General features: G+C 47.8%; 57 protein-coding genes and 2 pseudogenes. 52 read left to right on the forward strand and 7 right to left on the reverse strand.

The features are described from left to right. The first annotated feature begins 469 nt into the window (after positions 1–469). The 13 genes and pseudogenes from codY (at position 470) to DHL47_RS05210 (ending at position 12,892) form a co-directional block, all read left to right on the forward strand. A complete protein-coding gene (gene codY / locus DHL47_RS05150; protein ID WP_128834318.1) occupies positions 470–1,258 on the forward strand; it encodes a GTP-sensing pleiotropic transcriptional regulator CodY in 789 nt (262 codons plus the stop codon). Next, positions 1,258–1,815, forward strand: a complete 558-nt coding sequence (locus DHL47_RS05155) for a cysteine hydrolase family protein (RefSeq protein ID WP_209551127.1) — start codon at positions 1,258–1,260, stop codon at positions 1,813–1,815. The genes codY and DHL47_RS05155 overlap by 1 nt, the downstream gene beginning before the upstream one ends. Before the next feature lie 299 nt (positions 1,816–2,114). Next, positions 2,115–3,863 (forward strand): aspartate--tRNA ligase, encoded by a 1,749-nt coding sequence (aspS, locus tag DHL47_RS05160; protein ID WP_209551128.1) that lies wholly within the window; start codon positions 2,115–2,117, stop codon positions 3,861–3,863. Between the two features lie 120 nt (positions 3,864–3,983). After that, positions 3,984–4,286, forward strand: coding sequence for an Asp-tRNA(Asn)/Glu-tRNA(Gln) amidotransferase subunit GatC (gene gatC / locus DHL47_RS05165; protein WP_209551129.1), 303 nt, complete (start codon positions 3,984–3,986; stop codon positions 4,284–4,286). Further along, positions 4,286–5,752, forward strand: a complete 1,467-nt coding sequence (gene gatA / locus DHL47_RS05170) for an Asp-tRNA(Asn)/Glu-tRNA(Gln) amidotransferase subunit GatA (protein ID WP_209551130.1) — start codon at positions 4,286–4,288, stop codon at positions 5,750–5,752. Before gatC ends, gatA begins: the two co-directional genes overlap by 1 nt. After that, the gene (gene gatB / locus DHL47_RS05175; RefSeq protein WP_209551131.1) at positions 5,752–7,185 is read left to right on the forward strand and encodes an Asp-tRNA(Asn)/Glu-tRNA(Gln) amidotransferase subunit GatB; all 1,434 of its coding nucleotides are present in this window, start codon (positions 5,752–5,754) and stop codon (positions 7,183–7,185) included. Before gatA ends, gatB begins: the two co-directional genes overlap by 1 nt. Before the next feature lie 556 nt (positions 7,186–7,741). Then, positions 7,742–8,392, forward strand: a pseudogene (locus tag DHL47_RS05180) (Tle-like phospholipase domain-containing protein); the annotation flags it as partial. A gap of 88 nt (positions 8,393–8,480) precedes the next feature. Further along, positions 8,481–9,197, forward strand: a complete 717-nt coding sequence (locus DHL47_RS05185; RefSeq protein WP_128834306.1) for a tandem-type lipoprotein — start codon at positions 8,481–8,483, stop codon at positions 9,195–9,197. 2 nt (positions 9,198–9,199) lie between these two features. Further along, positions 9,200–10,465, forward strand: a complete 1,266-nt coding sequence (locus DHL47_RS05190; RefSeq protein ID WP_209551132.1) for a Tle-like phospholipase domain-containing protein — start codon at positions 9,200–9,202, stop codon at positions 10,463–10,465. Next, entirely contained in the window at positions 10,458–10,874 is a 417-nt protein-coding gene (locus tag DHL47_RS05195) for a hypothetical protein (protein WP_128834304.1), read from the forward strand. Before DHL47_RS05190 ends, DHL47_RS05195 begins: the two co-directional genes overlap by 8 nt. Further along, complete coding sequence (locus DHL47_RS05200) at positions 10,874–11,308, forward strand: hypothetical protein (RefSeq protein WP_209551133.1); 435 nt, start codon at positions 10,874–10,876, stop codon at positions 11,306–11,308. Before DHL47_RS05195 ends, DHL47_RS05200 begins: the two co-directional genes overlap by 1 nt. Positions 11,309–11,387: 79 nt before the next feature. Then, on the forward strand, positions 11,388–11,744 hold the full coding sequence (locus DHL47_RS05205) for a hypothetical protein (protein ID WP_002907115.1): 357 nt from the start codon (positions 11,388–11,390) through the stop codon (positions 11,742–11,744). 101 nt (positions 11,745–11,845) lie between these two features. After that, complete coding sequence (locus DHL47_RS05210; protein ID WP_209551134.1) at positions 11,846–12,892, forward strand: 2,3-butanediol dehydrogenase; 1,047 nt, start codon at positions 11,846–11,848, stop codon at positions 12,890–12,892. 55 nt (positions 12,893–12,947) lie between these two features. On the opposite strand, the gene DHL47_RS05215 is transcribed toward DHL47_RS05210, so the two are convergent. Then, a complete protein-coding gene (locus tag DHL47_RS05215) occupies positions 12,948–13,574 on the reverse strand; it encodes a TVP38/TMEM64 family protein (protein WP_209551135.1) in 627 nt (208 codons plus the stop codon). A 129-nt stretch (positions 13,575–13,703) separates the two neighbouring features. Between DHL47_RS05215 and DHL47_RS05220 the strand changes: the two genes are divergently transcribed. The 11 genes from DHL47_RS05220 to DHL47_RS05270 all read left to right on the forward strand — a co-directional run bounded on the left by DHL47_RS05220 (position 13,704) and on the right by DHL47_RS05270 (position 21,981). Further along, positions 13,704–14,231, forward strand: coding sequence for a YqeG family HAD IIIA-type phosphatase (locus tag DHL47_RS05220; protein ID WP_241209258.1), 528 nt, complete (start codon positions 13,704–13,706; stop codon positions 14,229–14,231). Between the two features lie 6 nt (positions 14,232–14,237). Next, on the forward strand, positions 14,238–15,344 hold the full coding sequence (yqeH, locus tag DHL47_RS05225; protein WP_209551136.1) for a ribosome biogenesis GTPase YqeH: 1,107 nt from the start codon (positions 14,238–14,240) through the stop codon (positions 15,342–15,344). A 90-nt stretch (positions 15,345–15,434) separates the two neighbouring features. After that, entirely contained in the window at positions 15,435–15,746 is a 312-nt protein-coding gene (gene yhbY, locus DHL47_RS05230; RefSeq protein WP_209551137.1) for a ribosome assembly RNA-binding protein YhbY, read from the forward strand. A gap of 30 nt (positions 15,747–15,776) precedes the next feature. Further along, positions 15,777–16,409: a nicotinate-nucleotide adenylyltransferase gene (locus tag DHL47_RS05235; RefSeq protein WP_128834286.1), complete on the forward strand. Its 633-nt coding sequence runs from the start codon at positions 15,777–15,779 to the stop codon at positions 16,407–16,409. Beyond that, positions 16,406–17,005 carry a bis(5'-nucleosyl)-tetraphosphatase (symmetrical) YqeK gene (gene yqeK, locus DHL47_RS05240; RefSeq protein ID WP_209551138.1) on the forward strand — a complete coding sequence of 200 codons (600 nt, stop codon included), beginning with the start codon at positions 16,406–16,408 and terminating at the stop codon, positions 17,003–17,005. The genes DHL47_RS05235 and yqeK overlap by 4 nt, the downstream gene beginning before the upstream one ends. Next, complete coding sequence (locus tag DHL47_RS05245) at positions 17,002–17,505, forward strand: cysteine hydrolase family protein (protein ID WP_209551139.1); 504 nt, start codon at positions 17,002–17,004, stop codon at positions 17,503–17,505. Before yqeK ends, DHL47_RS05245 begins: the two co-directional genes overlap by 4 nt. A gap of 9 nt (positions 17,506–17,514) precedes the next feature. Further along, entirely contained in the window at positions 17,515–17,880 is a 366-nt protein-coding gene (gene rsfS, locus DHL47_RS05250; RefSeq protein WP_128834281.1) for a ribosome silencing factor, read from the forward strand. Between the two features lie 94 nt (positions 17,881–17,974). Then, positions 17,975–18,709 (forward strand): class I SAM-dependent DNA methyltransferase, encoded by a 735-nt coding sequence (locus tag DHL47_RS05255; protein WP_209551140.1) that lies wholly within the window; start codon positions 17,975–17,977, stop codon positions 18,707–18,709. A gap of 1 nt (position 18,710) precedes the next feature. After that, positions 18,711–19,802 (forward strand): nucleotidyltransferase, encoded by a 1,092-nt coding sequence (locus tag DHL47_RS05260; protein ID WP_209551141.1) that lies wholly within the window; start codon positions 18,711–18,713, stop codon positions 19,800–19,802. Positions 19,803–19,969: 167 nt separating this feature from the next. Next, complete coding sequence (locus tag DHL47_RS05265; protein WP_209551142.1) at positions 19,970–20,746, forward strand: DUF6612 family protein; 777 nt, start codon at positions 19,970–19,972, stop codon at positions 20,744–20,746. Positions 20,747–21,264: 518 nt separating this feature from the next. Further along, on the forward strand, positions 21,265–21,981 hold the full coding sequence (locus tag DHL47_RS05270; RefSeq protein ID WP_128834269.1) for a YebC/PmpR family DNA-binding transcriptional regulator: 717 nt from the start codon (positions 21,265–21,267) through the stop codon (positions 21,979–21,981). 168 nt (positions 21,982–22,149) lie between these two features. Here DHL47_RS05270 and DHL47_RS05275 read toward each other — a convergent pair whose 3' ends face one another. Further along, positions 22,150–22,437, reverse strand: coding sequence for a hypothetical protein (locus DHL47_RS05275; RefSeq protein ID WP_128834267.1), 288 nt, complete (start codon positions 22,435–22,437; stop codon positions 22,150–22,152). 9 nt (positions 22,438–22,446) lie between these two features. Further along, positions 22,447–22,857 (reverse strand): HIT family protein, encoded by a 411-nt coding sequence (locus tag DHL47_RS05280; protein ID WP_128834265.1) that lies wholly within the window; start codon positions 22,855–22,857, stop codon positions 22,447–22,449. A gap of 67 nt (positions 22,858–22,924) precedes the next feature. Between DHL47_RS05280 and DHL47_RS05285 the strand changes: the two genes are divergently transcribed. From DHL47_RS05285 to DHL47_RS05370, 19 genes and pseudogenes are all read left to right on the forward strand, one after another. Then, positions 22,925–23,656 carry an ABC transporter ATP-binding protein gene (locus tag DHL47_RS05285; protein ID WP_209551143.1) on the forward strand — a complete coding sequence of 244 codons (732 nt, stop codon included), beginning with the start codon at positions 22,925–22,927 and terminating at the stop codon, positions 23,654–23,656. After that, positions 23,653–24,699, forward strand: a complete 1,047-nt coding sequence (locus DHL47_RS05290) for an ABC transporter permease (RefSeq protein WP_209551144.1) — start codon at positions 23,653–23,655, stop codon at positions 24,697–24,699. Before DHL47_RS05285 ends, DHL47_RS05290 begins: the two co-directional genes overlap by 4 nt. A gap of 50 nt (positions 24,700–24,749) precedes the next feature. Continuing rightward, entirely contained in the window at positions 24,750–25,544 is a 795-nt protein-coding gene (ccrZ, locus tag DHL47_RS05295; protein WP_209551145.1) for a cell cycle regulator CcrZ, read from the forward strand. After that, positions 25,541–26,176 carry a tRNA (guanosine(46)-N7)-methyltransferase TrmB gene (trmB, locus tag DHL47_RS05300; protein WP_209551146.1) on the forward strand — a complete coding sequence of 212 codons (636 nt, stop codon included), beginning with the start codon at positions 25,541–25,543 and terminating at the stop codon, positions 26,174–26,176. The genes ccrZ and trmB overlap by 4 nt, the downstream gene beginning before the upstream one ends. A 255-nt stretch (positions 26,177–26,431) precedes the next feature. Beyond that, a complete protein-coding gene (gene rimP, locus DHL47_RS05305; RefSeq protein ID WP_338060088.1) occupies positions 26,432–26,920 on the forward strand; it encodes a ribosome maturation factor RimP in 489 nt (162 codons plus the stop codon). 59 nt (positions 26,921–26,979) lie between these two features. Continuing rightward, the gene (nusA, locus tag DHL47_RS05310; RefSeq protein WP_209551147.1) at positions 26,980–28,269 is read left to right on the forward strand and encodes a transcription termination factor NusA; all 1,290 of its coding nucleotides are present in this window, start codon (positions 26,980–26,982) and stop codon (positions 28,267–28,269) included. A gap of 10 nt (positions 28,270–28,279) precedes the next feature. Continuing rightward, complete coding sequence (gene rnpM / locus DHL47_RS05315; RefSeq protein ID WP_209551148.1) at positions 28,280–28,576, forward strand: RNase P modulator RnpM; 297 nt, start codon at positions 28,280–28,282, stop codon at positions 28,574–28,576. Beyond that, on the forward strand, positions 28,569–28,865 hold the full coding sequence (locus DHL47_RS05320; protein ID WP_128834253.1) for a YlxQ-related RNA-binding protein: 297 nt from the start codon (positions 28,569–28,571) through the stop codon (positions 28,863–28,865). Before rnpM ends, DHL47_RS05320 begins: the two co-directional genes overlap by 8 nt. Positions 28,866–28,884: 19 nt before the next feature. Then, entirely contained in the window at positions 28,885–31,722 is a 2,838-nt protein-coding gene (infB, locus tag DHL47_RS05325) for a translation initiation factor IF-2 (protein ID WP_209551149.1), read from the forward strand. A 427-nt stretch (positions 31,723–32,149) separates the two neighbouring features. Then, a complete protein-coding gene (gene rbfA, locus DHL47_RS05330) occupies positions 32,150–32,500 on the forward strand; it encodes a 30S ribosome-binding factor RbfA (protein WP_128834250.1) in 351 nt (116 codons plus the stop codon). Between the two features lie 216 nt (positions 32,501–32,716). Next, complete coding sequence (nagA, locus tag DHL47_RS05335) at positions 32,717–33,868, forward strand: N-acetylglucosamine-6-phosphate deacetylase (protein ID WP_209551150.1); 1,152 nt, start codon at positions 32,717–32,719, stop codon at positions 33,866–33,868. Positions 33,869–34,025: 157 nt separating this feature from the next. After that, entirely contained in the window at positions 34,026–34,220 is a 195-nt protein-coding gene (locus tag DHL47_RS05340) for a hypothetical protein (protein WP_209551151.1), read from the forward strand. 79 nt (positions 34,221–34,299) lie between these two features. Beyond that, positions 34,300–35,145 (forward strand): aldo/keto reductase, encoded by an 846-nt coding sequence (locus DHL47_RS05345; RefSeq protein ID WP_128834247.1) that lies wholly within the window; start codon positions 34,300–34,302, stop codon positions 35,143–35,145. Between the two features lie 884 nt (positions 35,146–36,029). Continuing rightward, positions 36,030–37,187: a toxic anion resistance protein gene (locus tag DHL47_RS05350; RefSeq protein WP_209551152.1), complete on the forward strand. Its 1,158-nt coding sequence runs from the start codon at positions 36,030–36,032 to the stop codon at positions 37,185–37,187. Positions 37,188–37,189: 2 nt separating this feature from the next. After that, positions 37,190–37,882: a hypothetical protein gene (locus DHL47_RS05355; protein WP_245335556.1), complete on the forward strand. Its 693-nt coding sequence runs from the start codon at positions 37,190–37,192 to the stop codon at positions 37,880–37,882. 13 nt (positions 37,883–37,895) lie between these two features. Continuing rightward, complete coding sequence (locus tag DHL47_RS05360) at positions 37,896–39,551, forward strand: vWA domain-containing protein (protein WP_128834242.1); 1,656 nt, start codon at positions 37,896–37,898, stop codon at positions 39,549–39,551. 60 nt (positions 39,552–39,611) lie between these two features. Continuing rightward, a complete protein-coding gene (locus tag DHL47_RS05365) occupies positions 39,612–40,289 on the forward strand; it encodes a hydrolase (protein ID WP_128834239.1) in 678 nt (225 codons plus the stop codon). Between the two features lie 275 nt (positions 40,290–40,564). Beyond that, positions 40,565–40,682 (forward strand): annotated as a pseudogene (locus DHL47_RS13620) (YSIRK-type signal peptide-containing protein); the annotation flags it as partial. Positions 40,683–40,714: 32 nt separating this feature from the next. Next, a complete protein-coding gene (locus DHL47_RS05370; RefSeq protein WP_420853832.1) occupies positions 40,715–45,154 on the forward strand; it encodes a S8 family serine peptidase in 4,440 nt (1,479 codons plus the stop codon). Positions 45,155–45,283: 129 nt separating this feature from the next. On the opposite strand, the gene DHL47_RS13625 is transcribed toward DHL47_RS05370, so the two are convergent. Beyond that, entirely contained in the window at positions 45,284–45,367 is an 84-nt protein-coding gene (locus DHL47_RS13625) for an AgrD family cyclic lactone autoinducer peptide (RefSeq protein WP_420853833.1), read from the reverse strand. A 117-nt stretch (positions 45,368–45,484) separates the two neighbouring features. Here DHL47_RS13625 and DHL47_RS05380 point away from each other — a divergent pair, with 117 nt between their 5' ends. The 4 genes from DHL47_RS05380 to DHL47_RS05395 all read left to right on the forward strand — a co-directional run bounded on the left by DHL47_RS05380 (position 45,485) and on the right by DHL47_RS05395 (position 49,894). Further along, entirely contained in the window at positions 45,485–46,246 is a 762-nt protein-coding gene (locus DHL47_RS05380) for an elongation factor Tu (protein ID WP_209551154.1), read from the forward strand. Positions 46,247–46,619: 373 nt separating this feature from the next. After that, positions 46,620–47,537, forward strand: a complete 918-nt coding sequence (gene glyQ, locus DHL47_RS05385; protein WP_209551155.1) for a glycine--tRNA ligase subunit alpha — start codon at positions 46,620–46,622, stop codon at positions 47,535–47,537. A gap of 2 nt (positions 47,538–47,539) precedes the next feature. After that, positions 47,540–49,579: a glycine--tRNA ligase subunit beta gene (gene glyS / locus DHL47_RS05390; RefSeq protein WP_209551156.1), complete on the forward strand. Its 2,040-nt coding sequence runs from the start codon at positions 47,540–47,542 to the stop codon at positions 49,577–49,579. Between the two features lie 57 nt (positions 49,580–49,636). Further along, positions 49,637–49,894: a DUF896 family protein gene (locus tag DHL47_RS05395; protein ID WP_128834224.1), complete on the forward strand. Its 258-nt coding sequence runs from the start codon at positions 49,637–49,639 to the stop codon at positions 49,892–49,894. Positions 49,895–49,977: 83 nt separating this feature from the next. On the opposite strand, the gene DHL47_RS05400 is transcribed toward DHL47_RS05395, so the two are convergent. The 3 genes from DHL47_RS05400 to DHL47_RS05410 form a co-directional block, all read right to left on the reverse strand. Continuing rightward, the gene (locus DHL47_RS05400; protein ID WP_209551157.1) at positions 49,978–50,148 is read right to left on the reverse strand and encodes a hypothetical protein; all 171 of its coding nucleotides are present in this window, start codon (positions 50,146–50,148) and stop codon (positions 49,978–49,980) included. Continuing rightward, the gene (locus tag DHL47_RS05405; protein ID WP_128834220.1) at positions 50,145–50,687 is read right to left on the reverse strand and encodes a DUF3278 domain-containing protein; all 543 of its coding nucleotides are present in this window, start codon (positions 50,685–50,687) and stop codon (positions 50,145–50,147) included. The genes DHL47_RS05400 and DHL47_RS05405 overlap by 4 nt, the downstream gene beginning before the upstream one ends. An 83-nt stretch (positions 50,688–50,770) precedes the next feature. Then, positions 50,771–50,986: a helix-turn-helix transcriptional regulator gene (locus DHL47_RS05410; protein WP_128834217.1), complete on the reverse strand. Its 216-nt coding sequence runs from the start codon at positions 50,984–50,986 to the stop codon at positions 50,771–50,773. Between the two features lie 349 nt (positions 50,987–51,335). Between DHL47_RS05410 and rsmH the strand changes: the two genes are divergently transcribed. The 5 genes from rsmH to DHL47_RS05435 all read left to right on the forward strand — a co-directional run bounded on the left by rsmH (position 51,336) and on the right by DHL47_RS05435 (position 57,426). Continuing rightward, positions 51,336–52,286 (forward strand): 16S rRNA (cytosine(1402)-N(4))-methyltransferase RsmH, encoded by a 951-nt coding sequence (gene rsmH / locus DHL47_RS05415; RefSeq protein WP_209551158.1) that lies wholly within the window; start codon positions 51,336–51,338, stop codon positions 52,284–52,286. A gap of 7 nt (positions 52,287–52,293) precedes the next feature. Beyond that, positions 52,294–52,617 (forward strand): cell division protein FtsL, encoded by a 324-nt coding sequence (gene ftsL, locus DHL47_RS05420; RefSeq protein ID WP_128834211.1) that lies wholly within the window; start codon positions 52,294–52,296, stop codon positions 52,615–52,617. After that, a complete protein-coding gene (pbp2x, locus tag DHL47_RS05425; protein WP_209551159.1) occupies positions 52,607–54,895 on the forward strand; it encodes a penicillin-binding protein PBP2X in 2,289 nt (762 codons plus the stop codon). Before ftsL ends, pbp2x begins: the two co-directional genes overlap by 11 nt. A 1-nt stretch (position 54,896) precedes the next feature. Further along, positions 54,897–55,880: a phospho-N-acetylmuramoyl-pentapeptide-transferase gene (gene mraY, locus DHL47_RS05430; RefSeq protein ID WP_209551160.1), complete on the forward strand. Its 984-nt coding sequence runs from the start codon at positions 54,897–54,899 to the stop codon at positions 55,878–55,880. A gap of 202 nt (positions 55,881–56,082) precedes the next feature. Beyond that, positions 56,083–57,426, forward strand: a complete 1,344-nt coding sequence (locus DHL47_RS05435) for a DEAD/DEAH box helicase (protein ID WP_209551161.1) — start codon at positions 56,083–56,085, stop codon at positions 57,424–57,426. Positions 57,427–57,671: the final 245 nt, after the last annotated feature.

The raw sequence follows: 57,671 nt of genomic DNA on the forward strand, positions 1-57,671 counted from the left end.
AAAGACGAACAGTCTTGACACATCCTAACGGATGTTTCATCCATAACCTCAAAGCAGTGCTTTTGTTGCTTCCTCTCAGAAGCTTTATCTATAACCTCAAAACCTCCACTGGAGCTTTTGAGCAATCAGCTACCGCGCCAAAAGTTTTTTACCAAAACAAAGCGAGACTGAAAGACTTTTGTCTCAGCCTCCTCATCTACAACCTTTCTACCTCACTATCTTGTTTCTAGGTTCGGGCTGAGTCTGTCCCACTCTCACTCCCTCGGACTGTTAAAGCAAGGCGAGCTAGCAAAGTAATAAAAGATAAACCAGTTGACGATATACCGTTTCCAATCAGGCAAAATGAGTATCAGACAAGCTGCATCGCCTGAATTGTAGGCAATTGTTTTTCAATAAACAATTTTCAGATAATTATTGAAATTCAGACGGCATTATGTTATAATGAAACTATTAAATATGAGGTAAATGTATGGCCAATTTATTAGAAAAGACAAGAAAAATTACATCCATCTTGAAGCGCTCGGAGGAGCAGCTGCAGGAGGAGCTGCCCTATAACGCCATTACGCGCCAGCTGGCAGATATTATCCACTGCAATGCCTGCATTATCAACAGCAAGGGCCGGCTGCTGGGGTATTTCATGCGCTACAAGACCAACAATGACCGCGTAGAAGCCTTTTTCCAGGATAAGAATTTCCCGGAGGAGTATGTCCATGAAGCGAATATGGTCTATGAAACAGAGGCCAATCTGCCGGTTGCTCATGACTTGACCATTTTTCCAGTAGAAACCAAGAATGAATTTCCTGAAGGGCTGACAACGATTGCCCCTATTCATGTCTCTGGGATTCGTCTGGGCTCACTGATTATCTGGCGCAACGATAAGGAATTTGATGATGATGACCTGATTTTGGTAGAGATTGCCAGCACGGTGGTCGGCATTCAGCTGCTCAACTTCCAGCGGGAAGAGGACGAGAAGAATATCCGCCGCCGGACGGCGGTGACCATGGCGGTCAATACCCTGTCTTACTCGGAACTGCGGGCCGTCTCAGCTATTTTAAGTGAGCTGAAGGGCAATGAAGGCCAGCTGACTGCTTCTGTGATTGCGGATCGGATTGGCATTACCCGTTCGGTGATTGTCAATGCCCTGCGCAAGCTGGAAAGTGCCGGGATTATTGAGAGCCGTTCACTGGGGATGAAGGGAACCTATCTGAAAGTGCTGATTCCCGATGTCTTTGAGGAAATTAAAAAGAGGGACTACTGATGGCAAAAGCGCTGATTTCCATCGATTACACAGTTGACTTTGTGGCTGACGAGGGCAAGCTGACGGCGGGTGCGCCGGCTCAGGCCATCTCTGAGGGAATTGCCCGGGTGACAGAGGCAGCCTTTGAGCGGGGGGATTACATCTTCTTTGCCATTGATGCCCATGATGAAAAGGATGCTTTTCATCCAGAAAGCCGCCTCTTTCCGCCGCATAATATCAAGGGAACGAGCGGGCGAAATCTTTATGGTCCTCTGGCTGATTTCTATGAGACACACCAGCAGGATGAGCGGGTTTTTTGGATGGATAAGCGCCATTATTCTGCCTTTTCAGGCACGGACTTGGACATTCGCCTGCGGGAGAGAAAGGTGGATACGGTGATTCTGACCGGTGTTCTGACGGACATTTGTGTCCTGCATACAGCGATTGATGCCTATAATCTGGGCTATCAGATTGAGGTGGTCGCACCGGCCGTGGCTTCCATTTCGGAAGAAAATCATCAATTTGCCCTCAACCACTTGCAAAATGTCCTCGGTTCGACTATAATAGATACAATTTAAGAGTAAAAGAGAAGCAGAGTAGGCTTGCTGACTTGCACAGAGAGTGCTGATAGCTGAGAGCGGCGCCAAGGGAGCAAGAACCGAAGAACATGCTTCAACATCTTTTGTGTGACCAAGCACAAACGCTGCTCCCGTTACGAGCCCAGAGGCCGCCTTTTAAGGCGGCGAATAACAGTGGTACCACGGCTCTCGTCTGTTTTTAGGACGGGAGTTTTTTTATTTTGTAAGTGCAGAAGTTCAATGCTTATGCGAGCGATATGCTTACTTTCAGAATGTCACATTGATAAGAGAGGGAAAACATGAAAGAAATTTTTATCGGTAATTACGGTCTGGCTCAAGTCGGACAGACCCTGACAGCGACTGGCTGGGTAGCCAATATCCGCCATCACGGCAAACTGGCCTTTATTGAGCTGCGGGACCGAGAAGGGCTGCTGCAGGTCTTTGTCAGCGGTGAGATTGCAGATTTTACCAAGCTGGAAGAGCTCAAGAAAGAAGATGTCCTTGCAGTGACCGGGCAGGTCGTCCAGCGTGAGGAGCGCTTCGTCAACAAAGCCATCAAGTCCGGTCAGGTGGAGCTGCGGGCGGAGAAGATTGAAGTCATTGCCAGCAGCAAGCCCCTGCCCTTTGAGCTGGACCAGCATGCCCATACGGGAGAAGACCTGCGGCAGCGCTACCGCTATCTGGACCTGCGCCGCGAGCAGATGACCAATAATCTCAAACTTCGCCATCAGGTGACGTCAGCAATTCGCGATTATCTCAATCAGCTGGATTTCTTGGAAGTAGAAACGCCTTACCTGACCAAGTCAACGCCAGAAGGAGCGCGCGACTTTTTGGTTCCCAGCCGGGTCTTTAAGAATCAATTCTACGCCCTGCCGCAGAGTCCGCAGATGCTCAAGCAGCTCCTGATGGGGGCTGGTCTTGAACGCTATTATCAGATTGTCCGCTGTTTCCGTGACGAAGACCTGCGGGGCGACCGCCAGCCCGAGTTCACACAGGTGGACTTGGAGCTGAGCTTTGCCAGCGAAGAGGAGATTCGGGCGCTGGTCGAGGCTATGCTCAAGGCCGTTGTCCAGAAAACGCGCGGTCTGGAGCTGCCCCAAGCCTTTCCGACCATCAGTTATGAAGAGGCTATGAGCCGTTTTGGCTCAGACAAGCCGGATACCCGCTTTGGACTCGAGCTGAAAAGTCTGACAGACTTATGCCGGGACAATGACTCGCTCCTGATCAAAAAGGCCTTGGACAGCCAAGAAGAGCTGATGGGGATCTGCGTGCCGGATGCGGCGGCTGCCTTCAGCAAGAAGCAGCTCAGCCATTTCTACCAAGAGGTGAAGGAATTTGGCTGCAGCCGCTTGGTCAGTCTCCAGCTTGAAAATGGTCAGCTGTCCGGTGATTTAGCTTCGGCCTTGGAGGCAGAAAGCGAGGCTGTTATCGAGCGCTTTGAAGCCAGAGACGGCGACCTGATTCTGCTGGTCATGGCCAAGAAACGCCGGGCCCAGGAAGCTTTGGGTCATCTGCGCATAGAAGTCGCAAAAGCTTTAGAATTGATTGATCCGAGCCTGCTTCATTTCCTCTGGGTTGTGGATTGGCCACTACTGGAGTGGAATGAAGACCAAAACCGCTATCAGGCCATGCACCATCCTTTCACTCAGGGCATCTTTGAAGATGGACAGGAGCCGGGGGAAAATCCCGGTCAGCTGGGCAGCCGGGCCTATGATATTGTGCTCAATGGCTATGAAATCGGAGGCGGCAGCCTGCGGATTCATGACAGGAAGGCTCAGGAAGCCATGTTTGAGCTATTGGGTATGAGCCGTGAGGACTATGAGCGGGACTTTGGCTTCTTCCTTGAAGCCTTGGACTATGGCTTCCCGCCGCATGGAGGTCTGGCTCTGGGCTTGGATCGCTTGGTTATGATTTTGGCTGGGGAAGAAAATATCCGCCAAGTCATTGCCTTTCCAAAAAACGGCACCGGCTTTGATCCGATGCTGGAAAGTCCAAGTCTGGTGGATCCGAGACAAGTGAAAGAACTGCATTTGGAATTGAAGAATTAGCCTCAAATGTGGTAAAATGAAATGATGCGATTTCCTGAAAGACAGCAGGAAAGGAATGGGGCTAAGCTACTGAAATAAATTTCTGAATAGTCCGGCCAATACTCACGAAAGGAATTCGAGATGAAAATCACTCAAGAAGAAGTAACCCACGTTGCCAATCTGTCCAAACTGGCTTTTTCGCCAGAGGAAAGGGCGGAGTTTGCGACGACCTTATCAAAGATTGTCGACATGGTCGAACTGCTCAAGGAAGTGGATACGGAGGGCGTTCCCTTCACTTCCAATGTAGCAGACAATGTCAACTACATGCGGGAAGATGCGGCTCAGCCTGGCTGGGACCGGGAAATGCTCTTCCAAAATGTGCCTGAAAAAGAGCGGGGCTATATCAAAGTGCCTGCTATCCTGGATGACGGAGGAGATGCCTAATGACTTTGAATCACAAGACCATTGAAGAGCTGCACGACCTGCTGGTCAAGAAGGAAATTTCCGCAGTGGAGCTGACCCAGGCGACTCTGGCAGATATTAAGGAGCGCGAAGCAGCTGTGGACAGCTTCATTACCATCAGCGAAGAAGAAGCGCTGGCTCAGGCTGCAGCTGTAGATGCTAAGGGGATTGATGCGGAAAATCTCATGAGCGGGATTCCGCTGGCGGTCAAAGACAATATCTCAACCAAGGGCATCCTGACAACCGCTGCCTCAAAAATGCTTTACAACTACAAGCCCATTTTCGATGCGACCAGCGTGGAAAAACTCTATGGCCAGGATATGGTCATCGTCGGCAAGACCAACATGGACGAGTTTGCCATGGGCGGATCCAGCGAAAATTCTTACTTCAAGACGACCAAGAATGCTTGGGACAGCCGCAAGGTTCCCGGCGGTTCATCTGGTGGTTCTGCGACGGCTGTTGCTTCTGGACAGGTCCGTCTGTCTCTGGGATCTGACACGGGCGGCTCTATCCGCCAGCCGGCTTCCTTTAACGGTGTAGTCGGCCTTAAGCCAACCTACGGACGGGTGTCCCGCTTTGGTCTCATTGCTTTTGGTTCTTCACTGGATCAGATTGGGCCTTTTTCTCAGACAGTCAAGGAAAATGCCCAGCTTTTGAAGGTCATTTCCGGCAACGACCCGAAAGATTCGACATCCTCCAAGCAGCTGGTGCCGGATTTTGCCAGCAAGATTGGCCAGGACATCAAGGGTCTGAAAATTGCCCTGCCTAAGGAATACATGGGCGAAGGGATTGATGAGAAAGTCAAGGAAACCATTCTGGCTGCGGCTAAGCACTTGGAAAGTCTGGGAGCTGTCGTTGAGGAAGTCAGCCTGCCCCACAGCAAGTACGGTGTGGCGGTTTACTATATCATTGCCTCTTCTGAAGCCAGCTCCAACCTGCAGCGCTTTGACGGTATTCGCTATGGCTACCGCGCAGAAGGTATTGAGAATTTGGAAGATGTCTATGTCAAATCCCGCAGCGAAGGCTTTGGCGATGAGGTCAAACGCCGCATCATGCTGGGAACCTTCAGCCTGTCCTCTGGTTATTACGATGCCTACTTCAAGAAAGCAGGTCAGGTCCGGACCTTGATTATGCAGGATTTTGCCAAGGTTTTTGAAACATATGACCTAATCTTGGGCCCAACTGCACCGACTGTTGCTTATGACTTGGGCAGCCAAAACCAAGACCCGGTGGCCATGTATCTGGCCGACCTCTTGACCATTCCAGTCAATCTGGCAGGACTTCCGGGCATTTCGATTCCGGCTGGCTTTGCGGACGGCCTTCCTGTCGGCCTGCAGCTGATTGGGAATCATTTTGATGAAGCGACCATCTATCAGGCAGCTGCAGCCTTTGAAGCGACGACCGACTACCACAAGCAGCAGCCCCTTATCTTTGGAGGTGAAAAATAATGAACTTTGAAACAGTGATTGGACTGGAAGTCCATGTTGAATTGAAAACCCATTCAAAGATTTTCTCACCAGCCCCGGCCCACTTCGGTGAAGATCCCAATGCCAATACCAACATCATTGACTGGTCCTTCCCGGGTGTCCTGCCTGTCATGAACAAGGGGGTTATCGACTATGGGATTAAGGCGGCTCTGGCGCTGAACATGGACATCCACCAGAAGATGCACTTTGACCGCAAGAATTACTTCTATCCTGACAATCCTAAGGCCTATCAGATTTCCCAGTTTGATGAGCCCATCGGCTACAATGGCTGGATTGAGATTGAGCTGGAAGACGGCACAACCAAGAAAATCCGCATCGAGCGGGCCCACTTGGAGGAAGACGCTGGGAAAAATACCCACGGAGCAGACGGCTACTCTTATGTAGACCTCAACCGCCAAGGGGTGCCCCTGATTGAGATTGTGTCTGAAGCGGATATGCGCAGCCCAGAGGAGGCTTATGCCTATCTGACAGCCCTCAAGGAAATCATCCAGTACACCGGCATTTCCGATGTCAAGATGGAGGAAGGCTCCATGCGGGTGGACGCCAATATTTCTATCCGTCCTTACGGCCAGAAAGAATTCGGTACCAAGACCGAGCTGAAAAACCTCAATTCCTTTAACTTTGTCCGCAAGGGTCTGGCTTTTGAGGAAAAACGCCAGGCAGAAATCCTGCGCAGCGGCGGCCAGATCCGTCAGGAAACCCGCCGTTATGACGAGGCGACAGGCGAAACCCTGCTCATGCGGGTCAAGGAAGGTTCGGCTGACTACCGTTATTTCCCAGAGCCAGACCTGCCGATTTTTGAGATTGAGGATGCTTGGATTGAGCAGGTCCGCAGCAGTCTGCCGGCTTTTCCAAAAGAGCGCCGGGCTCAGTATGTGGGCGACTACGGCCTGTCTGACTACGATGCCAAGCAGCTGACAGCGACCAAGGCCGTCTCAGACTTCTTTGAAGCTGCGGTGGCAGCAGGCGGTGATGCCAAAGCTGTCTCTAACTGGCTCCAAGGAGAAGTGGCTCAATACCTCAATGCTGAAGGTAAGACCATCGCAGAGATTGAGCTGACACCGGACAATCTGACGGAAATGATTGCTCTCATCGCAGACGGCACCATCTCCTCTAAGATTGCTAAGAAGGTCTTTGTCCATCTGGCTAAAAACGGCGGCTCTGCCAAGGAATATGTGGAAAAAGCCGGTCTGGTCCAAATCTCAGACCCTGCCCAGCTTCTGCCAATCATTCAGGAAGTCTTTGCCAACAATGAAAAAGCCATCAATGACTACAAGGGCGGCAATAAGAATGCGGCCAAGTCACTGATTGGTCAACTTATGAAGGCCACTAAGGGTCAAGCCAACCCACAAGTAGCACAAAAACTGCTCAATCAAGAGTTGGAGAAATTATAGAAATAAGTAGAAAACCAGTCAAGAGGCTGGTTTTTTATGTAGAAATCTAAAAAATAGCAATGAAGATATTATTAGGAGAGCTTGGGATGATTATGTTAGCTGGATGTAGTTAAAATAGTAGTCGAAAATTTATTGAAGGGAAGGCAGCTGAGCTCAGCAAGGTCTATCCGACAGAAAATTTGGAAGACCTGTTTGATAAGATTCCAGGTGGGTTTAGTATTTGAAGTGAAGACCTTTATGATGACAAGGAAAGGGAGGATCTTTGTTCCAATCTGTAAAGTTAAAAGGTAATATTGAGAATCAAAGAATTACTGGGACTATTTATGGAAGAAAGTAACTATTGATAATGATAAAGAACATACATAAATACTCTATGAAGGTGAAATTGTTTATCAAGATGGGATGATTCAATTGAAGATTCTTCAGGTAAATGTAACGATAAGGAATCCTAAACGATTGCTACAAGAATTTACGATTAATAGAGACGTCTTATCAAAATTAAAAATTGGCGTGAAAAGTTATAGTATTGGAATACATAAATAATATGAGGTAAAAAATGGGTGAAGAAAAAACAGTTACTCTTGATGCAACCATTCCAACACTAGATGCCTCTCAATTAAGCTATGAATTTGAAAAGGCCAGAATTAAGGGAGCGACTGATGATAATGTTGTAGATAGATATTTTAAGACCGAAAACAAAATCATGCCCCCTACTTTCGAATACGTGTCCAGCTTTCGTGACCCTCATACAGGAACCAGCGGGGCTGCCTTTAAAGATACTACAAGTGGAAAAACCATTATTGCTTATACAGGAACCAATCCTGATACTGACTTAGCAAATGATGCAATCTTGACAGATGGAATCGGTATTGGGGTTGGGACGGGGCATCATTATAGCTCGGCTTATCAGTTTTATGAGGATGTTCTTAAAAAGAATGACTTAAATCCAGAAGATGTTATCTTGACAGGTCACTCACTGGGTGGAAATGTCGCTCAGCGTGTCGCTCTGAAATACAATGCTCCGAAAACCATTGTCTATAACTCAGCTCCTCTCTATGTTCCTACAGGTGCAGTTGTTGGGAATGGACTCATAGGTAATCCTTTGTTAGCACTCGCTTCTGCAAAAAATATAGCTGAGATAGAAAGTGACAAAGCTAGGTTCACAGGAAGTGTGACACGGATTACGACAGAGAAAGATCCTTTGAATATTGGGGCTGTTGCCTAGATTGAATCCGAACCTTAAAACTGGTATAATTTAAGTAACTATCTTGGATTCTGAGAAGGAGGAGCAATCCATGTTTAAAAAAATTGCAATGATAATGTTATTAGGAGGGCTTGGAATGATGATATTAGCTGGATGTAGTGAAAAGAATAGTCGAAAATTTATCGAAGGGAAGGCAGCTGAGCTCAGCAAGGTCTATCCAACGGAAAATTTGGAAGACCTGTTTGATAAGTTTCCACATGGTTTTCAGATTATTAGTACTGAATCTAGACAAGAAACAGAAGATAGTCCGTCTATTAGTTTTGAAATAACACTGAATGGAAATCCAAATACTAAAGAAATAGCAGGAGAATTGGTTAAACGAAGGGCAATGACGGACTCAAATGGTCATTTAGAAGAAGAGGTTCTATTTCAAAAGGAAGTATACTATAAAGGTGGAAATCTTCATTTAGTGAGCAATAGTGATGAAGAAATTTTTAATTTAAAACACTCAAAACTATTAGTACAATTATTCACAATTTCAAATGATGAGTTAAAGAAATTGAAAGTAAAACAAAAATCATATAGTCCTGAAACTGGTTCAGCAACTATTACTTATCAAGTAAAAAATAAAATAGTGAATCAGTATATGGGATTGAATGGTGGTAATGATTTAGATATGTCAGTAAATATTTTTTATGAGACAATCCATAACAATGACTTTGGTTATTCATTGGAGTTTCGTGACAAGAATGATTACTACTATTCATATTATTCTGAAGTTATTTCAGAGAAGAAGCAGGGGGAGTAATAATGGCTCTTAAAACTTTGGATGGAAAGATCCCAACACTAGATGCCTCTCAATTAAGCTATGAATTTGAAAAAGCAAGAATTAAAGGGGTCGAAGGGACAAATAATTTATTAAGAGAATATTCGAAACAAGAAAATGTTGCAATGCCCGAGAATTTCGAGTATGTGTCCAGTTTTCGTGACCCTCATACAGGAACCAGCGGGGCTGCCTTTAAAGATACTACAAGTGGAAAAACCATTATTGCTTATACAGGAACCAATCCTGATACTGACTTAGCAAATGATGCAATCTTGACAGATGGAATCGGTATTGGGGTTGGGACGGGGCATCATTATAGCTCGGCTTATCAGTTTTATGAGGATGTTCTTAAAAAGAATGACTTAAATCCAGAAGATGTTATCTTGACAGGTCACTCACTGGGTGGAAATGTCGCTCAGCGTGTCGCTCTGAAATACAATGCTCCGAAAACCATTGTCTATAACTCAGCTCCTCTCTATGTTCCTACAGGTGCAGTTGTTGGGAATGGACTCATAGGTAATCCTTTGTTAGCACTCGCTTCTGCAAAAAATATAGCTGAGATAGAAAGTGACAAAGCTAGGTTCACAGGAAGTGTGACACGTATTACAACAGAGCAAGATCCTCTTAATAAATGGTCTGATCGTTTTGGTGGAGTTTATTTGGGTGATGAATATGTCATTCCACATTCAGGTGGTCACTTAATGGGCGATCTGCGGGCGGTTAGTGGTGATATCCAGAAGATTGAACAGTCTACTATTGCTATAGAGAACGTCGAAAGAAGTACTCAAGTCAAATTAAAAGGCGTTCAAAGTAAAAAAGAACGATTCAAAGTCAATGATATCGGTACGGGTTCTCCAAATGGGTTGTCCAAGGCAGAACTAATTGCACTAGATTCTGAGCAAGCGTTGGTCGTCGCTAGCGGTTTATCTACTGCCTCAACAGCAGCTATCACCTTTATAGAAGCAAAAGTGACAAGTGCTGTTGAGAAGGCCAAAGCATTGTACGATACTCTTGATGATGTACCTTTTGGCTTCATCCTCTCTCCCGATGAAGTCAAGCAAACCTATAACGAAAGTGGCGTGAATTATATCTCTACAGTAGAAGCGGTGGATAGTCATTGCCAATCAGTTAAATCAAATGCAGATACGATTGCAACTTCTTTTGTAGACTTGGAGACAAAAATTAAGGCAGGGGTTGAACAAATTGTTCAAAAAGATACAGAACTACAAGGATTAATTGCTCATGGATAAGTGGAGTAAGATTAGGGATAAGCTAGTGGATGCCCAAGAAGAGCTCTATAATATTAATAATAAGTTTAGAAAGTCCAAGGATGACCTGGACACCAAATGGGGGTTATTGAATGAGTTTAATAAGGGTCTGAATCAAAAATTTGATGAAAAACATTCTATTGTGTTATCAGCTTATTCAAAAATGCCTGATGCGACTGAGGACATGCTTGAAGCTGCGGTAGGAACAATTGAACGATATAGGATGGTGAATGAAGAAGAGTTTTTGACTCGGCGACATGAGCTGGAAAGAGAATATAATGACTTAGAAGATAGATATAAAAAAGAATATCGAAAACAAGAGAGGGTTATTGAGCAACTTTCTAGTGAGTTAAAATCATACCAGACAGATGAGGAACAGGAGGAAAATTGATGGGATTATTTGAAGATGTTGGCAATGGAATTTATGATTTTGCCTCAGATACACTGGATAACATAGGTAATATAGTCTCTGAACTTAACGGTATGGCTAGAGACAATATCCCAATAGTAAGGGATGTAGAAGATAGCATACATGGAGCTTACGATTGGGGGATGGATCAATTACGATCTAATGAAGCTTACAGTAAAATCGAAAAAGACTTGGAAAGAGCACTTATCTGTACTTTATATGTTCCTGCTAAAAAACGAGCAATAACTCGTATTATTAAGGGGTTTGATAAAGAAGTAAAGGAAATCGGTGAAAAAACCAAGAAAACGATTGATTCCGTAAATAATCAAATCGATTCAGAAATTAAAGGCGAGTTTTCAACTGCCACTCAGGATTCAGTTAATAAAGAAAATCTCAAATGGGAACAGTTGGTTTAGTTTTACCATAGATTCTGTTAAATTTTATATATTCTTTTACCTTCTATGTTAAAATAATAAAAAAACAAAGGAGTCTTTTATGTCGGAAATTAAAATCAAACGCGAGACAGGTTTTGTAGGGATTATTGGGAAGTTTCCAGTCTTTATCGATGGCCAGAAAGTTGGCGCAATCAAAAACGGAGAAGAGGTTGTTTTTCCAATTGCAGCTAATGAAGCAGAAGTCCGTGCGGGTTCTGCTCCTATGAAAACCAAGCCAGTGACAGTTAAAGCAGGCCAAACCTTGCTGATTGAAACTAATTTTACTAATTTTTCCGTTTATTTAGTAACTTTAGTGGTTGCGCTTCTATTTGGCGGATGGCTTCGTGTGATTCTCTTGATTCTTTGTATTAGCTTCCTCTTCCTTTTGCCTTTTTATACTGCTAGAATTGCAGAATAAGTCTATGACCAGCTGATGCTGGTTTTTTGTATGCTATTTTTTGACAAGATTTCTGAAAGGGTTTACAATAAAACTAACAAATTATAAAGCGAGGTATGTTTATGGCAAAAATGAATGCTGCGCGTTGGTATGGCGCTAAAGATGTCCGTATTGAAGAAGTGGATGTACCTGAGGTCCAGCCGCATCAGGTCAAGATTGCGGTCAAGTATACAGGAATCTGTGGAACTGACTTGCATGAATATCTGGACGGACCGATTTTTATCCCGACAGAAACTGAGCATGTCTACTCCGGTCAGAAGGCACCGGTTACGCTGGGTCATGAGTTTGCCGGGGAGATTGTCGAGGTTGGCAGTGATGTGACCCGGGTCAAGGTTGGCGATCGGGTGACAGTTGAGCCCATTTTGGCTAAGCATAATCTTGTCGGTGATTATAATCTGGACCCTAATCTAAACTTTGTCGGTTTGGCGGCAGACGGTGGTTTTGCCAAATACTGTGTTTTGGACGGAGACATTGTTCACAAAGTTCCAGACAGCCTTAGCTATGAGCAGGCAGCCTTGACAGAACCTGCTGCTGTGGCTGTTTACGCGGTCCGTCAGTCAGCTCTTAAGACGGGCGACACAGCAGTTGTTTTCGGTTTGGGGCCAATCGGGCTCCTAATCGTCGAAGCCCTGCGGGCAGCCGGTGCCTCTAAGATTTATGGAGTTGAATTATCTCCAGAACGTCAAGCCAAGGCAGAGGAGCTTGGGGCCATTATCGTGCGGCCGGAAGAAGGCGAAGATACAGTGGCAGCCATTCACCGTCTGACCGGCGGCGGAGCAGATGTGTCTTATGAAGTGACCGGTGTACCAGCGGTGCTGGGCCAAGCTTTGGCAGCAGTCCACAAGGCTGGAGAATGTATGGTTGTTTCTATCTGGGAACGAGAAGCTAACATTAATCCAAATGAATTTGCCATTCAGGAAAAGACCCTCAAGGGGATTATTGCCTATCGGCATATCTTCCCTAAAGTTTTGGAACTCATGGAGCAGGGCTATTTTGCAGCAGATAAGCTGGTGACTAAGAAAATCAAACTGGAAAATATCGTCCAAGACGGTTTTATTGAGCTGACTCAGGATAAGGCACAGATTAAAATCTTAGTATCACCTGAGTAGAAATGCTGCAGCACTACGGCACAGAAAAAGAGACAGGAAGTGGAACCCTGTCTCTTTACTTTGCCAGCATTTTCCAGAAAAAGTCAATGATATAGGTCAGTCCGTAGGTATAGATGACGAGAGTGATGGGCTTGCAGAGGAGGATGATAATCATGTATTTCCGAAAGGTCATCTTGGTCAGAGCAGCCAGCATGCAGAGGAAGTCAGCCGGACTGATGGGCCAAATCATCATGAAAATAAAGAAGCGCTCAAAGCGGTTGCCTTCATCCAGCCAGCCGATGTACTTATCATAGGTGCGCCTGCTGACGACGGACTGGACAAAGGCAGGGCCATAGGTACGGGCCAGATAGAAGATGGCAGCGCAGCCGATGACAATGCCGATGTAGTTGTAAAGAGTGCCGATGATATGTCCATAGATAAAGACGCCGGCAACAGAGGTCAAAGCCCCTGGGATAATGGGCACAACTGTCTGTAAAATCTGCAAAAAGATAAAGAGGGGCGGTCCCCAGATGCCTGCCTGCTGGATAAAGGCCGACAGGGTTTCCTTTGACTGCAGGATACCTGCCTGATAAGCCCAGATGCAGAAGGCAATCGTGCCCACAGCTCCGATGATAGAGGACCAGTTGATGATTTTTTGCAGAAGAGGGGAGACGGCATTCATTTCTCTGTTTTTGCCTGCCATAAAAACCTCCGTAGAATATTGCTATCTCTACTATATCATGTTTTGCGCTTTTTGTAAGCTTTGAGGCAGAATGTGCCAAAAAGCCTATTTTATGCTATAATAGTGAGAATACGATTTTTGGAGAAGAATGTGGCGATTGAAGATTATATGCCCGATTTTGCGATTGAGGCAGTTTATGACTTGACAGTAGAAAGTTTGAAGAAGCATGGGATTAAGGCGGTGTTGGTGGATTTGGACAATACCCTTATTGCCTGGAACAATCCTGACGGAACCCCTGAGATGAAGCAGTGGCTTCATGATCTGCGGGATGCCGGCATCAGGGTTATTGTGGTGTCCAATAATACCAAGAAGCGGGTCCGGCGGGCTGTCGAAAAGTTTGGGATTGACTATGTTTACTGGTCTATGAAGCCCTTTACTTGGGGCATTGACCGGGCGCTGAAGCTCTTTCACTTTGAAAAGCAGGAGGTGGTCATGGTCGGCGATCAGCTCATGACCGATATACGGGCTGCCCATCGGGCGGGTATTCGATCGATTTTGGTCAAGCCTTTGGTGGAGCATGATTCGATCAAAACACAGATTAATCGGGCGCGTGAGCGCCGGGTCCTGAAAAAGATTGCTGAAACATACGGACCGATTGACTATAAAAAAGGAATGTAAGATTAGATGGAAGAACTTCTCTGTATTGGCTGCGGTGCCCCTATTCAGACAGAAAAGAAAGACCAGCTGGGCTACACGCCGCAGTCAGCACTGGAAAAGGGCTTGGCCAGCGGCGAACTCTACTGTCAGCGCTGCTTCAGGCTGCGCCATTATAATGAAATCACAGATGTCCAGCTGACAGACGATGACTTTCTCCGCCTCCTCCATGAGGTCGGAGACAGCGATGCCTTGGTGGTCAATGTGGTCGACATTTTTGACTTCAATGGATCAGTCATTCCCGGACTGCCCCGCTTTGCGGCCGGTAATGATGTGCTCTTGGTCGGCAATAAAAAAGACATCCTGCCCAAGTCGGTCAAGGACAGCAAGGTCACCCAGTGGCTGACAGAGCGGGCGCATGAGGAGGGGCTGAGGCCAGTTGATACTGTCCTGACCTCTGCTCAGAACAAGCAGGCTATTAAAGAGCTGATGGACAAGATTGAGTATTATCGCCGGGGCCGTGATGTTTATGTGGTCGGTGTGACCAATGTTGGCAAGTCTACTTTGATCAATGCTATCATTCAGGAAATTACTGGAAACAAGGAGCTGATCACGACCTCCCGCTTTCCGGGGACGACTCTGGACAAGATTGAAATTCCTCTGGCAGACGGCAGTCATATCTATGACACGCCGGGCATTATCCACCGTCACCAGATGGCCCATTATCTGTCAGCCAAGGACCTCAAATATGTCAGTCCTAAGAAGGAAATCAAGCCCAAAACTTACCAGCTCAATCCAGAGCAGACCCTCTTTCTCGCCGGTTTGGGCCGCTTTGATTTTATCTCGGGGGACAGGCAGGGCTTCACGGCTTACTTTGACAATGAGCTCCAACTTCACCGGACCAAGCTGGCAGGAGCGGATGAATTTTACGACAAGCATGCCGGCAGTCTCTTGGTGCCGCCCCGCAGCAAGGAAATGCTGGATTTCCCTAAGCTGGTCAAGCATGAGTTTCGCATTGATGAAAAGACAGATCTGGTCTTTTCAGGCTTGGGCTGGGTTCGGGTCAGCGGACCTGCCCGAGTAGCTGGCTGGGCGCCGGAGGGCGTAGCAGTGGTCACTCGGAAGGCACTGATCTAAATTTTAAAATACCATTAGAAACAGGAAGGAAAGGCGATAAGGAGAGACGGGCAAAGGAAGGTCTTACTCTCTCAAGCTTTTTGGAAGAATATGTCATTAACATCAAAACAGCGGGCTTTTCTCAACAGTCAGGCTCACAGTCTCAAGCCCATCATCCAGATTGGCAAAAACGGTCTCAACGACCAGATCAAGACCAGTGTCCGTCAGGCGCTGGATGCCAGAGAGCTGATCAAGGTCACGCTCTTGCAGAATACGGACGAAAATATCCATGAAGCTGCAGCGATTCTGGAAGAGGAAATCGGGGTGGATACCGTTCAGAAAATCGGCCGAACCTTGATTCTCTACAAGCAGTCCAGCAAGAAAGAAAACCGCAAACTTTCTGCCAAAGTCAGGGAAATCTAAGCAAAACGTGAATATCTATGGAGACAGCCTATGGCTATTGAATTACTGACTCCCTTTACAAAAGTGGAGCTGGAACCAGAAGTAAAAGATAAAAAAAGAAAGCAGATTGGGATTCTGGGCGGGAATTTTAATCCGGTCCATCATGCCCACTTGGTGGTGGCTGATCAGGTCCGCCAGCAGCTGGGGCTGGATCAGGTTCTGCTCATGCCTGAGCACGAACCGCCCCATGTGGATAAGAAAGAAACCATTGACCAAAAACACCGGCTGAAGATGCTGGAGCTAGCAATTGAAGGTATTGAAGGTCTGGGAATTGAAACCATTGAGCTGGAGCGCAAGGGCATCAGCTATACCTATGACACCATGAAGCTCCTGACTAAGCAGCATCCCGATACGGATTATTACTTTATCATTGGGGCAGATATGGTAGACTACCTGCCCAAGTGGTACCGGATTGATGAGCTGGTCGAGCTGGTCCAGTTTGTCGGAGTTCAGCGGCCGCGCTACAAGGCCGGGACTTCCTACCCGGTCATCTGGGTGGATGTGCCGCTCATGGACATTTCCTCCAGCATGGTGCGGGATTTTCTGGCGCAGGGGCGGACGCCCAACTACCTGCTGCCTCAGCCAGTCTTAGATTATATCAAGAAAGAAGGGCTCTATTCATGACTTATGAAGATTATGTCGGTCTGACCCGGGAAGAGCTGCTGGCCAAGATGCAGACGGTGATGCCGGACAAGCGTCTGCGGCACTGTCTGGGAGTTGAAAAGGCTGCTCAGGAATTGGCTCAGCGTTTTGGGGTTGATCCTGAAAAGGCAGCGTTGGCCGGACTGCTGCATGATTATGCCAAGAAGGTTTCTGATGAAGAGTTTCTGTCCTTGATTGACAAATACGGTCTGGACCCTGAGTTGAAAAACTGGGGCAACAATGTCTGGCACGGCATGGTAGGCATTTACAGGATTCAGGAAGACTTGGGACTGACCGATGCGGACATCCTGCGGGCTATTGAGATTCATACAGTAGGATCCAGTCAGATGTCGGATTTGGACAAGGTCGTCTATGTGGCCGACTACATTGAGCACAACCGGGATTTTCCGGGAGTGGACAGAGCCAGAGAGTTAGCCCAGCGGTCGCTCCATCAAGCCGTGGCCTATGAAACAGCAAGGACTGTGGAACATTTAGCTCACAAAGGCCTGCCCATCTATCCCCAGACTTTGGAAACTTACAATGCCTTTGTGGAGTATTTGAAGGAAATGGAAGAATGAAAACAGCCTTGATTATTATCGATGTACAAAATGTTTTAGTCAAGACAGGTTTTCAATCAGAAAAGATGTTGGAAAAAATTTCTTTTTTGCAAGAAGAAGCCCGAAAAAGAAAGATTGAAATCATCTATATCCAGCATATTGAACATTCAGTTGATACTGCCTCAGAAGATTGGCAGCTGTCTCCTCTCTTGAATAGAAAGTCAGACGAAAGGGTCTTTCAGAAGAATTATAATAGTATATTTAAAGAGACAGGTTTAAAAGAATACTTGGATGAACAAGATATTGGCCGTCTGGTTTTATGCGGCATGCAGACAGAATATTGCGTGGATACATCCGTTAAGGTTGGATTTGAATTTGCTTATAAGCTTGTTATTCCTGAGGGTGCTTTTACAACTGTTGATGGAGAAGATACTTCAGCAGAAAGCATAAATCATTTTTATCAAAAAATTTGGGATGGACGTTTTGCGGATGTTCTAGATTACAAAAACATTTTTAATTAAAGAGGAACTATGAAAGAACAAGAATTATTGGAACTGGTCGTGAAGGCGGCCGATGAGAAGCGGGCTGATGATATAACCGCCTTGGACTTGCAGGGACTGACAACAGTGACAGACTATTTTGTCATCGTCAGCTCCATGAACAGCCGGCAGCTGGATGCGATTGCGGAAAACATTCGGGAAAAGGTAGCTGCTGCAGGCTTATCAGCCAGCCATATAGAAGGTGATGCAGCCGGCGGCTGGGTGCTGCTGGACTTGGGCGGTGTGGTCGTCCATATCTTTTCCGAGGAAATGCGGGCCCACTACAATCTGGAAAAGCTCTGGCACGAAGCAGCCGGTGTCGATGTAGCAGCCTTATTGGAAGAAAAAAACAAGTGATTTTTTGCTCTTAGGCAAAAAGCAGAACTCGGCTCAGTCAGCCTGCTGGCTGGGTTCTTTTTGAAAGACAGCCAAACTTTAAGAAAGGAAACGCATGGCAGCCTACGAAACATTTGCATCAGTCTATGATGCGATTATGGATGATTCTTTGTATGAGAAGTGGACAGATTTCAGTCTCCGCCATTTTCCCAAGGATAAGAAAAAGCTGCTGGAGCTGGCCTGTGGGACGGGTATCCAGTCTATCTGTTTTCAGCAGGCTGGCTTTGAGGTAACGGGGCTGGATCTGAGTCAGGAAATGCTGGATTTGGCTCAGAAGCGCAGCCGTGAGGCAGGTTTGGATATTCCCTTTATCCAGGGCAATATGCTGGATTTGAGCGGGATTGGCCCGTTTGATCTGGTGACCTGCTACTCAGACTCAATTTGCTACATGGCTGATGAGGTTGAAGTTGGCGATGTCTTTCAGCAAGTTTACGACTGCTTGAACGAAGATGGAATTTTCATCTTTGATGTGCATTCTACCTACCAGATTGATGAAGTCTTCCCCGGCTACAGCTATCACGAGAATGCAGAAGACTTTGCCATGGTTTGGGACTCTTATGCCGATGAGGCGCCGCATTCGGTGGTCCATGAGCTGACCTTCTTTGTACAGGAGGAGGACGGCCGCTTCACGCGCTTCGATGAAGTTCACGAAGAACGCACTTACGAAATTTTGACATATGATATTTTGCTGGAGCAGGCGGGCTTCAGGAATGTCAAGGTGTACGCTGATTTTGAAGACAGGGAACCGACGGAGACAAGTGCCCGCTGGTTTTTTGTGGCGGAGAAATGAGATGGCAGTGACAGGCATTATCGCGGAGTTCAATCCCTTTCATAAGGGACACAAATTTCTGCTAGATCAGGCGGAAGGCCTGAAAATCATCGCTATGAGTGGCAATTTCGTCCAGCGGGGCGAGCCGGCTGTCGTGGATAAGTGGACCCGGACCCAGATGGCGCTGGAGGCGGGGGCTGACCTAGTGGTGGAACTGCCTTTTTTGGTCAGTGTGCAGGCGGCGGACTTTTTTGCACAGGGAGCAGTGGAGATGTTGGATCAGCTGGGAATCGACTGCCTGACCTTCGGGACCGAAGAAATGCTGGACTACCAGGCTCTGGCCCAGCTCTATGAGGACAGGCAGGAGGAAATGGCTGCCTATCTGGCGGAACTGCCGGCATCCCTTTCCTACCCCCAGAAGACTCAGGCTATGTGGCAGACCTTTGCTGGTTTGGATTTCTCAGGTTCTACGCCCAATCATATTTTGGGGCTGGCCTATGCCAAGGCAGCAGCTGGTAAGCAAATCGCTCTGCGGCCCATCCAGCGGCAGGGAGCCGGCTATCATTCGCTGGCAGTAGACCATGCCTTTGTCTCGGCTACAGCTCTGCGCCAGCATCTGGATCAGCCGGACTTTCTGACCCGCTTTGCGCAGTCGCCGCAACTTCTGCAGGCTGCACCCAAGGTAACTTGGCAGGAGCTTTTCCCCTATCTCTGCTATCAGATTCTGACTTCTCCTGATTTGACCGTCTTTTATCAGGTCAATGAAGAGCTGGCCGTCCGCATAGAGCAGGCAGTCAAAAAGAGCCGTACGATAGAAGAATTGGTCGAGCAGGTGGCGACCAAGCGCTATACCAAGGCCCGGGTCAGGAGGATTCTGACTTATATTCTGGTAGGGGCAGAGGAAGCAGAACTGCCGCAGGGGATTCATATTTTGGGCTTCAGTCAGGCTGGACGCCAGTACCTGTCTTCTGTCAAACATCAGACCAGCCTCATCAGCCGCATCGGCAAAGAGCCCTGGGACAGTCTGACCCAGCAGGCAGACCGAGTCTATCAGCTGGCAAACCATCAGCTGAGCGAGCAGAATATTGGGCGGGTCCCTCTTATGGCCTTTTAATTGCTTTTTGAAGAGTATGAGCCGTCCTGACATCAGCCAAACCGGCAGAGCTGCCGGGCCGAGCTATCGTGTCTTGGGCTGCCTCCCTCCTTTTTATCATAAAGATAAAGTCCCAGCAGTCTGTGTTAAAATGTTAGGGAATATGAGAACCATAAGGAGGAAGGACGATGAAATCCAAAAGATTAGCATTCTTATCCATTGCGCTCTTAGCAGTTCTGGGCTTGACAGCCTGTATGCCAAGCAGCCAAAACAATTCTCAGCAGAATCCAGGTCAGGAGAGCCATTCTTCTGAATCTATTGAAAAAATCTTAAAAAAAGCGGAATCTGCCAATCAAGCAGTCAGCTCTATGAAACTGAAGGTAGACTTATCCATTACCGTTGATGGTTCAACGAAACATCAGACCATGGACGGGAGCCTGCTATATGACAAGCAATCAAAAGAGCTGGACAAGGGAGCCCTGATTCTGAGGGAGACTGCGGACGGGCAGCAGTCTTATCAGGAAATGATTATGAGCGGCGGTCAGGACATGCCGGTCTACAGCCGAGATTCTGAAAAAGGGACTTGGTCCAAAGAGCTGACAGAGGGGACGGCCCGCTATTTTGTACGCCCGGATTATTTCAGGCTGCTGGAGGGCCTGTATAGCATGGCAGATGATGTCAGCATGAAAGAAAGCGGCAGCGACTATGTCTTCACCCTTAAAAGCAAAAATACAGATATAATCGGATTGTTTGGTGATGAATTTAGTCTGGAGCTGAGCGGTGTAGCCCAGTCAGAAATGGACAAAACATTGGAAGTGCACCTGAATAAGGAGACTCTCTACCTGAGCGATTTTAAGATGGACTTATCCTACAGCGGCGAGAAGGGCAGCCTGAAGACCAAGATAGCTAACCGGTTTTCAGATTGGAATAAGCTGGCAGATGACGCAATTACAGCGCCTGACTGAAAGAGAGGCTGGGACAACAGTACCCAGCTTCGTAACTTTCTATCGTTTGACTGATAAGACCCAGTGCTTTGAACAACTGACACTTCCTAGCGGAAGCCTTATCTGCGACCTCAAAAGCTTCGACATAGGCAGTATTGAAACGATTATTTTCAATACTGATAAATTAGTGTAGGAGCAGACCTGCTGACAAGATCGAAAACTCTGTCTGACCGATTGTTGCCCCGCTCTCCAAAGGACTGTTGGGCGGTCGATGAGAAATGAATGAGCGCTCGTCAGAATGCTCATCGTTTGTGAGTATAGGGTCAGCCAAAGACTGGACTCTCATACCTGTCGGAACAGCCGCAAGCCTGATCTGCTGCTGATGCAGGAATAGGCCGCTGCTTTTGCCAGAAAAATCACAGATTTGATCATCAGGAATGAGGCGATATATTTTCTGCCTTTTTTCTTAGTGCTTTTTCTTATTTCCTGTGTTATAATAAGAACGATTGAAAATGTGAACTTCAAAGGAGAAATGATCAATGGGACGTAAATGGGCCAATATTGTGGCAAAGAAGACAGCTAAGGACGGTGCAAACTCAAAAGTTTATGCTAAGTTCGGTGTAGAAATCTATGTGGCAGCTAAAAAAGGGGACCCTGATCCCGAGTCCAACTCAGCTCTTAAGTTCGTTATCGACCGGGCCAAGCAGGCGCAGGTGCCCAAGCATGTCATCGACAAGGCGCTGGACAAGGCCAAGGGAAATACAGATGAAACCTTTACCGAAGGCCGTTATGAAGGTTTTGGCCCCAATGGTTCCATGCTGATTGTGGATACACTGACTTCCAATGTCAACCGGACTGCAGCCAATGTCCGGGCTGCATTTGGCAAAAACGGCGGCAATATGGGAGCCAGCGGTTCGGTTGCCTATCTCTTTGATAATAAGGGAGTGATTGTCTTTGCGGGCGACGATGCCGACAGCATCTTCGAGCTGCTGCTGGAAGCGGATGTGGATGTGGACGATGTGGAGGCAGAGGCAGGAACGCTGACGGTCTATACAGCACCGACTGACCTGCACAAGGCCCTGCTTGCCCTGCGCGAATCCGGCGTTCAGGAATTCCAAGTGACAGAGCTGGAAATGATTCCTCAGTCAGAGGTGGAACTGACAGGGGAAGAGTTGGAAACATTTGAAAAACTTTACAGCGTCTTAGAAGATGACGAAGATGTCCAAAAAATCTACACAAATGTAGATGGATTCTAAGAATCACTCTTCGCAAGCAACAAACAGACAGTCAACGACAATCAATACTCAACAGGGAGCTGCGGATAAAACTTCCAGTTGGGTGTTGATTTATTTTCATTGACTATCCGTATCAATCAGACGATAGAACGATAAGAAGCTGGGTACTGTTGTCCCAGCTTCGTTTTTTTATGTCTCATATTTCTGCCAAATATCCTGAATTTGCTGGATTTGAGCATTGGCCTGATTTTCCAGCAGTTTATACTTATAGGACAGGTCCTGAGTGATGTCTTTCAGCTTATCTCTCTGTTCCTGAATAATGGCAACATTGCGCTGGATATTGGCCAGATTGTTCTGCACTCTGTCCAGAATATCAGCCGTTTCTACGACTTCTTGGCGGATCTTCTGGCGATTCTTGACCAGTCTGTAGCTAGCCGCTGCTGCCCCTGCAAATAACAACAAATTTGAAAATTTCATGGCTTCTCCTTAGGCTTGGGCAATCTTCTCAGCTAACTGGACCAGAGCTGGAAAGTCGGGCTCGTGCGCAGTGAAAGTGAGCTGCAGGTCATCATCCCCGCTGTAGCGCGGCGCCAGATGAACATGCGTATGGAAGACGGTCTGGCCAGCGACTTCTTCATTATTGTTGATGATATTCATACCGAGGGCGCCGGTTGCCTTCATGACCTTGCGGGCGATGTCCGGCACACGGGCAAAGAGCTGGCTGCTGCTGTCAGCATCCATTTCCAGCAGATTGCGGAAGTGCTCCTTGGGAACGACCAGGGTGTGGCCTGGTGTCACTTGGGAAATATCCAGAAAAGCCAGGACTTTATCGTCTTCATAAACCTTGGAGGAGGGGATTTCTCCGGCGATAATCTTACAAAAAATACAATCAGCCATAAATGATACCTCTATTCGCTAGATTTTGTTATAATATAAGAACCATTATACCAGATTTGGAGAAAATATGTTAGAAATCAAAGAGCTTACAGGCGGCTATGTCAATATTCCTGTTTTGAAAGAGGTCAGCTTTGAGGTGGAGAACGGGCAGCTGGTCGGTCTGATCGGCCTCAACGGTGCAGGCAAATCCACGACTATCAATGAAATCATTGGCCTGTTGACGCCCTACAAGGGCCAGATTCTGATTGACGGCCTGCAGCTGCAGGACAGTCCGGCTGCCTACCGCAAGAAAATCGGCTTTATTCCAGAGACGCCTAGTCTTTATGAAGAACTGACCCTGCGGGAACATATTGAAACGACGGCCATGGCCTACGATATAGAGCAGGACACAGCCTTTGAGCGTGTGGAGGAGCTGCTGGAGCTTTTTCGTCTCAAGGAAAAGTTAGACTGGTTTCCGATTCATTTTTCTAAGGGAATGAAGCAGAAGGTGATGATTATCTGCGCCTTTGTCGTAGACCCCAGTCTCTTTATTGTGGATGAGCCGTTTCTGGGGCTGGATCCGGTCGCTATTGCGGATTTAATCCAGCTGTTGGAGAGGGAAAAGAAAAAGGGCAAGTCCATTCTCATGAGTACCCATGTCTTGGACTCGGCGGAGAAAATGTGTGATTCATTTGTGATTCTTCACAAGGGACAGGTGCGGGCTCAGGGCAGTCTGGCAGCACTGCGGGAAGCATTTCAGATGCCCGCAGCCAGCCTCAATGACATCTATCTGACCTTGACGGAAGAGGCGGCACGATGAAAGAAGTATTTATCAAACGCCGGCAGGAGTTTCGCGGTCAGTGCCTCAAGTATCTGCGGTATGTGTTCAATGATCACTTTGTCCTCTTTCTTCTGATTTTTATCGCTTTTCTGGCTATTCAGTACAGTCAGCTCCTGCGGCATTTTCCGGAGAACCATCTGCCCATTATCCTGAGCTTGGTCCTGCTGTCGCTTTTTATCCTGCCTTTTGGCTCTGTTGCTACCTATTTGGAGCGGCCGGATGCGCTCTTTCTTCTGGTCAAGGAAGCGGAAGTCGGCCGATTTATCAGGGAGCAGGTCCGTCGTTCTTATCTGCTCTATGCTGTTTTGCAGACGGGGATTTTGCTGCTGCTGGCTCCGCTCTTTTTGGCTCTGGGGCTGCCAGTCTGGGCCTTCGCTCTCTACTGTCTCCTCATGCTGCTGGCCAAATGGCTGCTCTTTCAGAGAAAAGGAGGCCGGTTTTTCAGCAGTGAGAGGCTGGACTGGCAAGCGGCTATTGCTTACGAGGAGCGGCGCAAGCAGGTCCTTCTGCGTTTCTTTGCCCTCTTTACCAATGTTAAGGGAATCTCAAACAGCGTCAAACGCCGGGCATATCTGGACGGTCTGACCAAGCTGCTGTCCAAGGAGCCGGGCCAGACCTGGTCCAATCTTTATCTGCGTTCTTATTTGCGCAATGGGGACTTGTTTGCCCTGACTCTGCGGCTCCTGTTCCTCGCTCTTTTAAGCATCCTCTTTGTCAGCCAGACTTGGATTGCTGCGGCCTTTGTGCTCTTGCTGAACTACCTCCTGCTTTTTCAGCTGACGGCGCTCTACGAGGCCTTTGATTACCAGCTGCTGACCCAGCTTTTTCCGCTAGAGGCAGGGGCCAAGATGAAAGGGGCCAGGCAGATTATCAGGGCTGTCGGCTGCTGTGTTCTGTCGGCCGAAATTCTGCTGGCATCCGTCTTTTTCCAGGACAAGCTGGCCGTTCTGGCTGTCTTGGCCGTCACCCTGCTCTTCTATCTTTTCTATTTGCCCTTTAAATTGAGGAGATTGGTTGACTAAAAGAGGCAAAACTAGTAAAATAGTAAGGAAACTTTTTACGGAGGGGAAACATGGACTTGATTGATAAAGAGCTGACCCTGACGCCGATACCAGGTAAGAGCGGAAAGGCCTATATGGGGACCTATCCAGACGGGGAACGCGTTTTCGTCAAGATGAACACGACCCCAATCTTAGCAGGCTTAGCTCGAGAACAGATTGCACCGCAGCTTTTGTGGAGCCGCCGCATGTCAGACGGCAATGTCATGAGCGGGCAAGAGTGGCTTTCAGGCACCATTCTGACACCGAATGACATGTCCAAAAAGCAGGTGGTCAATATTTTGACGCGGCTGCACCGTTCGCGGCCCTTGATGACCCAGCTGACCAAATTGGGCTATACGCTGGAAACGCCGACCGACTTGCTGACTGCCTGGCTCAATCAAGTGCCGGCTGTTTTGCGAAATAACAGCTATCTGCAGTCTGTCATCCGCGAATTGCGTCAGACAGTACCGGCCTTTCGGGAGGATTTTGCCACCATTGTTCACGGAGATGTGCGCCACAGCAACTGGGTGGAAACGGACAGCGGGCTGATTTATCTGGTGGATTGGGATTCCGTTCGTCTGACGGACAGAATGTTGGATGTCGCTCATATTCTAAGCCATTATGTACCGGATTCGGGCTGGCAGGAATGGCTGAGCCACTACGGCTACAAGTATAATCAGACGGTTTTCAATAAATTATACTGGTTTGGCCAGTATTCCTATCTGACCCAGATTGCCAAATATTATGAAAACAATGATTTAGAAAATGTGAACCGGGAGATTTACGCCTTGCGAAACTTCCGTTCCAAGTACGGAAGGGTGCAATGAGAGTAAGAAACCGCAAGGGAGCGACAGAGTTACTGGAAGCAAATCCGCAGTATGTAGTCCTCGATCCTGCTAACGCCAAGGGAAGATGGCGGGATATTTTTGGCAATGACCGTCCCATTCATGTGGAAGTCGGCAGCGGAAAGGGGGCTTTTGTCGCCGGCATGGCCAAGGCCCATCCAGATATTAACTACATTGGCATTGATATTCAGAAATCGGTCCTCAGCTATGCTCTGGACAAGGTTTTAGCAGCGGCTGTTCCCAATATCAAGCTGCTCTGGGTGGATGGCTCCGATCTGACCGACTACTTTGCTGACGGCGAGATTGACCGCCTCTATCTGAATTTCTCCGATCCCTGGCCTAAGAAACGTCACGAAAAGCGCCGTCTGACCTATAAATCCTTTCTGGATACGTTCAGGAAGATTCTGCCTGAGCATGGAGAGATTCATTTCAAGACTGACAACCGCGGTCTCTTTGAATACAGTCTGGTCAGTTTTTCTCAGTATGGCATGAGACTGAAAGGCGTCTGGCTGGACCTGCATGCCAGCGATTTTGAAGACAATGTCCTGACCGAGTACGAGCAGAAATTTTCCAGTAAGGGACAGGTCATCTACCGGGTTGAGGCAGCCTTTTGATAGCTTAGCGTCATTTAGTCTGTCATGATTTTTGGACTGTCAAAAGCCCAAGGAAGATGCCCATCAGCCACTGCGTCAGTCTGTTTTTTCGCATGCAGCTGCAACAGACTGAACTTTTTGCTCAGTCTCCGCCGGATCAAAAGCCAGATTTCTGAGATTGTTTTGCCATATTCCTTGCATTCTGGCGGGGAGCGTGCTATAATACTAGTAATGAATAAGGAAAGAGAGGCGAGGAAGTATCTTCGCCTCTTATCTGTGAGGAGGTGCAGTTTTATCGCAACGATTGTTGAATTAGTGAGGGAAGTGATTGAACCGGCTGTTCAGGCTCCCTATGAGCTGGTGGATATTGAGTATGGCAAGATGGGGAGCGACTATGTTCTCAGTATCTTTGTGGATAAGCCGGAAGGCATTACGGTCAATGATACGGCGGATCTGACCGAGCTTATCAGTCCCCTGCTGGACAGCATCAAGCCCGATCCCTTCCCTGACCAGTATTTTCTGGAAGTGACCAGTCCGGGGCTGGAGCGGCCGCTTAAGAGCAAGGAGCAGCTGGCTGCTGCGGTTGGGAGTTATATCCATGTCAGCCTGTATCAGGCGCTGGATAAGAGCAAGGTTTTTGAAGGGACCTTAGTTGGTTTTGAAAATGACATCCTGCGCATGGAGTATCTGGACAAAACCCGCAGGAAAGAAGTTGAGATTCCCTATCGTCTGGTCTCCAAAGCCAGACTGGCAGTTCAGTTTTAGCAGCAGAAGCACGATATAAAAGAAAGGAACACTTTTGTTTCAGCAAAAGTTATGTAAAAATGAGTAAAGAAATGCTAGAGGCCTTCCGCATTCTGGAAGAAGACAAAGGAATTAAGAAAGAAGATATTATCGACGCGGTGACGGAGTCGCTCCGTTCAGCATACCGCCGCCGTTACGGGCAGGCAGACAGCGCAGCTATTGAATTTGACGAAAAAACCGGCGATTTCCGTGTCTACACAGTCCGCGAAGTAGTGGATGAGGTCTTTGACAGCCGTTTGGAAATTAGCCTCAAAGATGCCTTAGCAATCAGCTCGGCCTACGAACTAGGCGACAAGATTAAGTTTGAAGAGGCTCCGGCAGAGTTCGGCCGGGTGGCTGCACAGTCTGCCAAGCAGACCATTATGGAAAAGATGCGCAAGCAGACTCGGGCCATCACTTACAATACCTACAAAGAGCATGAAAATGAAATCATGAGCGGAACGGTGGAGCGCTTTGACAACCGCTTCATCTACGTCAATCTGGGCAGTATTGAAGCGCAGCTGTCCAAGCAGGACCAGATTCCCGGCGAAGTCTTTGCTTCTCACGACCGTATCGAGGTCTTTGTCTACAAGGTGGAGGACAATCCCCGCGGTGTCAATGTCTTTGTCAGCCGCAGCCATCCAGAAATGATCAAGCGCCTGATGGAGCAGGAAATCCCTGAAGTCTATGACGGAACTGTGGAAATCATGAGCGTGTCACGGGAAGCAGGCGATCGGACCAAGGTGGCGGTCCGCAGCCACAATCCAAATGTAGATGCTATCGGGACCATCGTCGGACGGGGCGGTGCCAATATCAAGAAAATCACCAGCAAGTTCCACCCAGCCAAGTATGATGCCAAGAGCGACCGCATGGTACCGACTGAGGAAAATATCGATGTCATTGAGTGGGTAGCCGATCCGGCTGAATTTATCTACAATGCCATTGCGCCGGCTGAAGTGGATCAGGTCATCTTTGATGCTGAAGACAGCAAGCGGGCTCTGGTCGTGGTACCGGACAATAAGCTTTCTCTGGCCATCGGCCGCCGCGGTCAGAATGTCCGTCTGGCAGCCCACCTGACAGGATTCAGGATTGACATTAAGTCTGCCAGCGAGTTTGAAGAAATGGAAGCGGCTCACGAGCTGGGCGGTTTTGCTCAGGATGCTGAGGTGATTGCTGCAGAAGACTTTCCTGCTGAAACGGAAGCAGAAGGATTTGCGGCTGAAGCAGAAGTGTGGGCAGAGACTGACTTTGTCGAGGCTGACAGCGCAGAAGCTCCGGCTGAAACCTTGGAAAATCTTGATATAGAAAGCGAAGCGCAAGAACTGGAATAAGGGGGCTGATATGGCAAAAACAAGGAAAATCCCTTTAAGGAAATCAGTGGTTTCCAACCAAGTGATTGACAAGCGCGATTTGCTGCGCATTGTCAAAAACAAGGAAGGCCAAGTCTTCATTGACCCGACGGGCAAGGCTAACGGCCGCGGTGCCTATATCAAGCTGGACAAGGATGAAGCCCTGCAGGCAAAAAAAAGGCGGGTTTTCAACCGCAGTTTCAGCATGGAAGTGGAAGAGGCTTTCTATGACGAATTGATTGCCTATGTGGACCACAAGGTTAAAAGAAGAGAGTTGGGACTTGAATAAGGAAAAATTAGCCAGCTTGCTGGGTCTGGCTCAGAGGGCCGGCCGCCTCATCTCCGGAGAGGAGCTGGCTGTCAAGGCCATTCAAGAGGGGAAAGCCCATCTGGTCTTTCTGGCCCATGATGCCGGTCCCAATCTCAGCAAGAAAATCACTGATAAAAGTCATTACTACCAAGTAGAAGTATCAACCGTGTTTTCAACACTGGAATTAAGCTCTGCAGTTGGCAAGGCCAGAAAAGTGCTGGTCGTTGCAGATGCTGGTTTTACAAAGAAAATGAGGTCTCTTATGTAATAGAAGAGGAGGACAAGATTTGTCTAAAGTAAGATTGTATGAAATCGCCAAAGAACTTGGCAAAGAGAGCAAGGAGGTGGTGGCGCGCGCCAAGGAATTAGGCTTGGATGTCAAAAGCCATTCATCCAGCGTGGAAGCAGAAGCCGGCCAGCGGATTCGCAGCAGCTTCAGGCAGGCGCCTCAGGCCTCCGCAGAAAAGGCGGCCCCGCTTTCCAAGCCGGCTGCTGAAAAAGCGCCGGCAGCGCAGCCATTGACCGAAAAAACTCCTGCCAAAGAAGCCAAGCCAGTCTCCGGCGAAAAGGCGGAAGCTGCAGCAGCCCCTCAGCCTGAGCCTAAGGCAGAACCGGCCGCTCCAGCAAGACCGGCCCGGCCGCAGAGCCGCAACTTTAAGGCGGAACGCGAGGCCAGAGCCAAGGAGCAGGCAGAACGCCGCAAGCAGCAGGGCAACCGTCAGCCGCAAAAGGGCGATAAACGCGAGCGCGGCAATGAGCGCAATGAGCGCAATAAAAACCGCCGCGACCGCAATGACCGGGACCGGGGCAGCCGCAATGACCGCCGCGACAACCGCGGTCAGGACGGCCGCCGCAGCGGCCAGCAAAATCAAGGTTTCAACGGCCAAAGCCGCCAGCAGCCCAAGCAGGGTCCTAAGATTGACTTTAAGGCACGGGCAGCGGCTCTGAAAGCCGAGCAAAATGCCGAATATGCCCGCTCCAGCGAAGAACGCTTCAAGCAGGCTCAGGAAGCCAGAGAAGCGCTGGACCGGCAGAACCGCCGCAAGGAAGCAGCACCGGCACCGGAAGCAGCAAGTCTTGCCCAAGCTGTTCAGCCAGCACCGCCGGCCGCGGCAGCAACAGCTTCTAAACCAGCAGCGGCAGCGGTAGATACACGCCGCAAAAAACAAGCACGACCAGATAAAAAACGCGAAGATTTTGATCGCGAAGAAGATGGTCCAAGAAAACAACAAAAGAATCGAAGCAGTCAGAATCAAGTGAGAAATCAAAGAAACAGTAACTGGAATCATAATAAGAAAAACAAAAAAGGGAAAGGCAATCACCATCAGGCTCCAAGGCCTGTGACGGAGCGTAAGTTCCATGAGCTGCCGACCGAATTTGAATATACAGACGGGATGACCGTGGCGGAAATCGCCAAGCGGATCAAGCGCGAACCAGCTGAAATCGTCAAGAAACTCTTTATGATGGGTGTCATGGCGACACAAAATCAGTCGCTTGACGGCGATACCATTGAGCTTTTGATGGTGGATTACGGCATTGAAGCCAAGAAAAAGGTAGAAGTGGATACAGCTGATATTGAGCGTTTCTTCGTCGAAGAAGGCTATATCAATCCCGATGCGCTGGAAGAGCGTCCGCCGGTCGTGACCATTATGGGACACGTTGACCACGGGAAAACGACCCTGCTGGATACCCTGCGCAATTCCCGTGTAGCAACAGGCGAAGCGGGCGGAATCACCCAGCATATCGGTGCCTACCAGATCGAGGAAAGCGGCAAGAAGATTACCTTCCTTGATACACCGGGACACGCGGCCTTTACCTCTATGCGGGCCCGCGGTGCCTCTGTGACAGATATCACCATTTTGGTTGTAGCTGCAGATGACGGCGTGATGCCTCAGACCATTGAGGCGATTAACCATTCTAAGGCAGCCAATGTACCGATTATCGTGGCCATCAACAAGATTGATAAGCCGGGTGCCAATCCAGAACGCGTCATCGGCGAGCTGGCTGAGCACGGTGTTATGTCTACTTCATGGGGCGGTGAGTCTGAATTTGTCGAAATCTCAGCTAAATTCAACCAGAATATTGACAGCCTGCTGGAAACGGTTCTCTTGGTGGCTGAAATTCAGGAACTGAAAGCCGACCCAACGGTTCGGGCTATCGGTACCGTTATTGAAGCACGCCTGGATAAAGGAAAAGGTGCGGTTGCGACCCTTCTCGTTCAGCAGGGAACGCTGAATGTTCAGGATCCGATTGTTGTCGGCAATACCTTCGGCCGGGTCCGGGCCATGACCAATGATCTGGGCCGCCGCGTTAAGGTGGCCGGACCGTCAACACCGGTTTCCATCACTGGTCTCAATGAAACCCCTATGGCCGGTGACCACTTTGCCGTCTATGAAGATGAGAAGGCAGCGCGGGCTGCTGGTGAAGAACGGGCCAAACGGGCCCTGATGAAACAGCGTCAGGCAACCCATCGGGTCAGTCTGGAAAACCTATTTGATACCCTTAAAGCCGGCGAAGTCAAATCTGTCAATGTCATTATCAAGGCTGATGTGCAGGGGTCTGTTGAAGCTCTGGCTGCTTCTCTGCAGAAGATTGAGGTAGAAGGCGTCAAGATTACCATCGTCCACTCAGCTGTCGGTGCCATTAATGAATCAGACGTTACGCTGGCAGAAGCTTCCAATGCCTTTATCATCGGTTTCAATGTCCGTCCGACTTCTCAGGCCCGCCAGCAGGCGGATGCCGACGATGTGGAAATCCGTCTCCACAGCATTATCTATAAGGTCATTGAGGAAATGGAAGATGCCATGAAGGGCATGCTGGATCCAGAATACGAAGAAAAAATCATCGGTGAAGCCCTTATCCGTGAAACCTTCAAGGTTTCCAAGGTGGGAACAATCGGAGGATTTATGGTTATCAGCGGCAAGGTGACCCGCGATTCTAAGGTCCGGGTAATCCGCGACGGCGTGGTAATCTATGATGGAGAGCTGGCCAGCCTCAAGCACTTCAAGGATGATGTCAAGGAAATCACCAACGGCCGCGAGGGCGGACTCATGATTGAGGGCTACAACGACATCCAAGTGGACGATACCATCGAAGCCTATATCATGGAAGAAATCAAGAAATAAGCTAAGAAATCCCTTAAAAATTCGCAGTGAAAATAGTATTTGGCAAAAGTCAGGACTTCCAGTCCAATATCCTTTTTCACAAAGAGTTTAGAAGGAACCTCATCCAGCTAAAACTAAAAACATAGGCGGGTGGGACAGACTCCCATGGTGGCTGTGTCCTCACTCACAGAGGGAGCTATCTTTTGGAAGATGCTGTATAAGAACTCAACATTGAAAATGTTTAGTTCCCTTCACTCTTTTGTTTCTAAGCTCAGGCTGAAAAGGTTCCCCAAACCTTTTCACTCCCAGCCCGCGAGGCTCTCACAGTCCGGGGGACTGTGAGAGGTTGGGAATAAAACAAACGCAGTTTGTGTCAAAACAGTCCGGGGGACTGTGAGAGGTTGGGGATGAGGCTGTTGCAGAAGAAAAAATTTAGAAAGGAAATCTTATGGCAAATCATTTTCGCACAGACCGTGTCGGGATGGAAATCAAGCGCGAAGTCAATGAGATTTTGCAGAAGAAGGTCCGGGACCCAAGGGTTCAGGGTGTGACCATTACGGATGTCCAGATGCTGGGTGATCTGTCCATGGCCAAGGTCTACTACAGTATCATGAGCGATCTGGCCTCGGACAATCAAAAAGCCCAGCAGGGCCTGAAAAAGGCAACTGGAACGATTAAGCGCGAGCTGGGCCGCAATCTGAAAATGTACAAGATTCCTGATTTGACCTTTGTCAAGGACGAATCCATTGAGTACGGCAACAAGATTGACCAGATGCTGCGCAATTTGGAGAAGAAATAAAGAACTCGGCTGAAAGGCTTAGTTTTTTTAAAAATTAATATAATAATTTTTAAAAAAATAGGTATATACCATTTACAAATAAAAAAGAAAGCGTTATAATAGAATCAAGAAGAACTCAGAGATTCAAAAGTGAGCAGCAGGATATGCAGATCCGTCACGGGAAGGCTCTTTTGAATGAAAGAGGAGACAGAACACAATGGCAAGGGAGGCAGTTTGATGCCTACATATATCAAAGCAGATCAATTTTTCTATCCTCAGGGAATCCGTCAGGGCGGCTATTTGGAGCTGGCTGACGGCAAGTTTGGCAGGCTGCTGCAGTCTGTGCCGCAGGATGCAGAAGTCATCGACTGGAGCGGCTATTCCATTGCACCGGGTCTGGTGGACACCCATATCCATGGCTTCGGCGGCGTTGATGTCATGGACAATAACATCGAAGGCACTCTTCATACGATGAGTGAAGGGCTCTTGACGACCGGTGTGACCAGCTTTCTGCCGACAACCCTGACCTCGTCTTATGAGCTCTTGCTGGCCGTGACAGAAAATATCGGTGCCCGCTACAAAGAAGCTACAGGTGCTAAGATCCGCGGTCTTTATTTTGAAGGGCCTTATTTCACCGAGAAATACAAGGGCGCTCAGAATCCGGCCTATATGAAAGATCCCCGTCTGGATGAGTTCCGTGCGTGGCAGAAGGCTTCGAATGGCCTGCTCAATAAGATTGCTCTGGCACCCGAACGTGAGGGTGTAGAGGAATTTGTCCGCACGATTACGGATGAAGGGGTTACGGTGGCTCTGGGCCATTCCGATGCGACTTTTGATGAAGCCAAGGCAGCTGTAGAAGCGGGGGCCAGTGTCTGGGTCCATGCCTATAATGGCATGCGCGGCCTGACCCACCGTGAGCTGGGCATGGTGGGCGCTATGTATGAGCTGCCTCACACTTATGCAGAGCTGATTTGCGACGGCCACCATGTGGATCCCAAGGCCTGTGACATTCTGATGAAGCAAAAGGGCCATGAAAACATAGCCCTCATTACTGACTGTATGACGGCTGGCGGTCTGGCCGACGGTGACTATATGCTGGGAGAATTTCCAGTGGTTGTAGCTGAGGGAACCGCCCGGCTCAAGTCAACGGGCAATCTGGCCGGCTCTATTCTCAAGCTGAAAGATGGATTGAAAAATGTGGTCAAGTGGGGCCTCGCCAATCTTCATCAGGCTGTTATGATGGCCAGTCTCATTCCGGCCAAATCCGTCCATATCGACGATGTCTGCGGACAGATCAAGGAGGGCTACGATGCTGACTTTATCGTTTTGGATAAAGACTTAGAGCTGGTGGCGACTTACCTTGACGGTCAAGAACGATTCCATGTATGAGAAGGGCAGATATTTTAAACCAGTCTCCTTATATTTTTCAGAAAGAGCAGGGCAGCCTGTTCTTTTTGTGCTTTAGGCAATTCGGAGAGATTTCCTGGATTTGAATTGCTTTCTTAGGCGTGATATAATGGGACTATAGTGTGAAAAGGAGCAGCAGATGAAACGAATAGACGGAAAATTTATGGCTATGGGAATTGTTTTCCTGCTGGCAGGATTGGCTTTAAGCCGTATATTGATGATCACTGCCGGCGCAGCTTTCATTATCTACAGTTTTTTCAGCAGGGGCATGGCGCCGACCAAGGAAAATATTTTCAGGCCCAAGTCCATACTGAAAAAGAAGGACAAGAAGTGAGGACTTTTGCTCCTTAATCAATGCAGCAGCTGTTTTGCTAAAGGCAGGCAGCGAGTAGAAGGCGAAAAGGAGAAATGCGATGAAAGAATATCTGTTGAACAATGGTGTGGGTATCCCAGTGCTGGGCTTTGGTACTTGGAAGGCACAGGATGGCGAAGAGGCCTATCAGGCTGTACTGGCTGCCCTTGAGGCTGGCTATCGGCACATTGATACGGCGGCTGTCTACAAGAATGAAGAGAGTGTCGGCCGGGCAATTAAAGACAGCGGCATTCCGCGGGAAGAGCTCTTTATCACGACCAAGCTTTGGAATGGCAATCATAGCTATGAAGAAGCTCGTGAGGCCTTTGCCCGCTCGATGGAGCGTCTGGGACTGGACTATCTGGACCTCTACCTCATCCACTGGCCCAATCCCAAGCCGCTGCGGGAAAATGACGCCTGGAAAAAGCGCAATGCAGAGGTCTGGCGGGCCATGGAGGATCTCTATCAGGAGGGACTCATCCGTGCAATCGGCGTCAGCAATTTCCTGCCTCACCACCTAGAGGCCTTGCTTGAGACAGCGCGCCTGACCCCTGCTGTCAATCAAATCCGTCTGGCGCCCGGCGTCTACCAGACAGAAACGGTGGCCTTCTGCCGTGAGCAGGATATCCTGCTGGAAGCTTGGGGGCCATTCGGTCAGGGCGAGCTTTTCCAAAACCCTGCTGTACAGACCGTGGCAGACAAGTACGGCAAGACCATTGCCCAAGTCGCTCTGGCCTGGAGCCTGCAGGAAGGCTTTCTGCCCCTGCCCAAGTCGGTTAGGCCTGAACGGATTAAGAGCAATCTGGACTGCTTTGACGTCGAGCTGAGCCCAGAGGACTTAGAAGTTCTCAAAAATATCCGCGGTCTGGCTGGCGGCGCACCCAATCCGGATGGGATGGATTTTTAGGTAAAGATGAGATTGTACAAAAGCTCTGACAGGGAAAGCTTGCAGGCCTAACAGCCGGCCCCAGTTTATGCTATTGCCATTTTCGAGAGGAATTATTTCCCGGATAATCGGGCTTTTCGGGTCTTCAGCCTGCAGGACAATCAGACTCGGCAGGAGCTGAAAGTAGAAATAGAGGGACCGGAGGGACACTCCCCTCCGGTCCAGCTTGCACTTTTAGAGCTGAAAAGTATAAGTTAGATATAGAAAGCCATAAAAAGCAGTGGCTGGAATTTTTCAGTAACCAGCCCTTTAGCAATCAGCCTGAAGCCATTATCAGGAAGGCCGAGGACCTGCTGGATATGAGCCGCTGGAGCAAGGAGGACAAGGCCGGGTTTGATGAAAAACGCCGTCAGGCAGAGAAGTTTATGAATTGAATAGCTGAAGAACTCCCTGGTTGGAAGAGAACCGGGGAGTTTTGATTGCTAATCGTAAGCCTGAGAATTTATGGATTCAAACATGTAAATCCGGGTATGAATCCTTTTGAAACAGGCAATAAATAGCTTAGCAGGTATATTGCTCAAATACCCTAATTGTGTTAAAATTAAAATACGATTTGATTAAGACACTATTACAGCGCAATCTGTATTTTTCTTGATAGAGTGACTTGTTTTTGATATGAATCTATTGATGAATATTTCCTAGTTGCAGGCTATTATGAAGGAGCAGATTTTCTATCAGCTAAAATCTCTCGATTTAGTGCTGTTAGTGCAATAGAGAAAATCGAATATTTAAAAACAGAAAGTAAAGCAGTTAAATAGGCGACTAGCTTACTTGGGAATAAGGTTACAGCTATGTCTCAGGTAAGTTCCATTTTACTATAAATAGGAAGGTTTGTTTTTATAAATATGGCAGGATTTACAGTCGGTGATACAACAGTAGGATCACCATTGATTACACCCGAAATTGAAAAACAATTTCAGGAAGAAGAAAAGCTCATTACCGAAGTGACAGAGGAAACGTTTCAGCCCATTGAAAGAACGGACGAGCAAAATGCAGCTGTCGAACAGGTGAAAAATGCCATTGTCCTAAGCGATGAAGACCTTATTTTAACTTATGGTACACAAGAGTCCAATAGTCTGATGACCTTGACTAATAAGACACTGTCGCATGTCAAGGCTTCGGAAGTCGGTGATATTGGCGGACTTTTATCAAGTTTGGCGACCCAATTAACGGTTTCTGAAGAAGATACTCCAAAAGGTATTTTTGGGATATTTAAAAAAGCTAAGAACCACATAAAGACTTTGCAAATTCGGTATGAATCTGCAAAAGATAATATCGATCGAGTGGTTGCTACTCTGGAAAATAATCAGCTGACGCTGATTAAGAATAATAAAGATCTAGAACAAATGAAGGAGGGAAATCGAGAGAATTTCCAAAGACTATCTGTTTATGTGGAGGCTGGTAAGTTAAAAATACAAGAAGCTTATCAGTCTGAGCTGCCCGCTCTGGAAGAAAAGGCGAAAAGCGGTGATCAGACAAGTATTAATGAGCTCACTGAATACAAGAACTCATTAAATCTATTTGAAAAGCAGATTCATGACTTAGATGCTCAAATGTCACTGTCCCAAGCAATGGCTATTCAGTTAGAAACCTTGACCAATACTAATCGGGGCTTGATTCAAAAAATCAATCGCAGTAAGACAATTATGATTCCAGCATGGAATATGTATATGATGGCTGCGTTTTACAATACACAGACTGAAAAAGCATTGCAGGCTGATCAGTATGTGACAGACGCGACCAATCAATTGCTAAAAGATGTCACTAAGAGCTTGCACGAGACAAGTAAACGCAGTGCGGAACAAAGTGAGCGTGCCGCAATTGATATTACAACTCTAGAGTCTATGACGTCTGATATCGTTAATTCTTTGAGAGATATTGATGCGGCGCAAGCCAAGGGTCGAGAATACCGTGAAAAAGCGTCGCTTCGTATTGGTGAATTGCGTGAGGAATTAAAAACACAGCTGGTGACAACGGTTAATCACACTAATATGAATGGGTGAACATGATGCTAAAGAAGTTTATTATAATACATGGTTTAATTATTAGCGGATTAACCTTAGTGACTATCTTCTTGTTTAAATTAGCGATGTTTGATAAAGACGATATTATTGTAGAATCTGGTATCGGAACCTTCAAAATGATTCATACAAGCGCATATATTCTGCTGGTACTCACCGTTTTGTATGCAGGCTTTGTCATTAAAAGTTATATTTCGAGTAAGAGCAAAGAACTGAGACTCGTTGCTTTTGAGGAAGAGCAGCGAAAAGATCCATTATACGATGAAACATCAATGATTCAAAAATTAACGGATATTCAAGAAACGATTGATGAACCGGAGTATATTGATTATACAAAGCGTATTTTAAAACAGCTGCTTGCTGCAAAAACCCTATCGGATGATTTCGTTGAAATTGTTGAAAACAATGACCAGCCGATTATTCAAAATATCGCAAAGGAACTCGTTTCCATTCGTGTTCATATTTTACAAGATGCCAAGAGTATCTATCGTCGTTTGATTATTGCGAAAGACGGCGCAAATATTGAAACTAAATTAATTCATAATGATAAGCTGCTTGATGATGCAGACAGTTTAATTGTTGAGGCGATTAACTATATTGATGTAAAAACTTCTACAAGTGAAATCGATCTCAAAAACTTGACAGACTCACTCAAAGAGCTTATTAAACTCATTTAGAAGGAGATTATTTATGAAATTTAAAAAAACATCCCTGCTTCTTGTGCTTGGAGCAAGTTTGGTTTTATCAGCTTGTTCTGGAGATGGAGCCGTTAAATCGAAGTTGTCCGAAAAAGATGCTAAAACGGAAGTAGAAGCTTATTATAAGAAAATCGATCCTAAGATTGCAAAATTGAAAAAGGATATTTCGAATACGTCCCTGCAGCAAAATGAAGAACTGCCAGATATTGATACAACCTATCCCTATACTGTAAAAGGCAACGGCGAAATCAATGCTGAAATTTTTGTTAGTTCTGAAAAAGCTGGCAGCGGAAAAGATGGTATTTTGAATGAAATTGCTGAAAGTTTCAATAATCAGCGCCAAACAATTGACGGAAAAACAGTGAGTGTCTCCATTCGTTCTATTCCTTCAGGTACTTCTGTTGACTATATTGCCAGCAAAAACCATGTGCCGGACGGCTATACTCCATCAAATCAACAATGGAACTACATTTTAAATGCGCGTGGAACGGCAACTACACAGATTTCAGAACGACTATTTGGTAATACCAGCGGTCTCTTGATGAAGAAAAATATCTATGATGAAATTAAAAAGGCCTATGGCGATGTGACTGTTGAAAATTTGGCAAAAGCGGTGAATGATGGCAAATTACTAGGCTACACCAATCCTTATACTTCTTCAACAGGTTTGAGTTTACTGTCCCAGTTACTGTTTAGCTTTGATAAGGAAAATCCGATTAGCGATACGGCGAAAACAGCTTTCCAACAGTTCCAAAATAATATTCCGTCCACCTTTGTGACGACCACTCAATTGCGTGAAGCGGCTAAAAGCGGCAGCGCAGATATTCTGTCTATTTCTTATCAGACTTATATCAACACCCCAGAATTTAGCGATTATGAATATGTTCCTTTTGGGATTCGTCAGGATTCACCGCTTTATGCAACGACAAATGACAGCTCCAAGCAAGAGGTGTTGAAAAAATTCTCCAGTTATATTCTTGAAGGCAGCAATCAATCGAAAGCGTCATCATATGGTTTTAATCAGTTGGAAGACTATAGTTTTGAAGAGCAAACCACTGACGGGAATCTGCTGATGTCCATGCAAAATCTTTGGAAAAAGAATAAGAACAACAGTCAGCCGATTGTAGGTGTCTTTGTCACCGATGTGTCTGGATCTATGGATGGCGATCCGATGAATAATCTGAAAAAATCATTGCTCAACTCCCTGCAGTACATCAACGAAGAGAATCAAATCGGTCTGGTTTCATACAGTGACGACGTGACTATTAATGTTCCGATTGATAGGATGAACAGCACCCAAAAATCCTATTTCACATCTGCTATTAAAGGGCTGACGCCATCAGGCGGAACAGCTACCTATGATGGAACGCTTGTGGCAGTTAAGATGATATTGGATAAAATGAAGGAAAATCCAGATGCACGGCCGATTATCTTTGTCCTGTCAGACGGTCAGACCAATGGCGGTTATGAATTTGAACGGGTTGAACCAATCATTAAAGCTCTGGGTATTACAGTTAATACTATCGGTTACAATGCAGATTTGGAAGAATTGGCTAGGCTGTCTAAAATTAATGAATCTGTTTCTATTGATGCATCCAATGATGATGTCATTTACAAATTAAAAGAGTTATTTAATGCTGAATTTTAATGAATTCAGCTTTAAATTTAAAATTAGAGATTATTAGATAAAGGATTAGTATAAAATATAATGACAAATAATAAAAAAATTCCAGTTGTAACCAGTCCCTTGCGCGACTCGATCATTGCCATGCCAGCCTGCATCAAAGAGGCATCAGGTATTATCATATATGGCAAACGCATTAAGTCAATTGTCTATTCTTTGGATGTTTCTCTTATTGCCAATACGAATGCGGACGCTATTTTGTGTGTGTATCCTTTTACCCCGAATACGCAGATACTAAATGCCGTATCACTGGTTGCGAAAGCGCCGATTCTGGTCGGTGTCGGCGGCGGCTTGACAAGCGGTGACCGCTCGGCCCGATTAGCCTCTCACGCAGAAGAAAACAACGCAGGCGGAATCGTACTGAACGGTCCTGTCGATATCGAAACAACAAAAGCTGTCCGAACCTATGTTGACATTCCCCTAATCTATACAGTCATTGATAAATCTCGGCCGCTGGCGCCTTATATTGAAGCTGGTGTGGATATTTTTAATGTTAGCGGCGGGAAAGATACGGTTGAACTGGTCAAATGGGTACGGGAGCAGTACCCGGATGTTCCAATCATCGCTTCTGGCGGAAAAACGGAAGAAAACATCCTAGACACCATTGCGGCTGGTGCTAATGCCATTACCTACACCGCTTATGGCATGATGGAACAATACTTCCACAAGAAAATGGAAATCTATCGTAGCGATAGCGAGTAGTAGTCCTGTTTTATAATAAGCATAGAAACACTATAAGAATCAACCAATCAAGCCCCTGTTTTTAGCAGTGGTCTTGGTTGGTTTTTCTTATTTCCGTACTTTAGAGAGACTTTGTTCAATGCTTCAAACAAATTGAGGTGTAAAACTTTATGATAGAGGTAGTTTCTTTGATAAAGTTCGGGATTGTTACATTTTTGTTACATTTGTTAGGAATGTATGAATTGTCAGAAAATTTCTATTATAATATATTTAGAAATAATAGTAAGGAGACTTCTATGCAAAGACAACGTTTTTCACTCCGTAAATACAAGTTCGGTTTGGCTTCTGTTCTTTTAGGAACGGCCCTGGTCTTTGGCGCAGGACAGGCGCAGGCTGATGAGCAGGCCGCGGTCCATTCGGAAGCTGCGGTTCAGCAGTCAGGTCTTGTGCCGCAGGATAAGGCTGACCAGCCGTCTGTGACAGCTGCGGATCCACAGGCGGCAGAATTGGCGGCTGCTTCTGAAACGGCTTCTGCGCCAGCAGTGAGTCCGGCAGAGGCCAGCAGTTCGGCTGCTGCAGCTTCTGCACCGGCTGGGCCTGACACTTCCGCAAAGGCAGCAGAGAGTGATGCTGCTCAGCTGCCGGTCTCAGCAGCTGCTGACAGCACTGGGGACAAGGCGAGTCCGGCAGCTTCTGAGCAGCCTGCAGCTAAGGCTGAAACAAAAGCTGCTGGGCCTGAAAAGCCGGTCAATGAAAGCAAGGCGGATCAGCCAGCCGGTGAGCCGTCTTCAGCAGATCAAGCGGCAGAAAAACCTGCTGTCTCCGCTGCAGATGGAAACGAAGACAGCCTTGCTGCTGAGAAAAAGGCTTCTGAAGCTCAGCCAGCCAGCATCAGCTCGAATGAGATTATCAAGGTGCCTCAGACCTGGTCTCAGGGCTACAAGGGACAGGGAATGGTCGTCGCTGTGATCGACTCCGGTCTGGATATTCACCATGAGGTTCTGCGGATTTCAGACCCATCTAAGGCCAAATACCAGACAGAGGCTGCTATAGAGGAGGCCAAGAAGAAGGCCGGCATTGACTACGGGAAATGGTACAATGACAAGGTGGTTTTCGCCTACAACTATATGGATGGCGATGACAGCATCAAGGAAAAAGATAAACTTTCCCACGGTATGCACGTGACCGGGATTGCTGCCGGAAATCCAGACAAAAAAGATGGCAACAGCGAATACATCTATGGCGTAGCGCCAGAAGCACAGGTCATGTTTATGCGGGTCTTTTCTGACCGCTCTCCATCCACCGACGATGCCATTTATGTCAAGGCGATTGACGATGCGGTAGCTCTGGGAGCAGACACGATTAATATGAGTCTGGGCTCCACGACAGGCTCTACAGTCAATGCCAGTTCCAGCGTGCTGGCAGCCGTCGAGCGTGCCCGGGCCAAGGGCGTGAGCGTCGTCATTGCAGCGGGAAATGAGAATACTTTTGGCAGCGGCCACTCCTATCCTTTAGCTGAAAATCCAGACTATGGTTTGGTCGGCAATCCTTCTACTGTGGCGCAGGCCATCTCGGTCGCATCAGTCAATAATACAGTTTTCACCGAGGAAGTCATGGAAGTCCGTGGTTTGGAAAACAATGACGAACTGAACAAAGGACAATTTTCTTATAAAGTCGCAGAAACGGATGCAGAATTTGAAAAAGACAAGGAATATGAGTATGTTCCCAGCGGTCTGGGCCGTGAGGAAGACTTTGCCGGTAAGGATCTGACAGGCAAACTGGCCCTCATCCAGCGCGGCTCCCTCAGCTTTTCCGAAAAAGTCAATAATGCTATCAAGCATGGAGCTATCGGAGCTTTAGTCTACAATAATGTAGAGGGGATCGATGTTTCCATGTCTCTGGACGGCGATGCCAAAAAAATCCCAGCCGCCTTTATCAGCAAGAAATACGGAGAAGCTCTGGCAGCTGGCAACTACAAGCTGTCCTTCAACGGTACCAAGGTCAATCGACCCCATCCAGCTGCGGAACAGATGTCTTCTTTTTCCAACTGGGGAGTGACGACAGATGGGATGCTGAAGCCGGATGTGACAGCACCTGGCGGCGAGATTTATTCCTCTTTCAATGACAATACCTACGGCACGATCAGCGGCACCAGTATGGCTGCGCCTCATGTGGCTGGTGCAGCGGCTCTGGTCAAGGAATACCTGCTTCAGCATTATCCAGACCTGACGCCTGAACAGACTACTGATCTGCTGAAAGCCCTGATCATGTCCACGGCTAAGATCCACATCAACAAGGAGACAGGCGCTCAAACCTCACCGCGTCAGCAGGGAGCTGGGATTGTCGATACCGCAGCAGCTGTTTCAACGGGGCTCTATGTGACAGGAGACAATCACTATCCGAGTGTCTCACTGGGCAATGTCGGAGACAGCTTCAGCTTTGATGTCACGGTCCACAATATCACCGATACCGACCGGACGCTGAAAATGATTGTCAATACTAATACGGACACAGTCAAGGACGGCTATATCCCTCTGACCCCGCGCAAGCTGACTGAGACTGTCTGGCCGGAAATCACTGTCAAAGCCCATGGCAGCCAGACGGTGACGGTCAAGGTGGATGCATCTAAGTTTGCCCAAGAGCTGCTGCAGCAAATGCCGAACGGCTACTTTTTGGAAGGTTTTGTCCGCTTTGTAGACCCAGCCGATGACGGCGATGTAGTCAGCCTGCCCTTTATGGGCTTCCGCGGACAATTTCAGGATCTGCCGGCAGCGGAAAAACCAATCTACAATCTGGTCAGCGACGGCAAGTCCGGTTTCTATTACAAAATGCCGGAAGACAAGAGCCTTCCAAGCGGCGCAAATGTCACAGATCTTGAGACCAATGCCAGCGACACCCTTTATTCCAGCGGCAAAACGGTGTCCCGCAGTTCTGTTGTTCTGGGGACAGTCGAAAATGAAGCCGGTCTCAACATTCTGCAGCTGGATGCGGACGGCAAGGTTCGCCTGGCCTTCTCGCCAAACGGAGACGGCAACAAGGACAAGATTCAGTACCGCACGGTTCTTTACCGCAATGTCAGCAATCTGACTGCAGCTGTTTATACGGCAGATGACACAGACTACCGCTTTCCCATTTGGCAGAGCAGCAAGACCTGGAATGGCCGCAAGAATTTTTACGACGGTAAGGAATCCAATCCTAGATCCTACCTTCTGAGCAATACGGCCTGGGATGGTCTGGACAGCAAAGGTGAAGCGCTGGATGACGGTCTTTATACCTATGTTGTCCGCTATACGCCGGATGTGCCGGGTGCCAAAGAACAGCAGGTTTCCTTCAATCTGCAGATTGATACACAAAAACCGCTCATCACCACAGGCTATATCAGCAGCAAGGACGGCCGGGAGGTCTTTACGGCCCGCAAGGCCAAGGATGTTGGAAACGGCGGTATTCTGAGAGAGCAGCTCTTTTACCTGCAGGCTGATGAGAAAGGGCAGGTGACCTATAAAGCTCTGGATGCTCTGGGTAATGAGCGCGACTATGAGCGCCGGGTTTATATCTCTGCCAACTCAGACGGCAGCTACACCCTGCCTCAAGGAGTGGACAAGGCAGCCATTTTCTATGTGGTAGAAGACTATGCCGGCAATAAAGATGCGATTGCTCTGGCTGATTTGGTCAGCGATGAAAACAGCGGCCGCATCCGTGTGGCACTGGTGGATAATGATACCCATAAGGATATTGATACGAAATTCGTTTATCGGATTAAGGACGATAAGGGCCATTATGTCACACTGGACAAGGGGAAAGACATCAATTTCCTGACCTTTGGCCACTATGTAGCTGAAATCTTTACCTATGACAAAGACAATATCCGCTTCTATGCTGATCAGACACAGGAATTTGACTTGACAGCCGAGGACAGTTTTAAAACGATTGAATTTTGGGCGAAGGAGCTGGTCTATGCACCCGTCAGTGTTGCCTTTGACCAAGCCGTTCCAAAAAATACCCAGGTTGTTCTCAAGAATAATAATGGGGATGTCTATACGCTTCCGGCTGAAGTGTACGGCAAGCACTCCTTTGGCAAATCCATTGCGACGGGCCTCTATTCTGTCTTTGTCAACCTGCCGACCGGCTATGAGCTCTGGGAAGATGAACCGACTGTCTCAGTCGAAGAAGGAAAAAACAACCTGCTCAAACTGGCTGTCGTTGTCAAAACCGGCCTTCTCTCAGCGGTCAATCAGCAGTCCAAGCTGGTCGAAACGGCTCAGTATTACAATGCCAGCGCTGAAAAACGCGGAGCCTACGACCAAGCCTATCAGACTGCCAAGGAAGCCTTGACCGGCAAGCTGAGCCAGGCTCAGGTGAATGACATCCTGTCCAAGCTGGAAGCTGCTTCTGCCGGCCTGGACGGCAAGGATTCTGATCTGGCCGCTGTCAAGCAGGCGATTGAGGCCTATGATGCGACGACTAGGACCGGCCGCTATGCCAATGCCAAAGAAAAAGTCCGCCGCGACTACGATAAGGCCTTTCAGGCTGTTGCTCTGCTCTTGGTGCAGGACAAGGTGACTCAGGCGCAGATTGATGCGGCTCTGGCTCAGCTGACTACAGCGGAGAAGAAGCTGGATGGCAAGGCAACCAACTTTGCCAGTCTCAAGAAGCTGGTTGATGACGAGGGCCACTACCAAGCCATCAGCAATAAATTTATCTACGCGAGCGATCAGATCAAGGCTGCTTACTTAGATGCTTATGCACAGGCCAAGGCTGTATTGGCCAATCCAGGTGCCAGCCAGGAAGAGGTCAAGGAGGCTATTGCCCAGCTCAAGGCTGCCAAGAAAAAACTGGACGGCAAAAAGCCCAAAGTAGCCAAACCCAAAAAAGCAAAACAAGCTTGATGGGTTGTCAATAAGCAGAAAATCCCTTAAGAGTCTATCTTGAGGGATTTTTTGCGAGGAATTTTAGATAAGTGTTTTACATTGCCTCTATTTTCTGCTATAATCTTGTGTAGAAAGAAATTTCATTGTCTACCTTTTAGCGAGTCCGGGCTGGTGGAAGCCGGATAGGGAAGCAGTGCAGATGGCGCTTTCGGCTATAAATTTTAAACACAATGAAGTAATAAATTAGGGTGGAACCGCGTCTTGACGCCCCTAGGCTGTAGTTGGCCTGGGTGTGTCGGAGGCGGTTCTTTTGCGTACTGAGTCTATTGTTCGAAAGAAAGGAGATTCGTGGAGAACCTTTACCTTGTAAAAGACGAGAACCAATTAGCAGCTTTTCGAGATTTCGTCGCAAAGAATTCCGCAAAGTTGCAGGATTATCTAACATTTTTAAAAGACGAGTTTGCGGTTTATGACTTGCCGCAAGCCATCATTTGGTCCGATTTTGATTCTGCTACGCGGATCATTCGGGAAATTCCTGTACCAGCCTATACAAATGATAGGCGGATGGTTATGACTCCCGAATTGACGGTTTGGAAAGATTTGTATCTCCTTCAGTTGGAGAATTACGAGACCTCTCACCAAACTCGAGCAATAGAAAGCCACTATCAGTCTTTGTCTGAAAAATCCCTCTTGCAGATTGTGGGCCATGAGCTAGCTCATTGGTCGGAGCATTTTTTAGATGACTTTGATGGATACGGTGCCTATATCTGGTTTGAAGAAGGGATGGCTGAGTATATTAGCCGTAAGTATTTCCTTACAGACGAGGAATTTCAAACGGAAAAGGCTTGTAATCAGTCTCTCGTTGAGCTTTTTCAGAAAAAGCACGGTTGGAACTCATTGAATGATTTCGGCACTTCAACTTATCAAGGGAATTATGCTAGTATTTTTTACGAATACTGGCGCAGTTTTTTGACAGTTGACAAGCTAGTAGAAAATCTAGGCAGCGTGCAAGCGGTCTTTGATTCTTATCATCGGTGGGCAAACACAGATAAAACACTTCCCTTGTTGGATTGGTTCATAGAACAGAAAATAATAGACAAAGAAATATAAACAAATTAAGGAGTAACAAATGTCTAAAAAGTTAACATTTCACCTCGCCAAAGTCAATTGCGAACCTAAAGGTTCGATTGACTAACGACAACCGCTATGGGGCTGTTTGTCTAGGCGATGTACTAGCTTTTCAAAAGGGAAACAATCGTTCCCTTTTGAACGCTTCGCAAGAATCTCAAGAAACTAAAGGAGTAACACATGTCTAAGAAATTAACCTTTCACTGCACCAAAGGCAATCTCCTCCTTTCAGTCGGATTGCCTTACGCTTAGCACTATGGTGTCTAAGCTAGGTGCAGTACTAACTCGCTCTTCCTAGCATGATTGGCTAGGAAGGCTCGTGTCGCAGAAAATTTATTATAATAAAGGAGAAGAGATGTTTAAAAAATTGACTTTTCAAGAAATTATATTGACCTTACAGCAGTTTTGGAATGAGCAGGGCTGTATGCTCATGCAGGCTTATGATAATGAGAAGGGAGCAGGAACCATGAGTCCTTATACCTTCCTGCGGGCTATTGGGCCGGAGCCGTGGAATGCGGCCTATGTAGAGCCGTCCCGCCGGCCGGCAGATGGACGCTATGGGGAAAATCCCAACCGTCTTTATCAGCACCACCAATTTCAGGTGGTTATGAAGCCATCACCAAGCAATATCCAAGAACTTTACTTGCAGTCTTTGGAGCTCTTGGGCATCAATCCGCTGGAGCACGACATTCGCTTTGTTGAGGATAACTGGGAAAACCCGTCAACTGGCTCGGCTGGTTTAGGCTGGGAAGTCTGGCTGGACGGTATGGAAATCACTCAGTTCACATACTTCCAGCAGGTCGGAGGTCTGCCAACCCAGCCGGTGACGGCTGAGGTGACCTATGGTCTGGAGCGGCTGGCTTCCTATATCCAAGAGGTGGACTCGGTCTACGACATCGAGTGGGCTGACGGCGTTAAGTACGGAGAAATCTTCCGCCATCCGGAATACGAGCATTCCAAGTACAGCTTTGAAGTCAGCGACCAGGACCTGCTCTTGGGGAATTTTGAGAAGTTTGAAGCAGAGGCCAAGCGCTGTCTGGACGAGCATCTGGTCCACCCGGCTTATGACTACGTTCTCAAATGCTCGCATACCTTTAATCTTTTGGATGCGCGCGGTGCCGTATCTGTGACCGAGCGGGCCGGCTATATCGCCCGCATCCGCAATTTAGCGCGTGTTGTGGCCAAGACCTTTGTGGCTGAGCGCAAGCGCCTGGGCTATCCGCTTTTGGATGCAGAGACCCGCGAAAAACTCTTGGCAGAGGAGGGAGAGTAACCATGGTAAAAAATTTATTAGTTGAATTAGGTTTGGAGGAAATGCCGGCCTATGTCGTGACACCCAGCATGAAGCAGCTGCGCGACAAAATGGGGGCTTTCCTGACAGAGCATCGTCTGGCCTTTGAGAAGATTGAAATGTTCTCTACTCCCCGCCGCTTGGCGGTGCGGGTGGTCGGTCTGGCAGACAAGCAGTCCGATCTGACCGAAGATTTCAAAGGGCCGTCTAAGAAAATTGCGCTGGATGCGGATGGCAACTTTACCAAGGCTGCAGAAGGCTTTGTCCGCGGCAAGGGTCTGACAGTGGATGACATCACTTTCCGGGAAATCAAGGGCGAGGAATATGTCTATGTCACCAAGGAAGAGCTTGGCCGTCCTGTGGAGGAGATTATCCCGGGCGTGACCGAGGTACTTCAGTCTCTGACCTTCCCTGTCAGCATGCACTGGGCCAACAACACTTTTGAATACATCCGTCCGGTTCATACCCTGACCGTGCTCTTAGATGAGCAGGACTTTGACCTGGATTTCTTGGACATCAAGAGCAGCCGGATCAGCCGGGGGCACCGCTTCCTAGGAGGAGAAACGCCGATTCAGTCTGCAGATACATACGAAGACGACCTGCGTGCTCAGTCTGTCATTGTCAGTCCGACCGAGCGGGGCAATATAATTGTCGATCAGATTCGGAAGATTGAGCAAGAGCACGATGTGGCCATCGAGATAGATGAGAAGCTCCTCAATGAAGTGCTCAATCTGATTGAATATCCGACTGCTTTTATGGGCAATTTTGACGCCAAATACCTAGAGGTGCCGGAGGAAGTGCTGGTGACTTCTATGAAAGAGCACCAGCGCTACTTTGTCGTGCGCGACAGCAAAGGCAAGCTTCTGCCGCACTTTATCTCTGTCCGCAACGGCAATGCGGAGCATTTGGATAATGTCATCAAGGGCAATGAAAAAGTACTGGTAGCCCGGCTGGAAGATGGAGAGTTCTTCTGGCGGGAGGACCAAAAGCTGGCCATTGCTGATTTGGTTGAAAAGCTGGAGCAGGTCACTTTCCATGAGAAAATTGGTTCTCTGTCAGAGCATATGGAGCGGACTGGTCAGATTGCTGCTCTCTTGGCCCAGCAGGCCGGTCTGACGGCAGAGGAAAGCTCAGATTTGGCCCGAGCAGCAGCGATTTATAAGTTTGACTTGCTGACCGGTATGGTTGGCGAATTTGACGAGCTGCAAGGCATTATGGGAGAGAAATATGCTCTCTTGGCCGGCGAACCTGCAGCAGTAGCGGCAGCTATTCGCGAGCATTATCTGCCGACTTCAGCGGATGGCCAGCTGCCGGACAGCAAGGTTGGTGCAGTGCTGGCCTTGGCGGACAAGCTGGATACCATTCTCTCTTTCTTCTCTGTGGGGCTCATCCCATCGGGCTCCAACGACCCTTATGCTCTGCGCCGGGCTACTCAGGGTGTGGTGCGTATTTTGGATAAGTTTGGCTGGCACATTGACTTGGAGCAGCTGCTGGACCGGCTCTATGCTCTGTCCTTTGACAGCCTGACCTATGACAATCAGGAAGCAGTGCTGGACTTCTTCCGTGCACGTGTCGAAAAGATGATGGACTCCGCTGTTCCCAAAGATATTGCAGCAGCTGTATTGGGCAGTTCAGTCTTTGTCGTGCGCGATTTGATTGAAACAGCAGAACTGTTAACTGCCAAGTCCAAGGAAGAGCATTTCAAGGCAGCAGTGGAAAGCCTGTCTCGGGTCTTTAACTTAGCAGAAAAGGCTGAAACCGGAGTCCGTGTTGATCCGGCCCTGTTTGAAAATGCAGAAGAAAGGGCGCTGTATGAGGCCGTTGAAAATCTGGAGCTGGATACTGACCGAGAAGCCGCTATTGACCAGCTTTTTGCTCTCAGTCCGGCTATTGATGCTTTCTTTGACAATACCATGGTCATGGCTGAGGACGAAAAGGTCCGGGCCAACCGTCTGGCTCTGCTGGCAGCTCTGACAGAAAAAGCCCGGACCCTGGCCCAATTCAACCTAATCAACACCAAATAATCAACTGCAGCGGCTGCTTTTGCGCAGCCTTTTGGCAGCTGAGTAAAGGAGGAAAAGATGGATCCTAAAAAAATCGAACGCATCAACGAGCTGGCTAAAAAGAAAAAAACCGTCGGCCTGACTGCTGAGGAAAAAGTGGAACAAGCCAAGCTTCGTGAAGAGTATATCGAAGGCTACCGCCGCTCGGTCCGCCATCATATTGAAGGCATCAAGGTGGTGGATGAGGAGGGCAATGATGTCACTCCGGAAAAACTCCGTCAGGTACAGCGGGAGAAAGGCCTTCACGGCCGCAGTCTGGATGATCCGGAGTCTTGAGCAGCTCCCTTGCCTATCGACAGACTTGCACAATAAAAATCCCTGAACAGGAATGGCACAATTTCCTGTTCAGGGATTTTTATTTATAGTCTTTTATTCAGAATACGGATACCGGCATAGCAGCAGCCGGCGATGACGGCCAGGTCCAGCCAGAAGATCCAGACATCGGTGATACGGAAGAAAAAATAAGCAGCGATGGCAGTAATGAGGGACAGAATCCCGAGGTCCATTTTTTCTTTGAGATTGAGTTTCATAGATTCTCTTCCTCCCTTTTTTGTGCTTGGCGAACCTTTCCTTTGGCAATGAAATGCATAATCAGTCCAAATCCAAGACCTGCGGCTAATCCAACTATAATAAGTTTTGGCTGAAGCAAAACTTGCAGGATATCTTTCTTTTCTATGACAGCTGTCGAGATACTGAAGAGAGGATAAAAGAGCAGCCAATAGGAGAAGCCGGCTTTGAGACCAACATGCTGCATGGCTTTTTTCTCCTTGACATCCTGCAAGCCTAGCTCCAGATCGTCAACGCCCTTACGCCGTGCTTGGATGACTATACAAAGACAGAGGCCTAGGAGCAGAACTTCCAGCAAGATAGGATAGGCAACCGCGATAATCTTGGGCCAGCGAAAGGCCAGCGGAAAGGCGATGGCATTTCCCAATATCAAAATCCAAAAGAGACACATAAAAGCGGTATTGCCCATGCGCTCAGCCGCCTGACGTTTCTGTTCATCCAGAGGGCCGGTAATGCCGTAAAAGCGTTTGATCATTTTGTCGGATAAGGTTTCTTTTTTCATGGTGTTTCCTTTCTGTAGCTAAGACTAGGCCGGTTTGGGTCGGGAGAGGAGGCTAGTGCTGGGGCTGCTGCCAGCAAAAGCTTTTACCCATTTTCCTCCCCTTCTGTCAGATAGGGTTCCCAAAAGAGGCTGTTGAGATCCGTCTCCAGCGCCCGGGCCAGATTGATACAGAGCTCAAGGGTAGGGTTGTACTTGTTGTTTTCGATCATATTGATGGTCTGCCGCGAGACACCGATGGACTTGGCCAGCTCCAGCTGTGAGAGTTTTTTTTCTTTTCGGAATTCCTTGACACGATTCATTGCTCCTCTCCTTTCTGTTTTTCTGCCGTCAATCCTTCTCATTGATTTGTCAGATATAATTGACTTTTTCTGTTTATAGTATAATACTTGTGAAAAGAAATGTCAATTATATATGACAAAATTTATTAAAAATTTTTTCAGCTAAATTTTTAAACTAAGTTCCACCGCCGCCGTTAGCGGAAGTTAGTCTGCCAAAAATGCATAAAACCAGCGGGAATCCGTCTCAGACTAAGCTCCAGCTCAGAGAGCAAAGCGGAACTTACTTTGAAAAGTCACGAAAATTTTTTCATTGACCGACTTTTCTTTTTAAATTTTTTTTTGTCCTTGAATGTGATATAATAGATAAGATATGACAAACGAATTTCATCACATGACAGTCCTTCTTCATGAAACGGTTGACCAGCTGGCTGTGAAGCCTGATGGCATCTATGTGGATGCGACCTTGGGCGGAGCCGGTCACAGCGAGTATCTTTTGAGTAAACTGAATGGCCGGGGCCACCTTTATGCCTTTGATCAGGATCAGGCGGCTATTGACAATGCTAAGAAGCGTCTGGCTCCTTATATAGAGCAGGGGCTGGTGACCTTTATCAAGGATAATTTCCGCAATCTCAAGGTCCGCCTGCAGGAGGCTGGTGTGGAGGAAATCGATGGGATTTGTTATGACTTGGGAGTTTCCAGCCCTCAGCTGGATCAGCGGGAGCGCGGTTTTTCCTACAAGCAGGATGCGCCGTTGGATATGCGCATGAACCGCGAGGCGCCTCTGACGGCCTTTGAAGTTGTCAATGCTTACTCCTATCAGGAATTGGTGTCTATCTTTTTTAAATACGGCGAAGACAAGTTCTCCAAGCAGATTGCCCGCAGGATTGAGCAGGCCAGAAGTGTCAAGCCGATTGAAACAACGACGGAGCTGGCTCAGATTATCAAATCGGCCAAGCCAGCCAAGGAATTAAAGAAAAAAGGCCATCCGGCCAAGCAGATTTTCCAGGCCATTCGGATAGCTGTCAATGACGAGCTGGGAGCGGCCGACGAATCCATTCAGCAGGCTATCGACCTTTTGGCTGCAGACGGCAGGATTGCGGTCATCACCTTTCATTCGCTGGAGGATCGTCTGACCAAGCAGCTCTTTAAGGCCGCTTCGACAGTCGATGTGCCCAAGGGGCTGCCCTTTATTCCGGATGAACTGCAGCCCAAGCTGGCTCTGGTCAACCGCAAGCCGATTTTACCAAGCAAAGAAGAAATAGAAAACAACAACCGTGCCCACTCAGCCAAGCTGCGCGTGGCGCGGAAGATACATAAGTGAGGATGAGATGGCAGATAAAAAAACCAATCCGCTTCAAAATCAGATTAGAAAATTTTCCCGCGTTGAAAAAGCCTTTTACGGTTCGATTGTCCTGACCGCGATTATTCTGGCCGTCAGCATTGTTTTTATGCAGACCAAGCTCCTGCAGGTTGACCGTGATCTGACAGAAGTCAATACGCAAATCGAAGCAGAGCAGACAGAACTGGATGACATCAAGCAGGAAGTCAATGAATTGACCCGCTATGAAAGACTTTCGCAGCTGGCCAGTTCTCAGGATATGAAGCTGCAAAAGGGAAATCGCAAGACAGTGAGCTCAACGGATGAAGAATAAAGTATTAGAAAAAGTAAAAAAATATGCCCTGAAAAATCGGCGGACTCCTGACTACAACCGGCGGCAGGTGGGAAAGAGCATGAGCGTTCTTGCGATCTTTCTTTTTTTCGTTTTTTTGATTAATTTTGCCATTATTATCGGGACAGACCAAAAGTTTGGCGTGAATTTATCAAAAGGGGCGGAAGTGGTCCACCAAAAGACGGTGACAGTGGCAGCTCGGAGAGGGACCATCTATGACCGCAATGGCGTGCCGATCGCCGAAGATGCAACGACCTACAATGTTTATGCCATCATTGATAAGGACTACAAGTCGGCTGCGGGCAAGATTCTCTATGTAGAAGAGTCCCAGTATGATCAGGTAGCCGATATTTTCAATCAGTATCTGGGGCTGGACAAGGACTATGTCAAGAGCCAGCTGTCGCAGAATAACCTCAAGCAGGTCTCTTTCGGTGCCCAGGGCAATGGGATTACCTACAGCACGATGAGCGCTATGCGCCAGGCCTTTTCGGATGCCAAGATTGAAGGGATCGACTTTACGACCAGTCCCAACCGCAGCTACAGCAACGGTGTATTTGCTTCGCAGTTTATCGGTCAGGCCCAGCTGCAGGAGGATAAGGAGGGAAATAAAACCCTCAAGGGAACTTCAGGTGTGGAGCAGTCTCTGGACAGAATCTTAGCCGGGCGCAACGGTGTGGTCACTTATGAGAAAGATCGCAACGGCAATGTCGTGCCGGGCTCAGAGAAGGTCTCCGTGCAGGCAGAGAATGGCAAAGATGTCTACACAACCCTGTCAGCTGATCTGCAGACCTATCTGGAAACCCGCATGAACGCCTTTCAGGAAAAGGTCAAGGGCCGGTATGTCAATGCGACTCTGGTCAGTGCTAAGACTGGAGAAATTTTGGCGACCAGTCAGCGGCCGACCTACAATGCAGATACTAAGGATGGCCTGGATGAGAAGAATCTAGGCACTTGGAACACCATGCTCTATCAGGGGCAGTATGAGCCGGGCTCGACCATGAAGGTCATGACACTGGCTTCGGCCATTGACAATGGAACCTTCAACCCCAACGATACCTATGACAATACCGAATACAAGGTCATGGATACCACCATTCGGGACTGGAATGTCAATATGGGGATTTCCACCGGGGAAACCCTGACCTTTGCCCAAGGCTTTATCTTCTCCAGTAACATCGGGATGACCATGCTGGAGCAGAAGATGACAAATGATAAGTGGCTGGACTATCTAGGCAAGTTCAAGTTTGGCCTGCCGACCCGCTTTGGGATGGGCAATGAAACCTACGGCTCTCTGCCAGGTGACAACTATGTGACGATTGCTATGAGTTCTTTCGGACAGGGGATTGGGGTAACACAGGTACAGATGCTCCGTGCCTTTTCCTCTGTGGCCAATGACGGAGTGATGCTGGAGCCGAAATTTATCAATGCGATCTATGATCCTCAAAACAATACGGCCAGAAAAACAGCTGCTGAGATTATCGGCAACCCTGTTTCTCAAAAAGCTGCTCAGACAACCCGCGACTACATGGTCCAGGTGGGAACGGTTCCCTACTATGGGACCCTTAATATCAATGGCGAACCAGTCATCCAGGTAGCCGGCCAGAATGTAGCGGTCAAATCAGGGACCGCTCAGATTGCCTCAGAAAATGGTTATCTGGAAGGTGAAAATGACTATATCTATTCCGTAGTGGCCATGACACCGGCCGAGGATCCGGAGTTTATCATGTATGTGACAGTCCAGCAGCCGGAGACCAAATTCAGTCCGCTGTTTTGGCAGGAAGTGGTCAATCCGGTCTTGGAAGAAGCGGTGGCTCTCAAAGACAGTCTCAACCTGACCACATCGACTACACCGGCTCTGGAGACGGTGACTGAGGAAAGCAGCTATAGCATGCCTTCTCTGGAAAAGCTGACCAAGCAGCTGGGCCTCAAAGACGAGGTCAGCCCCGGCGGTCTGGCAGATGAACTGCGCCGCAATCTGGTGCAGCCCATTGTCTTAGGAACCGGCAATAAGGTCAAGAAAGTGTCGGTCAAGGAAGGCAAAAATCTCAAAGCCAATCAGCAAATCCTCATCCTGAGCGATGATTTGGAATACCTGCCGGATATGTATGGCTGGACCAAAGCCAATGTTGAGCGCTTTGCTAAGTGGCAGGATATAGAAGTCACCTTCAAAGGAGAAGGATCCAAAGTTGTCAAGCAGAGTGAGAAAACCAATAGCTCACTCAGTAAGCTGAAAAAAATAACAATCACAATGGGAGACTAGTATGTTTATCGCCCTTATTGCAGGAATGGTCACCTTTATTTTAACCCTTATCGGCATTCCTGCCTTTATTCGTTTTTACCACAAGGCCCGTATTACTGGCCAGCAGATGCACGAAGATGTCAAGCAGCACCAAGCCAAGGCCGGTACGCCGACCATGGGGGGGACGGTCTTTCTCATCGCTTCGGTCTTAGCCAGCTTTGTCATTGCTTTAGCTGCAGGTCAGCTGTCCAATAGCCTGATTATGATTCTCTTTATCTTGGTGCTTTATGGCATTGTCGGCTTTTTGGATGACTTTCTCAAGGTTTTCCGTAAGATCAATGAAGGCCTCAATCCCAAGCAAAAGCTCTTTTTGCAGCTGGTCGGAGGAGTAGTCTTTTACTTCTATTATAACCAGCATGGTGCAGGCGACCAGCTCAATGTCTTTACTTTTCCGGTACAGCTGGGCTTTCTCTATGTCTTTTTTGTCCTTTTTTGGCTGGTCGGCTTTTCCAATGCAGTCAATCTGACCGATGGTATTGACGGTTTAGCCAGCATCTCGGTAGTCATCAGTCTGCTGGCTTATGCTATCATTGCTTTTGAGCAAAAGCGTTTTGACATTCTGATTATCATTATCAGCATGATGGGGGGGCTGTTGGGCTTCTTTGTCTTCAATCACAAGCCGGCTAAGGTCTTCATGGGGGATGTCGGCAGTCTGGCTCTGGGCGGCATGCTGGCGGCTATTTCCATTGCTCTGCATCAGGAGTGGACCCTGCTTTTGATTGGCATTGTCTACGTTTTTGAAACGACATCGGTCATGCTGCAGGTAGCCTACTTTAAGTATACCGGCGGCAAGCGGATTTTCCGCATGACTCCGGTCCATCATCATTTTGAGCTGGGCGGTATCAGCGGCCACGGTAAGGAATGGAGCGAGTGGAAGGTTGACTTTTTCTTCTGGAGCATCGGCCTGCTGGGCAGTCTCTTGGCTCTGGCTATTCTGTATCTATAGAACAAGGAGGTTGAGACAGAACGAAATGTTTTAACATTTCGTTCTGTCCCGCCGCCTTTTTTGCTTCTTTTCTTGCCTATTATCGAGAGTGGGACAGACTCTCACTACTAAAAGCAAACTAAAAGTCTATAAGATAAAAAGAGTACGAGCAGGATAGCCGTTTTTTTGGTATAATAGTGAGGACAATAGAATAGAGGATAAAATGAAATTTACAGAATTTGAATTCAAAGATTATATTCAGGAGGCGCTGAGAGAGCTGAACTTCGTTCAGGCGACAGAAGTGCAGAAAAAGCTGATTCCGGTGGTCCTGTCCGGCCGTGATTTGGTGGGCGAGTCCAAGACTGGCTCAGGTAAGACCCATACTTTCCTGCTGCCGATTTTTCAGCAGCTGGATCAAGAAGCTGACAGTGTGCAGGCTGTCATCACGGCTCCCAGCCGGGAGCTGGCAGCACAGATTTACCAGGCGGCCCGTCAGATAGCTGCCTGCTCAGATCAGGAGATTCGTGTCGCCAACTATGTCGGAGGGACAGACAAGGCCCGTCAGATTGGGAAGCTAAGCTCCAGCCAGCCTCATATCGTCATCGGAACGCCGGGCCGGATTTACGATTTGGTGGAGTCAGGCGATTTGGCGATTCACAAGGCCCATACTTTTGTCGTTGACGAAGCAGATATGACGCTGGATATGGGCTTTCTGGCAACGGTGGATAAGATTGCGGGCAGCCTGCCCAAAGATTTGCAGTTCTTGGTCTTTTCAGCCACTATTCCGCAGAAGCTGCAGCCTTTCCTTAAAAAATACCTGACCAATCCTGTCATGGAGCAGATCAAGACCAAGACGGTCATTGCCGATACGATTGAAAACTGGCTGCTGTCTACCAAGGGGCAGGATAAAAATGCTCAGATTTATCAAATCAGCCAGCTGCTGCAGCCTTATCTGGCTATGATTTTTGTCAATACCAAGACCCGGGCGGATGAACTGCATGCCTATCTGACTGCTCAGGGCCTCAAGGCTGCCAAGCTCCACGGCGATATTGCCCCGCGGGAGCGCAGGCGGTTGATGAATCAGATTAAGAATCTGGATTTTGAATACATCGTTGCGACCGATTTAGCTGCACGGGGGATTGACATTGAGGGCGTCAGCCATGTTATCAATGATGCAATTCCGCAGGATTTATCTTTCTTTGTCCATCGGGTCGGCCGAACCGGCCGCAACGGACTTGCCGGCACGGCCATCACTCTCTACCAGCCCAGCGACGACTCAGATATTCGCGAGCTGGAAAGGCTGGGCATCAAGTTCATTCCCAAAATGATAAAGAACGGTGAGTTTCAGGATACTTACGACCGTGACCGCCGGGCCAACCGGGAGAAAGGCAGAGAAAAGCTGGACACGGAAATGATTGGTCTGGTCAAAAAGAAAAAGAAAAAAATCAAACCTGGCTATAAGAAGAAAATCCAGTGGGCTGTCAATGAAAAACGCCGCAAGACCAAGCGGGCGGAGAATCGGGCCCGCGGCCGGGCTGAGCGCAAGGCCAAGCGCCAGACTTTCTAGCCATAGGATTTTTCTATCGCGGACATAAGAAAATTATATTGGGCTTTGACGCCCGCTTATGATAGACTAGTTGGTGCTAGTCTATTTTTTTATGATGGGCTTAGTCTGTTTAGTTTGCTAAAGCAGAGAAGGCACCCCCTCGCAATCGAAGACTTTTTCTATTTTATCGTCATTTAGTTTCTCTTTTATTAGGCCGTTAACTCGCCTTGCTTTAACAGTCTGGGGGAGTGTTTCGCCGCTAAAAG

This window comes from Streptococcus panodentis, assembly GCF_017884005.1.
Classification (GTDB): domain Bacteria; phylum Bacillota; class Bacilli; order Lactobacillales; family Streptococcaceae; genus Streptococcus; species Streptococcus panodentis.

Coding starts and splice junctions, on each gene's coding strand:
- DHL47_RS05340 (WP_209551151.1), top strand. CDS start 34,026: ATGAAACGAATAGACGGAAAATTTATGGCTATGGGAATTGTTTTCCTG.
- rbfA (WP_128834250.1), top strand. CDS start 32,150: ATGGCAAATCATTTTCGCACAGACCGTGTCGGGATGGAAATCAAGCGC.
- DHL47_RS05215 (WP_209551135.1), bottom strand. CDS start 13,574: ATGGCAGGCAAAAACAGAGAAATGAATGCCGTCTCCCCTCTTCTGCAA.
- gatB (WP_209551131.1), top strand. CDS start 5,752: ATGAACTTTGAAACAGTGATTGGACTGGAAGTCCATGTTGAATTGAAA.
- trmB (WP_209551146.1), top strand. CDS start 25,541: ATGAGAGTAAGAAACCGCAAGGGAGCGACAGAGTTACTGGAAGCAAAT.
- DHL47_RS05245 (WP_209551139.1), top strand. CDS start 17,002: ATGAAAACAGCCTTGATTATTATCGATGTACAAAATGTTTTAGTCAAG.
- gatC (WP_209551129.1), top strand. CDS start 3,984: ATGAAAATCACTCAAGAAGAAGTAACCCACGTTGCCAATCTGTCCAAA.
- DHL47_RS05360 (WP_128834242.1), top strand. CDS start 37,896: ATGAAATTTAAAAAAACATCCCTGCTTCTTGTGCTTGGAGCAAGTTTG.
- yhbY (WP_209551137.1), top strand. CDS start 15,435: ATGTCATTAACATCAAAACAGCGGGCTTTTCTCAACAGTCAGGCTCAC.
- DHL47_RS05275 (WP_128834267.1), bottom strand. CDS start 22,437: ATGAAATTTTCAAATTTGTTGTTATTTGCAGGGGCAGCAGCGGCTAGC.
- rsmH (WP_209551158.1), top strand. CDS start 51,336: ATGACAAACGAATTTCATCACATGACAGTCCTTCTTCATGAAACGGTT.
- ftsL (WP_128834211.1), top strand. CDS start 52,294: ATGGCAGATAAAAAAACCAATCCGCTTCAAAATCAGATTAGAAAATTT.
- DHL47_RS05435 (WP_209551161.1), top strand. CDS start 56,083: ATGAAATTTACAGAATTTGAATTCAAAGATTATATTCAGGAGGCGCTG.
- DHL47_RS05365 (WP_128834239.1), top strand. CDS start 39,612: ATGACAAATAATAAAAAAATTCCAGTTGTAACCAGTCCCTTGCGCGAC.
- DHL47_RS05205 (WP_002907115.1), top strand. CDS start 11,388: ATGTCGGAAATTAAAATCAAACGCGAGACAGGTTTTGTAGGGATTATT.
- DHL47_RS05255 (WP_209551140.1), top strand. CDS start 17,975: ATGGCAGCCTACGAAACATTTGCATCAGTCTATGATGCGATTATGGAT.
- DHL47_RS05400 (WP_209551157.1), bottom strand. CDS start 50,148: ATGAAACTCAATCTCAAAGAAAAAATGGACCTCGGGATTCTGTCCCTC.
- glyS (WP_209551156.1), top strand. CDS start 47,540: ATGGTAAAAAATTTATTAGTTGAATTAGGTTTGGAGGAAATGCCGGCC.
- rsfS (WP_128834281.1), top strand. CDS start 17,515: ATGAAAGAACAAGAATTATTGGAACTGGTCGTGAAGGCGGCCGATGAG.
- DHL47_RS05285 (WP_209551143.1), top strand. CDS start 22,925: ATGTTAGAAATCAAAGAGCTTACAGGCGGCTATGTCAATATTCCTGTT.
- DHL47_RS05260 (WP_209551141.1), top strand. CDS start 18,711: ATGGCAGTGACAGGCATTATCGCGGAGTTCAATCCCTTTCATAAGGGA.
- aspS (WP_209551128.1), top strand. CDS start 2,115: ATGAAAGAAATTTTTATCGGTAATTACGGTCTGGCTCAAGTCGGACAG.
- DHL47_RS05155 (WP_209551127.1), top strand. CDS start 1,258: ATGGCAAAAGCGCTGATTTCCATCGATTACACAGTTGACTTTGTGGCT.
- rnpM (WP_209551148.1), top strand. CDS start 28,280: ATGGCAAAAACAAGGAAAATCCCTTTAAGGAAATCAGTGGTTTCCAAC.
- codY (WP_128834318.1), top strand. CDS start 470: ATGGCCAATTTATTAGAAAAGACAAGAAAAATTACATCCATCTTGAAG.
- DHL47_RS05350 (WP_209551152.1), top strand. CDS start 36,030: ATGGCAGGATTTACAGTCGGTGATACAACAGTAGGATCACCATTGATT.
- DHL47_RS05235 (WP_128834286.1), top strand. CDS start 15,777: ATGGCTATTGAATTACTGACTCCCTTTACAAAAGTGGAGCTGGAACCA.
- DHL47_RS05265 (WP_209551142.1), top strand. CDS start 19,970: ATGAAATCCAAAAGATTAGCATTCTTATCCATTGCGCTCTTAGCAGTT.
- nagA (WP_209551150.1), top strand. CDS start 32,717: ATGCCTACATATATCAAAGCAGATCAATTTTTCTATCCTCAGGGAATC.
- ccrZ (WP_209551145.1), top strand. CDS start 24,750: ATGGACTTGATTGATAAAGAGCTGACCCTGACGCCGATACCAGGTAAG.
- mraY (WP_209551160.1), top strand. CDS start 54,897: ATGTTTATCGCCCTTATTGCAGGAATGGTCACCTTTATTTTAACCCTT.
- DHL47_RS05405 (WP_128834220.1), bottom strand. CDS start 50,687: ATGAAAAAAGAAACCTTATCCGACAAAATGATCAAACGCTTTTACGGC.
- yqeH (WP_209551136.1), top strand. CDS start 14,238: ATGGAAGAACTTCTCTGTATTGGCTGCGGTGCCCCTATTCAGACAGAA.
- pbp2x (WP_209551159.1), top strand. CDS start 52,607: ATGAAGAATAAAGTATTAGAAAAAGTAAAAAAATATGCCCTGAAAAAT.
- DHL47_RS05345 (WP_128834247.1), top strand. CDS start 34,300: ATGAAAGAATATCTGTTGAACAATGGTGTGGGTATCCCAGTGCTGGGC.
- gatA (WP_209551130.1), top strand. CDS start 4,286: ATGACTTTGAATCACAAGACCATTGAAGAGCTGCACGACCTGCTGGTC.
- DHL47_RS05270 (WP_128834269.1), top strand. CDS start 21,265: ATGGGACGTAAATGGGCCAATATTGTGGCAAAGAAGACAGCTAAGGAC.
- DHL47_RS05395 (WP_128834224.1), top strand. CDS start 49,637: ATGGATCCTAAAAAAATCGAACGCATCAACGAGCTGGCTAAAAAGAAA.
- DHL47_RS05210 (WP_209551134.1), top strand. CDS start 11,846: ATGGCAAAAATGAATGCTGCGCGTTGGTATGGCGCTAAAGATGTCCGT.
- nusA (WP_209551147.1), top strand. CDS start 26,980: ATGAGTAAAGAAATGCTAGAGGCCTTCCGCATTCTGGAAGAAGACAAA.
- DHL47_RS05280 (WP_128834265.1), bottom strand. CDS start 22,857: ATGGCTGATTGTATTTTTTGTAAGATTATCGCCGGAGAAATCCCCTCC.
- glyQ (WP_209551155.1), top strand. CDS start 46,620: ATGTTTAAAAAATTGACTTTTCAAGAAATTATATTGACCTTACAGCAG.
- DHL47_RS05355 (WP_245335556.1), top strand. CDS start 37,190: ATGATGCTAAAGAAGTTTATTATAATACATGGTTTAATTATTAGCGGA.
- DHL47_RS05290 (WP_209551144.1), top strand. CDS start 23,653: ATGAAAGAAGTATTTATCAAACGCCGGCAGGAGTTTCGCGGTCAGTGC.
- DHL47_RS05410 (WP_128834217.1), bottom strand. CDS start 50,986: ATGAATCGTGTCAAGGAATTCCGAAAAGAAAAAAAACTCTCACAGCTG.
- DHL47_RS05185 (WP_128834306.1), top strand. CDS start 8,481: ATGTTTAAAAAAATTGCAATGATAATGTTATTAGGAGGGCTTGGAATG.
- DHL47_RS05190 (WP_209551132.1), top strand. CDS start 9,200: ATGGCTCTTAAAACTTTGGATGGAAAGATCCCAACACTAGATGCCTCT.
- yqeK (WP_209551138.1), top strand. CDS start 16,406: ATGACTTATGAAGATTATGTCGGTCTGACCCGGGAAGAGCTGCTGGCC.
- DHL47_RS05200 (WP_209551133.1), top strand. CDS start 10,874: ATGGGATTATTTGAAGATGTTGGCAATGGAATTTATGATTTTGCCTCA.
- DHL47_RS05195 (WP_128834304.1), top strand. CDS start 10,458: ATGGATAAGTGGAGTAAGATTAGGGATAAGCTAGTGGATGCCCAAGAA.